Here is a 57,671-nt window from a genome sequence, read left to right as displayed (position 1 = left end):
CCGGTCTGCTTGCTCAGGCGGGACAGGAGGTCACCGTGTGGACGCGCACGGACGAGCAGGCGAAACGGCTCCAGGCGGAAGGCATCAGGCTGGAAATGCTGGATGGGGTTGCGCGTGATATCGCGGTGAACAGCCATTCTCTTCCAAGTCTTCTGGCTGGTCAAGCTGGACAAGCCGGAGCAGATGCTGAGCACGCTGCGGCCTGGATCATTTTGACGGTCAAGCAATGCCATATTGATGAACGGCTATTGCATCAGCTGCAGAGGTTAAGCAGCGGGAAATCGGCGTTACTGTGCCTTCAGAACGGAATCGGTCATATGGACAAGCTTGCGGCTGCTCTTCCGGGCACGCTCTTGTATGCGGGCGTTACGTCTGCTGGAGCCAGACGGATTGATGATGCGCGCCATGTGCGGCACACAGGGGATGGTCCATTATGGTTTGGAGCGTATGCGGAAGACAAAAAGGACGATAATCTCCAAAATTTGTTGCTTAATATACTGAAATCGGCAGGATTCCGTGCGGGTTTGTCGAATGAGATGAAGGACAGGATTTACCAAAAGCTGCTTATTAACGCGGTTATTAATCCGCTTACGGCGATTTACGATACGACAAACGGTGAGCTGCCGGAGCACCCGTCAAGGCTGAAGCTCATGAGATCCTTGTTCGAAGAAACGTCCGCGATTCTCGCGGCAGACGGGATGAAATCAGCAGCTGACGGATGGCAGCTTGTGATGCAGGTATGCGCGGCTACGGCAACAAACGTTTCCTCCATGTTAAGTGACGTCCGGGCAGGACGGCACACGGAAATTGACTGGATTAACGGCGGTGTCTCCGGACTTGCAAGACGCATAGGCATAGCCTCACCGTTAAATGATGCTGTAACAACACTCGTGAAGCAGCTCCATTAAGAAAACGAGGAAAGGTGCGAATGACATGGGCTTTTTATGGGACAGCATAAAATATGTCTACGCCTATTTGGCAGTAATACCTGTCATTCCGTTTCTTCTGGTTTATTTCGGGTATGGCATGTTTTCAGACGATAGAAAAAAAGCGTTCCAGCTGGCGATGGATGTTACAACCGCGCTTCTGATCGGATGCGTGGCTGTATTGTTTGACTCCATATTTAACAGCTCATTTGGACTGTATGCTATAATTCTTTTTATGCTGCTTGGCGGCGGATTGCTGGGCAATATGCAGTTCCGCAAACGCGGAAACGTAAATGTGAAGCGGGTGTTTCGCGCCGTGTGGCGACTGGGTTTCTTTACGATGAGTATGGCGTATCTGCTGCTGATGTTTATTGCGATCGGACAAAAAATCTTTTCCGCGTAAACACTTGAGGCCTGTAACCAAGAGGTTGCGGGTCTTTTTTCTTTTGACGTGCGGCTTATCCTTTGTGTACAATCAAATTGTTGCTTGAATGGTTACAGTTTTACAAAAATATACGATTGATTTGGGAGGAACTGGCTGCGCTATGAATACGGAACATTATGACTTGCCAAGCGCCCAGCCTTTAACAGAGGCTTATATACATCGGACGGACGCAAATATCGATTCGCTGTACGGCTATCATGCCGGACGCGAGCAGGATTGGGCCGAGCGCCTGAAGAAGCTGGAGGAGCTTTCGGGCAGCCGGGCGAACTCGGCGGAATTAGCCGAGGTGCTGCGCCAATACAATAGTCCATATACAACGCCGGAGGTGGACGCTTCAATCCGTGCTATCGCGGAAGGCGCGCCGGTTATTATTGGCGGGCAGCAAGCCGGCTTGTGGTCAGGAGCGCTGCTTGTGATACATAAGGCGGTCTCCATCGTCAGCGGGGCTAAATGGGCATCCGAGAAGCTGGGCCGCACGGTTGTACCGGTCTTCTGGATTGCGGGCGAGGATCACGATTGGGATGAAGCGAATCATACTTACGTGCTGAATGCGGAGCAGGAGCTGCGCAAGCTGATTGTGCAGCGTCCGGAAGGTCCAAGAACATCCGTAAGCCGTACGTCTGTGGATACGGACAGCTGGAACGCGTTGCTGGAAGAGCTCGAGCAGACGCTTCCGCATTCCGACTTTAAGCCTGGCCTGCTTGAGCAGTTACGACAAATTGCAGGCCAATCCCGGTCGTTATCGGACATGTTTGCCGGAATTCTGGCCTTTTTGTTCGGCAAGGAAGGCCTTGTTCTTCTGGATGCGGATGATCCAAAGCTCCGCAAAATCGAAGCGCCGATGTTCCGCCGCATTATTGAGGAGAACGATGAGCTGGAAGCGGCTTATAAATCCGCGGCGGAGAAAGTGAAATCGCTTGGTTACCAGCTGCAGGCGGATGTCGTGGAAGGCAGCGCGAACCTGTTTGTATTTAACTCGGCGAGCGGAGATGAGCGGACGTTGCTGCACAAGCGTGACGGGCAGTTCCAGGACCGGAAGGCCACAGCTTTCTGGACGAAGGAGCAGCTGCTTCAGCTGGCGGAGGAGCAGCCTTCCCAGCTCAGCAATAACGTACTTACAAGGCCGATTATGCAGGATTATTTGTTCCCGGTGCTTGGAACTGTTTTGGGTCCGGGCGAAATTGCGTATTGGGCATTAACAGGCGAAGCTTTCCGTAAGCTAGGAATGGAAATGCCGATTATTGTGCCGCGTATGTCCTTCACCCTGGTAGAAGGTACCATTGCGAAGCATATGATGAAATATGAGCTGTCTTTCGAGGATGTGGCGAAGCGTTTCGAAGCCCGCAAGCAAGCGTGGCTGTCCGAGCAGGATCAGCTTTCCATCGAAGACCGCTTCCAAGAAGTGAAGCAGTCGTTTACTGCGATGTATGGACCGCTGCTTGAGCTTGCCGGCTCCATTCAGCCGGGTCTTCTGAAGCTGGGAGAGACGAACCGCCAGAAGATTGTTGAGCAGATCGAGTATTTGGAAGCCAAAACGAAGGATGCATTTAATAAGCAATACGACGCTTCGATACGTCAGCTTGACCGCATTGCGCTTTCGCTCTGGCCGAGCGGCAAACCGCAGGAGAGAGTTATCAACATGTCCGGCTACTGGAACCGTTACGGCTCCGCATGGCTGGAGAAGCTGCTTGAGCTTCCGTTCAGTCCAACAGGCGGACATCAGCTCGTCTATTTATGAGTAAACCTCTCCCCGAGGTAAGAATGTTGTAGGAGGCTATTAAAAGGCATGAGTACATTGGAAAAAAGCATGATCCGCGATATCGCCCTTGCACCGGAAGGGCATTTGAAAATTGACTGGGCAAGCGCGCATATGCCGGTATTGAACCGGATTCGCGAGCAATTCGAGCAGGATCTGCCTTTTAAAGGTCTAAAGGTTACTATTTCGCTCCACCTGGAAGCAAAAACGGCTTATCTTGCGAAGGTCGTTAAAGCAGGCGGCGCGGACGTAACCATTACGGGCAGCAATCCGTTGTCCACGCAAGACGATATTTGCGCGGCACTGGTGGAAGACGGAATTACGGTATTTGCGAAATACAATCCGGAGCCGGAAGAATATAAGGAACTGCTAATCAAATCGCTTGAGTCCAAACCGGATCTGATTATTGACGACGGCGGCGACCTGGTTACGATTCTGCATACCGAGCGTCCTGATCTCCGCGAGAATCTTCGCGGCGGCGCAGAGGAAACGACAACGGGAATTATCCGTCTGAAGGCGATGGAGAAGGAAGGCACGCTGAGCTTCCCGATGGTTGCCGTGAATGACGCTTATTGCAAATATTTGTTCGATAACCGCTACGGTACCGGCCAATCCGTCTTTGACGGCATTAACCGGACGACAAACCTGGTTGTAGCAGGCAAAACGGTAGTGGTGGTCGGCTATGGCTGGTGCGGTAAAGGCGTTGCCATGCGTGCCAAAGGCCTTGGCGCGAACGTAGTCGTAACCGAAGTGGATGCCATCAAAGCGGTAGAGGCTTACATGGACGGCTTTACCGTTCTACCGATGTCGGAGGCGGCTAAAGCAGGCGAATTGTTTATTACGGTAACGGGCAATAAAGATTGTATCCGTGCCGAGCATTACGAGGTCATGAAAAATGGCGCGATTCTCTCGAACGCCGGCCACTTCGACGTGGAATTCAACAAGCCGGAGCTTGCGGCTATGTCAACGGATATCCGTACCGTTCGCCGCAATATCGAAGAATATAAGCTGAAGGACGGCCGCAGCATCTATGTGCTGGCGGAAGGACGTCTCGTTAACCTGGCAGCAGGCGACGGGCACCCCGCAGAGATCATGGATACAACGTTTGCCCTTCAGGCACTTGGCCTTCGATACGTGAACGAACAATACGCGAATATCGGCAATAAAGTCGTAAACGTACCTTACGAGCTTGACGAGCAGGTAGCACGCTTCAAGCTGGATTCGTTGAACATCAGCATCGATAAGCTTACGCCGGAGCAGGTTACTTATCTCGACAGCTGGAAAGAAGAATAGATTGGATGTAAAAAGGACGCGCCTTCTGGCGCGTTCTTTTTTTTGCGGTCATGGGACTTGCGGCAATCACCGTACAATGAAACAAGGGGGGATTGCGCAAATGAAAAGCTCCGTTGACACGATACGTCTTATGGATCGTTTCGGTGCACGCAACTATAGTCCGCTTCCTGTTGTGATCGAGAAGGCAGAAGGGGTGTGGGTGGAAGACCCGGAAGGCCGCCGTTATATGGATATGCTCAGCGCTTATTCCGCGCTGAACCATGGCCACCGGCATCCCGCAATCATTCGAGCGCTTAAGGAACAGGCGGATAAGGTGACGTTGACTTCAAGAGCCTTCCATAGCGAGCAGCTTGGCCAGCTATCCAAGAAGCTGGCGGAATTTACGGGCAAGTCCAAAATCCTTGCGATGAACACGGGAGCCGAAGCGGTAGAAACGGCGCTAAAGGCAGCGCGCCGCTGGGCTTACCGGATTAAGGGGATACCGCCTGGTCAAGCCGAAATTATCGTCTGCGCAGGCAATTTTCACGGACGGACCATTACGATTACTTCATTCTCCTCCGATGCGCAGTACCGCGCCGGCTTTGGACCTTTTACGCCGGGATTTAAAATTATCCCTTACGGTGATGCCGAAGCGCTTGCGGATGCGATAACGACAAATACGGCAGCTTTTCTTGTGGAGCCGATTCAGGGTGAAGCCGGTGTTGTCGTGCCTCCTGACGGTTATTTAAAACAAGCGTTCGAATTATGCAGACAGCATAATGTATTGTTTATGGCCGATGAGATACAGACGGGCTTTGGCCGGACGGGCAAGAGGTTTGCCTGCGACTGGGAAGACGTCGTTCCGGATGCGTATATATTGGGCAAGGCGCTTGGCGGAGGCGTTCTGCCAATCTCGGCTGTTGCGGCTGGGGATGATGTGCTTGACTTGTTCGAGCCGGGCTCTCACGGCTCAACCTTTGGCGGAAATCCTCTGGCGTGCGCGGTAGCGCTAGCTGCGCTTGAGGTGATGGAAGACGAAAAGCTGGCTGAGCGGTCGGAACAGCTTGGCCAATATTTCAAGCAATCACTTGAAGCGATACGCCACGAGGATATTATCGAAGTTAGGGGAAGAGGTTTATTTATCGGGATGCAGTTATCCGTGCAAGCGAGAGCTTATTGCGAAGCCTTGTTCCAGATCGGGCTGCTGTGCAAGGAAACCCACGAGACGGCAATCCGCTTCGCTCCGCCGTTAATTATAACGAAGGATGAGCTGGACTGGGCACTGGAGCGGATCAAGGAAGTGTTTCAAATATGAATAAGCTTACTTTGTTATCCGTTCCCTTTGGTCTTGGCGCAGGGACACCCGGCAGTGAGCAAGCCCCCCGCCACATCTATCAGCTGGGCCTTTTTCAAATGCTGCAGCAGCAAGGCTGCACGATTAATAAGCTGAAGGAAATCATAAACGCCGGTATTCCTGCTCCCGTTATTCAGGTTCCGATGAACCATTCCGAGGAAGTCATCAAGACGGGAATCGCATTGGCCCGGGCCGTAAAAGCCGTTGTATCTTCCGGACAGTTTCCTTTCGTTCTTGGCGGAGATCATAGTCTGGCGATGGGGACGTTAGCCGGATTGACCTCGCATTATAAGAAGCTTGGCGTCATATGGATTGATGCGCATGCCGATATGAACACCGAATCAACCAGCCCTTCCGGCAATATGCACGGCATCCCGCTCGCCGTCGCCCAAGGAAGGGCGCAGCTGTCTTTATCCCACTTATTGCCGGGAGCGGGTACAATCGCTCCCGGCAATATTGTCCTTATCGGAGCCCGGGATCTGGATCCTGCGGAGGAAGCGTTTATCCAGGCGGAGGGAATTTCTTGTTTCCGCATGGACGACATTAGACGGCTTGGCATTCATGCGGTAATCACCGAAGCGCTTCGCATTGCGGGAGACGGGGCGGACGGCATCCATCTCAGCTTTGATATCGACAGCGTTGATCCTGCCGAAGCTCCGGGGACGGGTACTCCGGTACATGGCGGTTTAACAGCGGACGAAGCCCGGGAGGCTATCCGCATGCTAGGCATATCCAAACGCATGACCTCCGCCGAGTTCGTAGAGGTGAATCCGCTGCTTGATCACTTGGATCAAACCTCTTTGCTGGCAATGGAGCTGATCGTGTTGTTTTTGAGCAGTATGAAGAGTTAAATCGTATTTCCTCCCTCATGCAACTTTTCCAAATATTGTGCGTCTAGGACGGTGAACTATGGAAAAGGGGGAGTAAAGATGCGTATAAAAAGAAATGGGTACATGTTCTTGCTCGTGATGATTATGGCGATCGCACTAATTCTCGGAGGATGCTCATCAGGAAGCAGCAACATGAACTCGGCCGCATCAACGGCGAACAGCGGGGCGGTTGTCAATAGACAGCCCTCGGATGCCAAGGCGGAGGTCCAATCGGAGAACGCGGCAGGCTCTGCCGAAGCGCCTGCCGCGGCGGTAGGCGGTGAAGCGGGCGGAGGGTCTATTGGAGAGATTGCCGCTGACGGCACGGGAGCGGGCTTGAATCAAAAACTGATCTACAAAGCGAATTTAACGATAGAAGCCGTTGATTTCGATAAGGCGGCAACGGTACTCCGCAACACCATTCACCAGTCAGGCGGGTATATATTGCAATTCCAGGATGGGCAATACAACGGCGAGAAGAGCTCCACCTATACCATCAAAGTGCCGGCGGCAGGTTTTATGGATTTTATCGACCGTCTTAACGGTATCGAGCATAAGAAGTTTGAGCGGCAGATCAGCGGCACGGACGTGACGGAGGAGTACGTGGACCTGCAGTCGCGTCTGAAAGCACAGCAGGCAGTGGAGGAAAGGTTGCTTGCCTTTATGGATAAGGCGACAAAAGCGGATGATCTGGTGAAGTTCTCCGAGCAGCTTGCGACGGTTCAGGAAAATATCGAACGATTAAAGGGGCGGATTCGCTACCTGGATAACAACGTTTCTTATTCGACGGTTGAGCTCAGGCTCTATCAGCCAGACGCGAAGTCGGAGTCGGTGGAAGACGGTCTTGGCGATAAAATGTCTAAAGCTTTGCAAGACAGCGTAAACGCCATGATCACCGTACTTCAGGGGCTGCTTGTTTTTGTTGCCGGTGCTCTGCCGATTCTGCTGCTGCTTGTTATTATCGGGCTGCCGGTATACTGGCTGCGCGGCAAATTCCGCTCCAGGCCGAAATATCAGGCTCCGCCAAGGAACCTTATAACGCCTCCGGTCAAAGAAGAGGATAAGGAAGAAGATCCAAATCAGCCAAACGGTTAATCATATGAATTATTTTTCAAAAATCCTGCTCATGGAGCAGGATTTTTATTTTAGGTGGCGAACTAGTCTATCTTAGTGGGGAAAAGTGGTGCGAAGTGGAGGATACGGGGGAAGGGGTGGGGCGCATCTCATGTTTATGGGTGAATATCAACATACCATTGATGAGAAGGGCCGCATTATTATTCCTTCAAAGTTCCGGGAATCGCTAGGCACTATCTTTATCGCAACCCGCGGATTAGACAACTGCTTGTTTGTTTACCCTATGAGCGAGTGGAGCGTGCTGGAGCAGAAGCTGAAGTCACTGCCTCTCATGAAGTCGGATGCCCGGGCGTTTACCCGGTTTTTCTTTTCCGGGGCAACGGAATGCGAGCTCGACAAACAGGGAAGGGTAAACATACCAGCCCACCTCCGCGAATACGCGAAGCTGGATAAGGATTGCATGGTGCTTGGCGTATCAGGCCGCGTCGAGATCTGGAGCAAATCGACGTGGGAAGGCTATTATGCGCAATCCGAGCAGGCATTCAACGAGATCGCGGAGAAATTGGTCGATTTCGACTTCAACTTCTAGAGTAAACAACAAGAATGGGAGGATGTTAGCGTGTTTCAGCATATTACAGTGCTATTGGAAGAGGCGGTTGACGGACTGGCGATCAAGCCAGGCGGCATATACGTCGACTGTACGCTTGGCGGCGCAGGTCATAGTGAAAGAATTGTGTCCCAGCTGAGCGGTGGAGGGCGTTTGATCGCATTTGACCAGGATGATGCTGCGCTGGATAACGCACGCGTAAGGCTTGCTCCCTATATGGATAGAGTAACGCTAGTCAAGAGCAATTTTCGTTATTTGGAAGAAATGCTTCTCACGTGCGATGTTCCAACGGTAGACGGTGTCCCTCAGGTCGACGGCATTTTGTTCGATCTTGGCGTTTCCAGTCCCCAACTGGATGAGGCGGAGCGCGGCTTCAGCTACAACCATGATGCTCCTCTTGACATGAGGATGGATCAAGGAGGAGCCTTAACGGCCTACGATATCGTTAATAGCTGGGAAGAACGGGAGATATCCCGGATTCTGCATGTGTACGGCGAAGAGAAGTTCGCTAGATCGATCGCACGTAAAATTGTCCAGGCCCGCGAGAATGCGCCGATTGAAACAACAGGCGAGCTGGCCGAACTGGTCAAAACCGGAATTCCGGCTGCAGCAAGACGAACTGGCGGTCATCCGGCCAAGCGTTCCTTCCAGGCTCTCCGGATCGCCGTAAATGACGAGCTCGGCGCCGAGGAAGATGCATTAGAGGAAGCAGTGAAATGCATTCGTCCCGGCGGCAGGATATCCGTTATTACTTTCCATTCGTTAGAGGATCGCATCTGCAAGCAATTATTTGCGAGTTATGTTGAAAAATGCACTTGTCCGCCGGATTTCCCGAAATGTGTGTGCGGCGGCACAGGAAAGCTTCGGTTAGTAAACCGCAAGCCGATTGTTCCGACAGAGCAGGAACTAGAAGTTAACCCTCGCTCTCGCTCGGCCAAGCTGCGTGTCGCAGAAAAATTGTAGGTTAGAGGGGGTTCTTTCATTGGCTTATATCAACGGCAATTTGGCCATGCAGCCAAAGCGCAAGCCGGAACAGCGGCCGGTCGTCCGCGAGACAAAACGGATTGTTGTGAAGCGCAAGTCGATTCCGGTTCAAGAGAAGCTGCTGTACATGTTTACGGTCGTTTTTTGCGTAATCGTACTTGGGGTCATCGTAAATCAATACGCGAAGAACTATGATATGCGCGTCCAAATCAAGCAAATGAAAACTCAATACGCAACCATGAACATTGATATGAAAGAGTTGCAGAAGCAAGTAGAAATGCTTAACGATCCGGAGAGGATCCGCAAAATGGCAGAAACGCAAGGCATGGCGAGCACCGAACAGCCGGACATCATGGTAAATACACAATCCGCGAAGACGGAATAGGTGACGCATATGGTGAAACGAATTAAACTTCGCACGTTGTTGTTTGGAGGGATAATAACCCTCCTTTTTGTTGTTCTAATCGGAAGAATCTATTATGTGCAGGTGGTTAAAGGAGACTTTTGGTACGAAAAGGCCAAGACGAGATGGGCGGCCGAAGAGAAGCTCTTAGCGAAGAGGGGGACGATTACGGACAGGGACGGCAACATGCTCGCCATGGATTCCGTTGCTTACGATATCGCGGTAAACCCCGATATGATTCATAAGCTGAATATCGCCGACGAAGTAGCAGCGGGATTACATACATTGCTGGGCAAGCCGGAGGCCGATCTGCTCAAGATCGTTACGGCGCAAAAGGATAACGGCGACTACTATCAGCAGCGCGAGATTCACGAGGAAGGCTGGAAGATAGACAAGGAGCTTGCCGACAAGGTCGTTAAGTTCCGCCAAGAGCTTTACGATAAATACAAGACGAAAGACGTCGGCATTTACCTCTTTGAAGATCAGAAGCGTTACTATCCTCGTCATTCCATGGCTTCGCAGCTGCTGGGGTACGTGACGAAGGAAGGCCAGGCGGCTTCGGGGATTGAGTCTTTCTATAACGACAAGCTGAAAGGCGAAGACGGGGAGCTGAAGTACGAAAAGGATGGCAAACGCGTCCAGCTCGCGGAAGGCGAAGTGGAATACAAGCCGGCGCAGGACGGCCAGGATATAGCTCTTACGATCGACATGGACATTCAGAATTACGTCGAGAAAGCGCTTGAGGATATCAATCAGAAATATCATCCGAAGAGTATTACCGCGATTGCCGCAGATCCGAATACAATGGATATTCTGGCGATGGCCAATTATCCGACATTTGATCCGAATACCTATTGGGACATGAGTTACGAGAATGCGTATAACCACTCGATCAAGTCCTTGTATGAGCCCGGTTCAACGTTCAAGATTGTAACGCTGGCTGCAGCCGTTCAGGAAGGGATCTTCAACCCGAACGCGACGTATCATTCCGGTTCCATAGCGGTTCCGGGCGCTCCGGTAAAAGACATTAACAAAGTCGGTTGGGGTACGATCACTTATCTGGAAGGCTTAAAGCGCTCCAGTAACGTTGCGTTCGTTAAGCTAGGCTGGGAGCAGCTTGGCGGAGAGAAGCTTATGGATTATATCAACCGGTTCGGGTTCGGCCAAAAAACGGGTGTCGAGCTTGGCGGTGAAGCATCGGGTGCGATTAATGTGAACTTATCCATTCCTTCCGATATTGCCCGCGCTTCATTTGGTCAAGGTAAGGTGCAAGTTACAGCCATTCAACAGATTGCGGCGGTTGCGGCGGTTGCGAACGGCGGCAAGCTGATGGAACCGCATATTGTGAAACAGATTTATGACCCTAATACCAAGACAACCGTAAAGACGCAGCCTAAGGTGGTAAGGCAGGTCATTTCGCAGGAAGCATCAAAGAAGGTGGGCGAATACCTGGAACAGGTCGTATCGGACCAAGAGATCGGTACCGGCCGTAATGCTTATATCGAAGGCTATCGGGTAGCCGGCAAGACGGGTACGGCGCAAAAGGTCATTAACGGAAAATATTCGCAAGACAAGTTCGTCGTATCTTTTATCGGCTACGCACCTGTTGAGAATCCGAAGATCGTCCTTTATATCGTCGTTGACGAGCCTAACGATCCGAAAGCCGGCGGCGGCGCCGTTGCGGCACCTGCCTTTAAGGATGTTGTATACAAGAGTTTAAAACATATGGGTATTGCACCGGATATTAAAGTTACCGAGAATGGGAAGAAAGAAGTAACGGTATCCGTGCCGAAGCTTGCTAGCCTGACCGTATCTCAAGCAAAAACGCAATTGAAATCGCGCGGCTTGAACGTTGAGGTAGTCGGGGGAGGAACAAAGGTTATCCAGCAGGTGCCTGCATCGGGAGCCTCCGTTCATCCGGCCCAGAAGGTATACTTGATTACGGAACAACGGGACAAGCTGAAAATCCCGGATATGACGGGTATATCATTGCGCGACGCGCTCGAAATTGCATCCGTGCTGGACATCCGAGTAACAGTTAAGGGCGAAGGTTATGTCGTCTCGCAGAAACAGGTCACGAAAAACGGCGAACGTCTTATTGAACTCACTCTTTCGCCGCAGACGGGTGGGGCGAATAGTCAAACCGATTCTACCGATTCCACCGATGTAGAGGATGCCATGAAAAATACGGATGAAGGAACGAATTCGGCTGAAGATCAGAAAGTCGATACGGCCAATACGCAATAATTAATGGATAGCTTGTTCTATCCCCCACTTGTCCCTCATAGGTTGGGAATGAGCGTCAGCGTACGCTCAGCCGAAGGATGAGGCGTAAGGGGGAACAAAGGATGAAGGTATCGAATGTAACGTTGCGTCGCCGGCTGTTTATTGTACTTCTAATCAGCGTGGCAGCTTTTGCCGGATTAATTTTCCGGCTTTCTTATGTTCAGCTGTGGCAGGGAGAGAAGCTGTCCGCCCAAGCGGAAGATAACTGGCGGCGTGAAATTCCCTACAAGGCGAAGCGTGGCGATATTCTGGATCGTAACGGGACCAAGCTGGCGTATGATATAAGCACGCCAACCGTGCTGGCTATCCCTGTGCAAATTCCGGACAAACAGGCGACAGCTGCCAAGCTTGCGCCTTATTTGGACATGACGGAGGAAGCGTTGGTCAAGCTGCTCTCCAAGAAAACAAGCATTGTAGAACTGAAGCCAGGCGGGAAACGAATGACTACCGACAAGGCGCAGCAAGTAAGAAATTTGCATCTTAACGGAGTTGTTGTTGCGGAGGACAATAACCGCTATTATCCTTTCGGAAGCCTCGCCGCGCACTTGCTGGGCTTTACGGGGGTAGATAAAGGGCTTACCGGCGTTGAAGCCAAATATAACGACATGCTGAAAGGGATTGACGGCAATGTCTCTTATTTGTCCACGGCATCGGGGAAAACAATGCCGAATTCTTCGGATACGTATAAAGCGCCGCAGCAAGGCCTTTCACTGGAATTAACGATCGACCAGCAGATACAGGCGGTTATGGAGCGGGAACTCGATCAGGCCATGACGGCACTCCAGCCGGACGATATTATTGCAATTGCCATGAACCCGAACACGGGAGAAATTCTGGGGATGGCCAGCCGGCCAACCTATGAACCTGCTAATTTCCGGGAATATCCAAGCGAAACCTATAACCGCAATCTTCCGATCTGGATGACCTACGAGCCCGGATCGACGTTTAAAATCATTACCCTTGCAGCAGCAATCGAAGAGAAGAAGGTAGATCTCAAGAACGAAACCTTCTTCGATCCCGGTGCCGTCGAGATTGGCGGAGCTAGGCTGCGCTGCTGGAAGAAAGGCGGCCATGGAAGCCAAACCTTCCTCGAAGTCGTGCAAAATTCCTGCAACCCGGGATTTGTAAACCTTGGAAATCGGCTTGGCAAAGAGAAGCTTTTCGATTATATTAAAAACTTCGGATTTGGTTCAAAAACAGGCATTGATATACCTGGCGAAGCGAACGGTATCTTGTTCAAGCTGGATAAGGTTGGTCCTGTCGAGCTTGCCACTACCGCATTCGGTCAAGGCGTATCGGTTACGCCGATTCAACAGATTGCTGCCGTATCGGCTGCAATTAACGGCGGTACCTTGTACAAACCTCATGTAACCAAGGCATGGATTAATCCGCAGACCGGCGAGACGGTTCAGCAGGTTGAACCTGAGGCTGTCCGTAAAGTCATTTCGGAGGACACGTCGAAGCAGGTGCGCGAAGCGCTTGAAAGCGTCGTTGCTCTCGGAACAGGCGGCAATGCGTTTATCGACGGCTACAGAGTAGGCGGAAAAACAGGTACCGCGCAAAAAGTAATCAACGGACGTTATTCTCCGAATGAACATATCGTATCCTTTGTTGGCTTTGCTCCTGCCGATAAACCGGAGATCGTCATCTATGTGGCGGTAGACAATCCGCAAGGCATTCAATTCGGTGGTGTCGTGGCTGCCCCTATCGTACGTAATATTATGGAGGATGCTCTTACGATCTTGCAGGTGCCTCCTCGCGACAAACAGATCGACAAGAAGTATAAGCTTGGCGAGACGCCGGTCGTTACGGTTCCTAATCTGGTAGGAAAATCGGTATCGGACATTTACGAGGATATGAACATGAACTTCAATTTGTCCTCGGCCGGTTCGGGCAATACGGTTATCCGCCAGGCTCCGGCAGTTGGAGCGAGGGTAGAGAAAGGTTCTACGATACGTATTTATTTGGGCGATGAGGATGATATAACGGATCCCCACTGACTTACCGTAGTCATGGAGGATGATATTATGCATTCTCCTTGACTAACCATAGTCAAGAAGGATGATATTATGCATTCTCCTTGACTATAATGAGAGATAACGACCAGCATACGGGAGGAAAACAACATGCGATTAAGCGAATTGGCAGAACTGCTTATTACGGCGAGGCTAACAGGAGCAGGCGATACGGAAATAGCGGGGATCGAGACGGATTCACGCAAAGTAGGGCCGGGACAGCTATTTATTTGTCTTCCCGGTCATACGGTTGACGGTCATGCTTACGCGCCTCAAGCGGCAGCCAAAGGCGCAGTCGCATTCGTCGTCGAACGTGAGCTGGAGCTGGATGCTCCTCAGCTGATCGTGAAGGACAGCCGGCTGGCAATGGCGGTTTTAGCGGATCATTTTTACGGTCATCCCAGCAACGCCCTTCATCTGATTGGGGTAACGGGGACGAATGGCAAGACGACTACAACGTATTTGATCGAACAGATTTTAAACGATAACGATAGAAACTCCGGTGTAATCGGTACGGTAGAGATGCGTTACGCGGGAAAATCATTCCCGATGTCCGGCACTACGCCGGAAGCGCTTCAACTGCAGCAATATTTGTCTGACATGCGCAAGGAGGGGACGGCCTATTGCGCGATTGAAGTCTCCTCGCATGCTTTGGAGCAGGGGCGCGTGAAGGGCTGCCGGTTCCGTACGGCGGTCTTTACGAACCTGACCCAGGATCATCTGGATTATCACGGAACCATGGAGAAGTATGCGGCAGCAAAAGGACTGTTCTTCTCACGCCTTGGCAATGAATACGCGGCAAAAGCAGAAGATCGCGCTTATGCGGTTCTCAACGTGGATGATCCTGTATCCGAACAGTTCGCCAAGCTGACAGCAGCTGAAGTTATTACTTACGGCATCGACAACCATGCTGATGTTAGGGCTTCCAATATCCGGATTTCCGCGCAGGGCACAACGTTTCGGGTAAGCACGTTCCGCGGTAAGACGGATATTGCGTTGCAGATGGTCGGCAAGTTTAACGTCTACAATGCGCTGGCAGCCATTTCGGCAGCCCTTATCGAAGGCGTTGCGCTAGAACGGATTAAAGCCAGTCTTGAAGCGGTTCCCGGCGTACCGGGCCGTGTTGAATCCGTGCAGGCAGGGCAGGAGTTCGCCGTTGTTGTGGACTATGCGCATACGCCTGACGGTTTGGAGAATGTGCTTCGTGCCGTAAAGGAGCTGGCTCCGCCCCGGATCATATGCGTATTTGGCTGCGGCGGCGACCGTGACCGGACGAAACGTCCGATTATGGGCTCGATTGCCGCGCGGTACGCGGACTACGTGCTTGTCACATCCGATAACCCGAGAACGGAAGATCCGGACCTTATTCTGAAGGATATTGAAGCAGGTTTACTGAAGGACGGAATAACCTCCGACCGTTACGAACTGAAGGTTGACCGCCGCGCCGCGATTGAAAAAGCGGTTGAAATGGCAAGCCCGGGAGATGTAGTATTGATTGCGGGGAAAGGTCATGAAACGTATCAAATTATAGGAAGCGTTACGCATCCTTTTGACGACCGTTTGGTGGCAAAAGAAGCGATAAGGGGATTATTACATTGATCAATCGTACATTGGAGCAAGTCGCCGACATGTGCGGCGCAAGAGCCTATAAAGGCGAACCCGTCCGGATTGCCGGCGTCAGCACGGATACGCGCAGCATTCAGCCGGGTCAGCTGTTCGTTCCGCTTGTCGGAGAGAACTTTGACGGTCACAGCTATGTGGCACAGGCGCTTCAGCAAGGGGCTGCAGCCGCCTTGTGGGAGACGAAGCGTGAATTGCCGCAGGAGCTGGCAGACGCGCCTCTATTGTTTGTAAGGGATACGCTGAAGGCGCTGCAGCAGCTGGCAACTTCCTACAGGGAAGAGCTGTATGTCCGTGTTATCGGCATTACGGGCAGCAATGGCAAAACAACAACAAAAGATATGGTTGCTGCCGTTCTTGGAACAGCTTATAAAGTTCACAAGACGGCAGGCAATCTGAATAATCATATTGGCCTGCCGCTAACCGTTCTCCAGCTTGACGAGGAAACGGATGCGGCAGTCCTTGAGATGGGCATGAGCGGCTTTGGCGAGATTGAGCTGCTTACGAATATTGCCCGTCCGGATGTTGCGGTGATTACGAATATCGGCGATGCCCACCTGCTTCAGCTAGGCTCCCGCGAAGGGATCGCGAAAGCAAAGCTGGAGATTGCGCATGGGCTTCATTCGGGAGGTATTCTTCTCTATAACGGCGATGAACCGCTGCTTGCGGCAGAACTTGCCGGAATGAGCTTGCCTGAAGGCACGCAGCTTCAGACCTTTGGCCTTGGGGAGTCCAACGACTGGTCGGCGGCTGATATCGAGGTTGGCGCCGTATCTTCTGCCTTTGCCGTTAAGCGCAAAGGGCAGGATACCGTATCAGCGCCTTACACCATACCGGTACCCGGCCAGCATAACGTCAGCAACGCGCTTGCGGCCATCGCGATTGGACGCCGGTTCGGCATTTCGGAGGAGAATATCCGAAATGGCTTGATCGGTCTTGAATTGACCGGCATGAGAATCCAGCCGGTGAAGGCGCATAACGGCGCAATGATTCTGAATGATGCGTACAACGCCAATCCGACCGCCGTGCGCGCAGCGATTGATCTAGTCGGCCAGCTGAGCGGCTTCCGGCGCAAATGGATCGTTCTAGGCGATATGCGGGAGCTTGGTCCGGAGGAAGAATCGCTTCACTTCGAGACGGGGGCTTATATTACACCTGACAAGGCTGATGCCGTCATTACGTTCGGACCATTGTCGGAGCATACGTCGGCAGGGGCTTTGTCGCAATTCCCGGCGGAAGCAAAGGGAACGGCGATTGTACATTTTGATGATAAAGGGAAGCTTGGAGAATGGTTGAGAGAGCAAGTAGAGCCTCAGGATCTCGTCCTGGTCAAAGGCTCGCGCGGTGTGCGCATGGAACAGATTGTCCAAACTTTGGAAGCGAGGTGAGATAGATAATGGACACGATGGTCATCTTATTTTCATTAGGTGCATCATTCTTAATAGCGGTTCTGCTTGGACCATTGTTCATTCCGCTTCTCCGGCGCATGAAGTTTGGACAGCAAATCCGGACCGACGGTCCGCAAAGCCACTTGAAGAAGAGCGGCACTCCAACAATGGGCGGCATTATTATTATGCTTGCGCTGCTTATCGCCTTTTTGAAATTTTCGGATAAGACCCCGGATTTCTGGGTGCTGTTTACGGCTTCATTAGGTTTTGGACTTGTTGGATTTCTTGATGATTATATTAAAATCGTATTTAAACGTTCGCTCGGTTTGACGGCGCGCCAGAAGCTGTTCGGCCAGCTTTTGTTCTCCATTATCGTTTGCGCGGAGCTGTACAATATGAATCACAGCACCATGATCACGGTACCGGGTACTTCTTGGGGCTTTGATCTTGGCTGGTTCTATTATCCGTTTGTCGTTATTATCCTGTTCGGATCGAGTAACGCGGTGAACTTTACGGACGGCCTGGACGGCCTTTTGTCGGGTACCAGCGCAATTGCCTTTGGCGCCTTTACCATTCTTGCGCTTCAAGTATCCGAGCATGAATCGGCTATTTTCTCCGCGGCAATGGTTGGGGCGGTGCTTGGTTTCCTGATCTTTAACGCCCATCCGGCAAAAGTATTTATGGGAGACACCGGCTCGCTTGGCATTGGTGGCGGCATCGCGGCCGTCGCGATACTGACCAAGATGGAGCTTATGCTTGTTATTGTAGGCGGCGTATTTGTACTGGAAATGCTTTCGGTCATCCTGCAGGTTGGATCGTTTAAGCTCCGCGGCAAGCGGATTTTCAAGATGAGCCCGATTCACCATCACTTCGAATTGAGTGGCTGGTCCGAATGGCGCGTCGTTACGACCTTCTGGTCGGTCGGTTTGCTGCTGGCCGTAATCGGACTTCTTCTTGCACTATAAGGTATAATGATAATGGTTTGGCTGATCTCTTGCCGGCTTCCATGGAAGCCCGGTGAGAGGGCTAGACTATACATAACGAAGACTACTAAGCGGCTAGCTCCGCTTCTTATACAAAGGAGTTGTACTTATGAACCATCCGGCGACTTATCGGGATCGCCGCGTCGTTGTATTAGGACTTGCCAGAAGCGGCGTGAGCGTAGCAAAAGTGTTCCATGCTCTTGGAGCAGAAGTGATTGTAAACGATAAAAAAGAACGTGAACTATGCCCCGAAGCGGATGAATTAACTGCTTTGGGCATTTCTGTGCTATGCGGTTATCATCCGGACGATCTCGTAACAAGCGAAACGGCATTGCTGGTGAAAAACCCGGGGATCCCGTACACCGCAAGTCCAGTCCAGCAGGCGGAGGCTCATGGCGTGGAGATTGTAACGGAGGTCGAGGTCGCTTATTGGCTGTCGGCAGCTCCGATTATCGGAATTACCGGTTCGAACGGTAAGACGACAACAACGACCTGGATCGGCAAGCTGCTTGGCGAGGCGGGCTTAAATCCCATCGTGGCGGGCAATATCGGCATACCGCTCTGCGAAGCGGCAGCCGAAGCAACGAAGGATAACTGGATCGTGGCAGAGCTCAGCAGCTTCCAACTGAAAGGGACCTCGTCATTCCGTCCGCGTATTGCTCTCTTGCTCAATATTGCCGAGACGCATCTGGACTATCATGGCGGGATGGAGGATTACGTCGCATCGAAGGCGAAGCTGTTCGCCAACCAGACGGCGGACGATGTTGCCGTTCTGAACTGGGACGATGCGACCTGCAGAGCTATTGCTGACCAACTGGCCGCAAAGCTGCTGCCGTTCTCGCTTTACGTGCGGCTTGACCAAGGGATCTGCATCGAACCGCCATTTGAACGCGGGAAAGATTCGGATAAAGAACATATGATCGTATGGCGTAAAGAAGACGGGACGGAGCAGGCGATTCTGCCGGTATCCGCGCTTGGGCTTCCGGGCCGCCATAACGCTGGAAACGCGCTTGCGGCAATTGCTGCCTGCCTGGCAGCAGGCGTTGCTCCTGAAGCGATGCTGCCGGCCTTGCAAGGCTTTAGAGGCGTAGAGCATAGGCTTGAGTATGCAGGCGAATTCAACGGCGTCAATTATTATAATGATTCCAAGGCTACAAATCCAATGGCAACCACGATGTCGGTTGGCTCCTTGGGCGCGCCTATTATCCTTATCGCCGGCGGGCTTGACCGCGGCTCCGATTATATGGAGCTTCTTCCCGTATTCCGTGACCGGCTGAAGGGATTGGTAACGCTGGGTCAAACAAGAGAGAAGCTGGGGAAGGTAGCGGAGCTTGCAGGTTTAACGAATGTGCGATTGGTCGAACCTGAGGAGGACGCCGAGTCTACTTTGCGGAGGGCCGTACGGGAAGCTGCCGGACTAGCGGAGCCTGGAGATATTGTTTTATTGTCGCCGGCCTGCGCAAGTTGGGATATGTTTACATCCTTTGAGGATCGAGGACGCATTTTTAAAGAATCGGCGCATACCTTGTAAGTAGGGGGCTTGTCCCTACTTTACGCTAAACAAGAGGTGTGTTTGCTATGGCCAAAGCCAGGTCCGCCCCGGACGTTTGGATGATCGTATCGATTGCGCTTATCCTTACAATTGGATTAGTAATGGTATACAGCGCGAGCGCGGTGCTCGCTTTCCATGAATTCGGCGATAAATTCTATTATGTGAAGCGCCAACTTATATTTGCCGTACTTGGCGTTGGTGCGTTACTATTTACGATGAACGCGAATTATCTCATATGGAAAAACTGGGCGAAAGCGGCTCTGCTGATTTGCTTCGTCCTGCTTATTATCGTGCTTATCCCCGGTATCGGCGTAGTCCGCGGCGGTGCCCGAAGCTGGTTAGGCATCAGCTCCTTTGGCATACAGCCTTCCGAGTTTATGAAGCTGGCTATGATTTTGTTCCTGGCCAAATGGCTGTCAGACAAGCAGCAGACCATTACTCATTTTACGAAAGGCTTGCTGCCGCCTCTTGGTCTGGTTGGACTAGCCTTCGGATTGATTATGCTGCAGCCGGATCTGGGGTCCGGCGCGGTTATGGTTGGAGCTGCTCTGATCCTTATTTTCGCGGCGGGGGCAAGAATCAGCCATTTGGCTTTGCTTGGTTCAAGCGGACTGCTTGGACTTATAGCGCTGGTTATTGCCGAACCTTATAGGATGAAGAGGATTACGGGCTTCCTTGACCCTTGGGCAGACCCGCTAGGTACAGGCTATCAAATCATTCAGTCCCTATACGCGATAGGACCAGGCGGCCTGGTAGGGCTTGGGCTTGGCATGAGCCGTCAGAAATTCAGCTATTTGCCGGAGCCGCAGACGGATTTTATATTTTCCATTATATCCGAGGAACTTGGCTTTATAGGCGGATCCGCACTTATTATCCTGTTTATGGTCTTGGTCTGGAGAGGAGTCCGAACTGCGATATCGGCTCCAGATACATTCGGCAGTCTGCTTGCGGTAGGGATTACGGGGATCATAGGCGTTCAGGTGTTAATCAATATCGGTGTCGTTATCGGAGCTATGCCGGTAACCGGGATTACGCTGCCGCTGATCAGTTACGGCGGATCATCATTGACGCTGCTGCTTACCGCTCTTGGCATTTTGCTCAATATATCCCGATATTCAAGATAACGAGGGAAAACATATTGGCGTAAATGGCCGGCATGGCGCCGCCTTCTTAAGGCGGCCTCCTGACGTCCATTTTTGTGTTTACGGGTTACCTAGGCGATTGTCACATTCGAGATGGAGAGGGCATAAGATACTCTATAAATCGTGACCGTCGCCCTGCTCGGGCCGTTAGTCACAAGCACCGCGGCAGACAGCACCAGTTGCTGGCAGCCGCAAGCGGAGCCTGATTCTCTCAACAAGAAGCTATAAGGAGGTTCGACAACATGGAAACATATATAACGGAATTGGAACAAGCAGGTCTCGGTCAAATCCTGTACAATGAGCCGCTTGCAAAACATACGACCTGGAAAATCGGCGGACCCGCTGATGTTCTGTTTATCCCACACGGCAAAGATCAGCTCGTGTCGGCCATCCGCCTGCTTCATAAGCATGGTGTACCGTGGACGAATCTCGGCCGCGGTTCCAATATGCTGGTGAGCGACAAAGGAATCCGCGGCGTTGTGGTCAAAACGCGCGACGGGCTGGATTATGTGCGGTTTGAAGGAACGCTCGTTCATGCGGGCGCATCGTTTTCGTTCGTAAAATTATCAAGAATGTCAGGCAGGGAAGGACTTACCGGGCTGGAATTCGCGGGGGGAATCCCGGGTACGGTAGGCGGAGCTGTCTATATGAACGCAGGCGCACATGGTTCCGATGTGTCACGTATTTTTAGATCAGCTGAGATTGTGCTGGAAACAGGTGAATTGGTACGATTCGACCGAGAGGCGATGCAATTCTCTTACCGCCACTCTATCCTTCATGAATTGAAGGGCGTTGTTGTAGAAGCTTCGTTCGAGCTTGCAGAAGGAGACCGCAATGAAATTTCGGCTACACTCGCTGCTTATCAGGAACGGCGGTTACGCACGCAGCCGCTGCAGCTCGCATGCGCAGGCAGCGTGTTCCGCAATCCGCCCAATGATTTTGCCGCTAGACTCATTCAGGAGGCGGGTTTAAAGGGCGTTCGATTCGGGGGAGCGGAAGTTTCGGAGCTTCACGCCAATTTCATAGTAAACAGAGGGCAAGCGACAGCTGAAGATGTTCTCACCCTCATGACTCACATTCAGGGTACGATTGCAGACCGCTACGGCGTTCGGCTGGTACCGGAAGTATTGGTGGTGGGTGAGCGGTAATTCGGAGGTGATACATTGGACAAATTGGTGATTGAAGGCGGGAAACCTCTCTCAGGATCCATTGTTATCCAAGGAGCGAAAAATGCCGCTTTGCCAATATTAGCAGCCTGTATGCTTGCGGAAGGCACATCAACGATAGAACATGTGCCGAGGCTGCTTGATATCGACGTAATGCTTAACATTTTGCGCGAACTAGGATGCCGCGCTGAGCATGTGGGAGATACAGTTGTTCTGAATACAGAAACTGCACACACCTCACATGTGCCGGAATCGTTAATGGGACAGATGCGCTCGTCTATCTTTTTGATGGGGCCGTTATTAGCTAGATTTGGTGAAACACAGGTGTATCAGCCTGGCGGCTGCGCAATCGGCGAGAGAAAGATCGATCTACATTTGGAAGGACTTCAAGCTCTTGGCGCAGAAATTGAGGAGATCGGCAACCGGATCATCTGCCGTGCGGATAAACTGCACGGGGCTGATATCCATCTGGCCTTCCCAAGCGTCGGGGCAACGGAGAACATTATGATGGCAGCCGTGCTCGCCGAAGGTCGGACAACGATCAGCAACGCAGCACGCGAGCCGGAGATTCAGGATTTGCAGAAGTTTCTGAACGCGATGGGCGCGAAAATCATGGGTGCCGGAACGGATACGATTACGATCGAAGGGGTACAGTCGCTAACGCCTTGCACGTATACAGTCATTCCGGACCGAATTGTTGCCGGCACCATTATGGTAGCCGCAGCCGCAACCCGAGGGCAGGTCACTTTATTAAATACGAATCCAGCGCATTTATCCTCGCTTATTCATGTGCTTCGCCGGGCAGGTATTCAAATCTTGGTCGACGGTGATATAATCAAGGTGGGCTGCCCAGGGCGGCCAAGAGCAGTAGAAAGAGTCGTGACGGCTCCGTATCCTGCCTTCCCGACCGATCTACAGTCGCAGGTGATGGTGCTGCTTGCGCTTGCGGACGGAGTCAGCATTTTGAAGGAAACGATCTTCGAGGGACGTCTGAAGCATGTGGATGAATTATCCCGCATGGGCGCCGATATCCGCGTGGATCTGAACTCGGCGTTTATTCGCGGCGTACCGCGTCTGTACGGTGCAACGGTGGAAGCAACCGACCTTAGGGCGGGCGCAGCGCTTGTCATTGCCGGCTTAGCCGCGCAAGGCAAGACGATTGTCGAGCAAATCCATCATATCGACCGCGGTTATGATTGCATTGAAACGATGTTAAGCAGACTCGGCGCGCGCATTTCGCGTTACTCTCCTGTGCCGAAGAATTAACCGGGGATGACTCAAATCGCAGCTGGATAGAAACGACCGGCCCTGCCAACAAGGAGGACCGGATGTTTTTTTAGAAGGAAGGGACAAGTTATGAGCGAGCTAGTGCCTGTATTAAAAGAGCCGGAGCGAAAAAGAAAGGGCAGCCGCAAACTGCTGGCCGTTCTTTTTTTATTGTTTGTTATTCTCTTATCTGTATTATTTTTCAATTCATCAATCAGCAAGATTACGACGATAACAATAGAAGGCGCGCAATATACTTCCAAAAGCGATATACAAGCAGCAGCAGGCATTACCGCAGGGGACGCTTATTTCGGCGTATCTGGGTCCCAATCAGAGAAGCGTATCATCAAAGCATTGAAGCCGATAGAGGAGGCAAGCGTCTCCAAGTCCTTCCCCGGTAATGTCAAAATTACAGTGAAAGAATTTCCCGTTGTCGCGTTTGAATTGTCAGCAGGCGGCGAAATGACCGCCATTCTGTCGAACGGAACCAACGTTTCGGCATTAAGCGACGAATTTCTGATGGACAAGCCCGTTCTCTCCGGTTGGAAGCCGGATGATCCGAACCGCGAGGAATTGACGAAGCAGCTGGGCAAAATCTCGGAAAAGCAGCTGTCAGACTTGTCAGAGATTATTCCTGATCCATCGAAGGCATATCCGGATCGGATTAAGATCTACACCAGGACCAAGTTTGAAGTAGTCACGGCGGTGTCCTTGCTGCCGGAGAAAATCGAAGCGCTAAATGCGGTTATCGAAACGCAGGAACCGGGTAAGATTACGATGTTGCTCGCGGACACTTATGTTCCGTTTAATAGTAATGCTTCAGAAAATATGGAATCTGATCAAAAAGAGACTACTCAATAGGTAGAAAGAATGGTAGAATTTTATTCACAGATTTAATGTATTTTCGTAGGACTATCAAGCATTCATAAGGATTCATAACATAAGAGCTACAGCTGTAACATTAGGGAAATGAAAATTTTGTTGAAAAAAGAGGGAATATATCAAAGGCGTTGAATATGTAGAAGGACGAATGTTTATAACCCTATCTTGTGTGTATTTTATCAGTTAAAACGGGAGGTGCCGCGGGTTGAGCAGTAACGACATCATCGTCAGTTTGGACATCGGTACATCCAAAGTTCGTGCTATTATTGGTGAAGTGAACAACGGAACCATTAATATTATTGGAGTTGGATCTGCCGACTCAGAGGGTATTCGCAAGGGAGCTATTGTAGATATTGACCAAACCGTGCAGTCGATTCGCAGTGCAATCGAGCATGCGGAAAGAATGGTTGGCATTCAAATATCAGACGTCTATGTTGGGATTCAGGGGAATCACATAGCACTTCAGACGAATCGTGGCGTAGTTGCAGTATCCAATGAGGACCGTGAAATAGGAGAGGAAGATATCGAACGCGTGGTTCAAGCGGCCAAGGTAGTTGCGCTTCCTCCTGAAAGAGAAATTATTAATCTTGTACCGAAGCAGTTTTTGGTTGACGGCTTGGAAGGAATATCCGACCCTCGCGGAATGATTGGCGTACGGTTAGAGGTTGAGGCGACCATTGTAACAGGTGCAAAAACGGCTATACATAACTTGATGCGCTGCGTAGAGAAGGCCGGACTTCGGATTTCTGGTGTAATCCTGATGTCGCTTGCTTCTGGCGTCATGTCGCTAACAAAAGACGAGAAAACGATCGGAACCGTGCTTACGGATATCGGCGCAGGTTCTACGACCATTACGATCTATGAGCAAGGCAGTCTTGCCGCTATCTCGACTTTGCCAATCGGCGGCGAGTACGTAACGAACGATATTGCTTATGGTCTTCGTACGCAGTCGGATCAGGCCGAGAAGATCAAGCTCAAGTATGGCTGTGCTTTTGTAAACGATGCAGCCGAAGATGTAAAGTTTAAAGTGACTCGCATGGGAAGCAATGTAGAAAAAGAGTTTTCCCAGGTTGATCTGGCCAGCATTATCGAGCCGCGCATGCAGGAGATTTTCCATCTTGTGCGTCAAGAAGTGCGCAAGCTTGGTTATGGGGATAAAGTGAACGGATACGTACTGACTGGAGGTTCTGTTACGATGCCGGGTACACTGGCACTTGCGCAAGCGGAGCTGGAGTCATCTGTTCGTATCGCATCGCCGGATTATATCGGTGTGCGCGACCCTGCATACAGCAGCGGGGTAGGAATGATCCAATACGTGTCGAAATATATGGGAGTACGAGGAGCAGCAGCAAGTACAGGGAAGAAATCGGCAAGCCGCAAGTCGGGTACCACCGCTTCATCCAAACCCGGTATGTTCGAACGGTTGAAAAATATGTTTAGCGAATTTATTTGATCGGGGGAAAATGAAAGATGTTGGAATTCGATTTGGATCTGGAGCAACTCGCTCAAATAAAAGTAATTGGTGTTGGCGGCGGCGGCAGCAACGCGGTTAATCGAATGATCGAAAACGGCGTTAAAGGCGTCGATTTCATAACAGTTAACACGGATGCGCAAGCTTTGCATCTGGCAAAGTCCGAGCATAAGCTGCAAATCGGCGATAAGCTGACTCGCGGTCTTGGCGCCGGCGCAAATCCGGAAGTAGGCAAGAAGGCGGCTGAAGAGTCGAGAGAGCTCGTTGTGCAGCAATTGAAAGGTTCGGACATGGTGTTCGTTACAGCCGGCATGGGCGGCGGTACGGGTACCGGTGCAGCTCCGGTTATTGCCGAGATTGCCCGCGAATGCGGCGCGCTGACAGTCGGCGTAGTAACACGCCCGTTCACCTTCGAAGGCCGTAAACGTGCCGCACAAGCGGAGCTTGGCATCGAAGCGTTGAAGGAAAAAGTAGATACGCTGATCGTTATTCCGAATGACCGTTTGCTTGAGATTGTGGACAAGAAGACCCCAATGCTGGAAGCGTTCCGCGAGGCGGACAACGTGCTTCGTCAAGCAGTGCAAGGTATCTCGGACTTGATCCAGGTACCTGGTCTGATCAACCTCGACTTTGCGGACGTAAAGACGATTATGACGGAGCGCGGTTCGGCGCTGATGGGTATCGGTATCGCAACAGGCGAGAACCGTGCGGCAGAAGCGGCGAAAAAGGCGATCATGAGCCCGCTGCTCGAGACGTCCATCGATGGCGCTCGCGGCGTTATCATGAACATCACAGGCGGCAGCAACCTGTCCCTGTATGAAGTCAATGAAGCAGCAGAGATCGTTATTTCCGCTTCCGATCCGGAAGTAAACATGATCTTTGGTGCAATCATCGACGAAGACTTGAAAGACGAAATCAAGGTTACGGTTATTGCGACAGGCTTCGAAAGCAAACCGTCCGCGGCATTGCGCCGCATGGCGCAGCCGCAAGCTGAGCCGGAAGCGCGTCAGACTGCGCAATCCGCGTCGTCCCCGCAGCAGCAGCAAGCTGCTCCGGTGAAGCCGTTTGGCGCATCTACTTCGAGCGACCAACTCGAAATCCCTGCGTTCCTGCGCAACCGCCGCAACGACCGCTAAATCTTAAAACGCCTGACCGGCTCGCCGGTCAGGCGTTTTTGTTTGTGTGCGGGTAGGTACCTCTACCGTGCTCGATAGTTTTTGATTTGCTAGCATTCGAAGCAGAATGGCCTTTGTGCGCTTTTCCCCGATTTGCAGATATCTTTCCACGTCAATCGGCCTTACTGGCCTGCCGAGCTGCCGGGCATTCTTTAGGATCTCCGCCTCCAGAATTTCATCCGCACTCACCTCATCCGCCTCGGCACGTCCCAGACGCGCCTTGAAAAACTGCTGCAGAGTGTGGATAAACATACGCGGTTTGTCCTTCACGTCGTCGTAAGAGAAGCGCAGGACATGCCAGCCGTCGATTACCAGATGATTTTGCCTTACTAGATTGTCCGAGAACTGCCACGCAATATCCAGATATCGCTTCCCGTCACGGAATCAGCCAGCTCGTACACCGGGTGAAGATCGTCGAAAGGGGAGAAGGCATACCACCATGCTTTTTGAAGAAAAAGCTTGCTCTCATGACCCCAATCCCTCCATCAGTCTTCTTTTATTTTCGCCGCCGCGTCTCTTAAGATGATCGTCATACCAACTATTAAAAACTTCTTCATACGACAAATCCAGTCATGCTCCCCGTCAAGTGGAAATAAAAAAAGCCGCGTCTCAGGAGCAAAATAGATCCTGGAGACGCGGCGTGTGCTACACAGCCATAGGAATTATATGGATAAAGATTACCATATTCCCGGTACGGCAACAACCCGTTAGCCCTATAAACTCGCAATATACCCTCGACAAAAAAAGCTATGTCATGCCGTCATGTTTAGACAGACTTTGAAATAGGATTTTTATATACTAGGTTCAATCGTTCTCTCCAGAGGGGAGGGCAAACGTTCTGTCGTTCGAACCCGCTGGAAGGTGAAGCTGTGACTGTTTATGTCGATGTCATGTTTGTGCGGGAGCTGCTTGTTGACGGCAGTATACTGCTGACGACCGCCTGGGTGCGTCATATCCGGGCACGTCCTTGGCGGGTGCTGACGGCGGCCAGCATTGGTGCTTGTTACGTTGTTCTTATGTTGTTCCCGCCCTTATCGATTCTTTTTACGTTAGCGGTAAAAATACTGATTTCTCTCCTCATGTTATGGGTTGCGTTTGGTTTCTTTTCCATCCAGAACTTCTTCAGGAACATCGCAGCTTTCTACACCGTGAATTTTGTTGCGGCCGGGGCGATAATCGGTATTCATTACTTGCTGATGCAGGGTTCAGGCGAAGTATGGCGTACGATCACCTTTATAAATGGCGGTATGCAGGTCGAGCTGAAGATGGGATTTATTTATGTGCTCGCTGCGTTTAGTATCGGCATTTACATATACCGCTCGGTTTATGTTCAGCGGCGAGAGAGGGAGCTGGTGAGGACCCATTTGGCCGAAGTGAAGATTCAAATCGGCGACCGGGAGCATACTTGCACCGGATTGATCGACACGGGCAACCAGCTGTACGATCCGCTGACAAGGACGCCGGTTATGGTTGTGGAAGCAAACGTATGGCAAGATGACCTGCCGGAATCATGGCTGAAAAGCATTCGTGAATCGCAGGTGGATCGGCTGGTTGCCGGCCTAGGAGAGGAATCTTTTGCCTGGCAGGACCGGCTGCGACTTGTACCCTACAGAGGAATCAATCGCGGATCGCAATTTATGTTGGCACTAAAGCCGGACTTTGTTCAGATTGAGCGGGAAGGGCAAGTGTTCGTCTCTCGGAAGGTACTTGTCGGCATTGACGGCGGCAAGCTTTCGGCGGACAGCGCTTACCAAGCGATTATCCATCCGTCACTCGTTCAGAACAGCCAATGATCGGATTAAGAAGACGAACGTTTACATCATTTTGGGGAGGGATGGGCCGGATGCTCGTCAAATGGAAATTAGTCCTGCAGTTATATTATTATCGTGTTTTGTTTTTATTCGGATTAAAAAGCGAAGAAATCTATTATATCGGCGGCAGCGAAGCGCTACCTCCGCCCTTAACCCGCGAAGAAGAAGAATACTTGCTCGATAAGCTTCCATCCGGCGATACGGCGATCCGCGCGATGCTGATTGAGCGCAATCTGCGTCTTGTCGTATACATTGCGCGCAAGTTCGAAAATACCGGCATTCATATCGAAGATCTGGTATCCATTGGGGCCATCGGTCTCATCAAGGCCGTAAATACGTTTGATCCGGAGAAAAAAATCAAGCTCGCTACCTACGCATCCCGTTGTATCGAGAATGAAATTCTGATGTATCTGCGCCGTAACAGCAAGACTCGGACAGAGGTATCTTTTGACGAGCCGCTTAATATTGACTGGGATGGCAATGAGCTGCTGTTGTCTGACGTCCTTGGTACGGAGAACGATACCATCTACAGGAATATTGAGGAGCAGGTTGACCGCAAGCTGCTTCATAAAGCGCTTGATAAGCTGTCGGAGCGGGAGCGGATTATTATGGAGCTGCGCTTCGGGCTTGCCGACGGCGAGGAAAAAACCCAGAAGGACGTAGCCGATCTTCTTGGTATTTCCCAGTCTTATATTTCACGCCTGGAAAAGCGGATTATTAAACGGCTTCGCAAGGAATTTAACAAAATGGTGTAATGGTATACCCATTTTCGGGGCAACAGATACCCCTTTTTCGGAAGAATAAAATAGGGGTCCAGGGAGATAATGTACATTAATGTTTCTCCTTGGGAGGTAATCACGTTGACCCGAAATAAAGTCGAGATCTGTGGAGTGGATACCGCGAAACTGCCTGTCCTGACCAATGCCGAAATGCGGGAGTTGTTTACCGCACTACAAACCCAAAACGAATGGGCAGCCAGAGAGAAATTAGTTAACGGCAATTTAAGGCTGGTTCTAAGTGTGATTCAACGGTTTAATAACAGGGGAGAATTTGTAGACGACTTATTCCAGGTCGGATGCATTGGACTTATGAAGGCGATCGATAATTTCGACCTTAGCCAGAACGTCAAGTTTTCCACCTATGCCGTGCCGATGATTATCGGTGAAATTCGCCGTTACTTGCGTGACAATAATCCGATCCGCGTATCGCGGAGCCTAAGGGATATTGCCTATAAAGCGCTGCAGGTTCGTGACAGCCTGACGAATCAAAACTCGCGTGAACCAACGATTTTTGAAATTTCCGAAGCGCTGAACGTACCGAAAGAAGATGTCGTGTTCGCTCTTGACGCGATCCAGGATCCCGTCTCGTTGTTTGAGCCGATCTATCATGACGGCGGAGATCCGATCTATGTAATGGATCAGATCAGCGATGACAAGAACAAGGATGTATCGTGGATCGAGGAAATTGCGCTTCGCGAAGCGATGCATAAGCTGAATGACCGCGAAAAAATGATTTTATCCATGCGTTTCTTTGAAGGAAAGACGCAAATGGAAGTAGCCGACGAAATCGGCATTTCACAGGCACAGGTATCCAGGCTCGAGAAATCGGCCATCCAACAAATGCAAAAGCATGTAAAAACCTGACGGCGCCGCAAGGCGCCGTTTTTTATATGCCCGGAAAACGAGCCTAACTTGTTTTTTTGCGGGAACAGGACATTTTGGGCGTTTTGTACATATAGATAAGTGAGGATGTTTATCCCTATGAACGACAATTGTAAACGACTGCACCGACGTTCTTATATTTAAGAAAAGTGGTGATGAGCATATGAAGATATCCGATTTCCAAACCAAGGATGTCATTAATATCGTGGACGGCAAGAAGCTTGGGCAGATCAGCGATCTGGAGCTGGATCTACGCCAGGGGCGTATCGATGCGATAGTTATTCCCCAATTCACAAGATTTCTTGGCGTGTTCGGCAATGGAGGGACCGAGGTTGTTATCCCTTGGCGCAATATTGTGAAGATTGGGGCAGACGTTGTGCTTGTGCGGCTGGATGATTCCAATAAGAAGCTGGAAGACGAAGATTTGCACGCGCGCACATAACAGGTTAAACTGCTTACAGAGGTGAGTGCCCGTATGGAATCGTTTAAATCTGTACTTACGGCGAAGGGACCTTCGCTTTTTTTATTGTCTAATTGGCAGGAGCAAAATGACCGTCTAACCGCCGGATTTACTGGCAGGAACGGCGGAGTAAGCGAGCAGCCGTGGACGTCGCTGAACGTTGGCCTGCACGTGGGAGATTCGGATGACGACGTTGTGCGCAATCGTCAGCTTATTGCCGAAACGATTGGCTGGCCTTTTGAAGCATGGACTTGCGGGGAGCAGGTACATGGCTGCGAAGTTTTCCAGGTGACCGAAAGCGAGCGCGGGAAGGGCAGATTGTCGCGCGATTCGGCAATTGCCGATACGGACGGTCTAATGACGGACATTCCGGGCGTGCTGCTGGCGTCCTTTTACGCTGATTGCGTACCGCTTTATTTCTACGATCAGCAGCATCAAGCAGTAGCATTAGCTCATGCAGGCTGGAAAGGGACGGTTCAGCAAATTGCGTCCAAGACGATCGAAGCGATGGAACGGCAGTACGGGACTAAGCCCGAAGAACTGCTTTGCGCCATAGGTCCGTCGATCAGCGACTGCTGCTACGAAGTGGACGGTTTTGTGATAGATAAGCTTCAGCCGCTTGTAGAAGGGCTTGCAGATAAGCTGAATTCGAGCTCTGATCTGATGATGACATTGGTGGAAAACGGTAAAGCTATGGTAAACTTAAAACAAATTAACCGACATATTATGCTTGAAGCAGGAATTTTGCCGATTCATATCGAATTATCCGAGTGGTGCACGGGATGCAGCACGGATCAATTTTTCTCCCACCGGAAGGAAGGCGGCAAAACGGGCCGTATGGCCAGCTGGATCGGTATCCGGGAAAGGTGAACGAATGACGACTACAATCAAAGAAGCATTGCAGGAAAGAATCGAAGAAGTGGAGCGCCGGGTTGCGGCAGCCTGCAAGCGTAGCGGCCGCAGCCGCGAAGAAGTGAATATTATTGCGGTAACGAAATACGTATCGCTTGAAACGGCGCAGGCTGCTCATCAGCTTGGTCTCCGGCATCTTGGCGAGAACCGCTGGCAGGATGCCAAGGAGAAATGGGAAGCCATAAGCGACAGTGTTACGGGTGAAAACGGCGGACAAGCTGTCTGGCATTTCATCGGTTCGCTGCAGACGAACAAAGTGAAAGACGTCATAGGCAAATTTACATACATTCATTCGCTGGATCGTCTGTCTTTGGCGCAGGCGATTGACAAACGGGCTTCCCAGCTTGGTCTCACCGTTCCTTGTTTGGTTCAGGTTAACGTATCGGGCGAACAATCCAAGCATGGTCTTGACCCGGAACAGCTGCCGGCATTTCTAGCTGAGCTTAAGGAATTATCATCGCTGCGCATTATCGGCCTTATGACGATGGCACCTTATGAGACGGAAGCAGAAGAGACAAGGCCTATATTTCGTTCTTTGCGCAAGCTAAGAGATGAAATGAACGAGCGTGCAATCCTCGCGGAATCGATGACGGAATTGTCTATGGGCATGTCAGGAGATTTCGAAGTAGCGATAGAGGAAGGCGCAACCTGGATCCGCTTGGGAACCATACTAGTAGGAAAAGAGGGGTAACGATGAGTGTCATGAACCGATTTATGAACTTTCTTGGTCTTCAGGAAGAGGAAGAGGTAGTCGAGCGCGAAAGAGTAACGCAGCAGCCACAAGCGGAAGAACCGGAAGTTGAAACTTCTCCGTTCGAAGCACGTAGAAACTCCAAAGGCGGCAATAACAACAATATTGTGAGCATTCATTCGCAAAAGAGCGTACGCGTTGTTTTGAGCGAACCGCGTTCTTACGATGAAGCGCAGGATATTGCCGACCATCTGCGTTCGCGCCGGGCGGTTATCGTGAATCTGCAGCGTGTGCGTACGGATTTGGCTGTGCGGATTGTTGATTTCTTAAGCGGCACAGTCTATGCGCTTAACGGCCACATTTCGAAGCTTGGGCCAAACATCTTCCTGTGCACACCGGATTCTGTAGAAATTCAAGGCGCTATTACCGAAATGTTGGCAGAGGATATTGATTACAATAAGATGAGGTGACCTTGAATTGAGTGTTTATTCTTTGATTATGAACATCCAGAACATTTACAGCTTTATGATTATCGGCTACGTATTGCTGTCCTGGCTGCCAAATGCGCGTGAAAGCTTTATCGGTGTATTTCTGGGCCGGCTGGTAGAACCGTATCTCGGAATTTTCCGCAGATTCATTCCACCGATCGGCGGGATGCTTGATATTTCCCCGATTATTGCCATTTTTGCATTGCGCTTTATCGCTTACGGCCTCTATGCGGTTGTCGATTTCATTGTGAACATGTTCTAGAGGAAGGACAGCTTATGAAGCCAACAGTATACGAACATTTCCATCCGGACGAGAAGCCATTTGTCGACCGGGCGTTGGAGTGGGTTGAACGGTCCGCGCAGCTGCATGAGCTGAAGCGGACCGATTTTTTAGATCCGAGGCAGGCTCAGATCCTGCAGATGCTGGCGAATCGGAATCCGGATGTCCAGCTTAGACTTGCCGGAGGGTATCCGGAGGCAGAGCGCTGCAGGGCGATTATTGGCCCGGAGTACCGCTACTTGGACGATGAACCGATTGGTCTGTCCGTTCTCGCCGTAACCGGCGGCGGAAGCGAGCTTGATCACGGCGATTACCTGGGCGCATTGCTCGGGCTCGGCGTCAAACGTGATCGAATTGGAGATATTCATGTTCATGAGGACTATTCGCATATAATTGTTTTGGACGAAATTGCCGATTACTTAAATGTACACTTAAGACAAGTGCATCGTGCGAGCGTACTTACGGAAATAATTCCCACACTTAAGCTTAAACCCGTTGTACCTGCCCTTCAAGAAATGTCCTTCACGGTCGCCTCGATGCGCCTTGATGGAATCGCTAGTGACGTCTACCGGATCAGCCGGACGAAAATCGTAGATCCGATCCGCGCAGGCAGATGCAGAGTGAACTGGAAGACAGCCGAGAATCCGTCCGAGCAATTGAAATTAGGAGATGTCGTCTCCTTTAAAGGCCTAGGCAGATTTAAGGTTATGGAAATTGATGGCATGACAAAAAAGGGAAGAATTCGCGTCAAGGTTGGTAAATTTATTTAATCTGTTGCAGGATTTTGGAAACAACTGTCGAATCCAAATTCACAACGATTTTTTCCGAGTACATCCGCGATTGCGGCAAATACGTTGAGGAGGTGCGCCAATGCCGTTGACGCCATTGGACATACATAACAAGGAATTTGGACGAAGATTACGCGGGTATGACGAGGATGAGGTCAACGAATTCCTTGACCAGGTTATCAAAGATTATGAATCCATTATTCGTGAGAACAAAGAGCTTCAGAATCAGATTCTTGGTCTTCAAGAAAGACTGAATCATTTCTCGAATATTGAAGAGACGCTCAGCAAGACGATTATCGTTGCGCAAGAAGCGGCAGATGAAGTAAGAAACAACGCGAAGAAGGAAGCCCAGCTCATTATCAAGGAGTCGGAGAAGAATGCGGACCGCATTATTAATGAGTCGCTGTCCAAATCCCGCAAAGTATCTCTTGAAGTGGAAGAGCTTAAGAAACAGGCATCGATCTATCGTGCACGCTTCCGGACTTTGGTTGAAGCACAGCTTGAGCTGCTCAGCCAAGATGGCTGGGATTCGCTGGAATCATCGGCTCCGCAGCTATCCCATTCCTCGCATTCTTCGTCTTCCGTAACCCATTTATCGGCGGAGCATTTGCAGAGAGGATAGGCATTTGTCATTTGACAACCGCTCTGCGATAAGCTATAAATAGAATTAATTGCATGATAATTGATTGGAACTTCATTGACGAGAACGAGTACGATTCCCAGTTCGTTCACCAGAGAGCCGTTGATTGCTGAGAAGCGGCGTTCGAACCGATTCGGAAAATCATCTCCGAGAAGCAGTGCTGAACATGAGATCCTATGGGATCCATTATTAAGGGCTGACGGCTTGTCCCCCGTTACAGGGACCGCGAATTTACGTAATTCGCGCCAAGGTGCCGCATCCGGTTGTTTTTTAGCTGCTGGTCTGCGGAACAAGGGTGGTAACGCGAGCGCAGCCTCGTCCCTTTTACAGGGACGGGGCTTTTATTTGTTTTTTGCTAATGCTTACAATGCAAGAATTTCACGAACCTTCGGATTCAATCTCGGTTTAGGTTTCAATTCTTTAAGCTAATGCTTACGATGCAAGAATTTCACGAACCTTCGGATTCAATCTCGGTTTAGGTTTCAATTCTTTTTAGGAGGCAACAACCATGCAACGTGTAGACGTCAAAGAAAAAGCAAGAGCCCGCGAATTGCGCGTACTGAAGCAATGGGCTGAGAACGATACGTTCAAACAATCCATCGAGAACCGCGCCGGCAAGCCAAACTATGTATTTTATGAAGGTCCTCCGACCGCTAACGGCGCGCCGCATATCGGTCACGTACTGGGCCGTGTAATCAAGGACTTTATAGGCCGTTACAAAACCATGTCCGGCTACCGCGTAGTCCGTAAAGCAGGCTGGGATACGCATGGACTCCCGGTAGAGCTTGGCGTAGAGAAACAGCTCGGCATCTCCGGGAAGCAAGAGATCGAGAAATACGGCGTTGAGGAATTCATCAAGAAATGTAAAGACAGCGTATTTGTCTACGAGAAGCAATGGCGCGAGCTTACGGAAGCTATCGCGTACTGGACGGATCTGGATAATCCTTATATCACGCTTAAGAACGAGTACATCGAGAGCGTATGGCATATCCTTTCGACGATCCACGGCAAAGGGCTTCTCTATCGGGGTCACCGCGTAAGCCCGTATTGCCCATGCTGCCAGACTACGCTGAGCTCGCATGAGGTTGCGCAAGGCTATGAAGACGTGAAGGATCTTTCCGCAACGGTTAAATTCAAGCTCGCAAGCGGCGAATCCATTCTCGCTTGGACAACAACGCCGTGGACGCTGCCGGCTAACGTGGCATTGGCGGTAAATCCGGAGCTGGATTATGTCCGTGCCTCCAAAGACGGCGAAGTCTACATCGTAGCTCAAAATCTGGCGGAAAGCGTACTTAAAGAAGGTTATGAGACACTTTCCACGCTGAAGGGCTCCGAGCTTGTAGGCCTTTCCTACGAGCCTCCATTCCGCTACGTACCGGTTGAACACGGTCACGTGGTTATTCCGGGCGATTTCGTCAGCGATACAAGCGGTACGGGTATCGTTCATATCGCACCTGCCCATGGTGAGGATGACTATAAAGTTTCCCGCCAGAACGGCATCAGCATGCTTAGCGTTGTAAATAACGCCGGCCGATATATTGACGAAGTCACCGATCTTGCCGGCCGTTTTGTAAAAGACTGCGATGTCGACATTGTCAAAATGCTCAGCGAACGCGGCTTGCTCTTCTCCAAAGAGCGTTATGAGCATAGCTATCCGTTCTGCTGGCGTTGTAAATCGCCGCTTCTGTACTACGCGACAGAAAGCTGGTTCATTGAAACCACAAAGGTGAAAGATCAGCTGATTGCCAACAACAGCACGGTTGACTGGTATCCTGGCCATATTCGCGAAGGCCGCTTCGGCAAGTTTCTTGAGGATCTGGTGGACTGGAATATCAGCCGCAATCGGTACTGGGGAACACCGCTAAATGTTTGGGTATGCGAAGCAACGGGCAAAGAATACGCGCCAAGCAGCATTGCCGACCTGCGCGAGCGCGCTGTAGATTTTGTTCCGGAGGATATCGAGCTGCACAAACCTTACGTGGACGAAATCAAGCTGAAGTCTCCATTCCAGGAAGGCGCAGTAATGACCCGTACATCGGAAGTTATCGACGTATGGTTTGACAGCGGCTCGATGCCATTTGCGCAGCAGCATCATCCTTTCGAGAATGCTGAAGAATTCGCTGAGCAATATCCGGCGGATATGATTTGCGAAGGCATCGACCAAACACGCGGCTGGTTCTTCAGCTTGCTGGCGGTATCGACGCTGTACAACGGCAAAGCTCCTTACAAGGCCGTTATCTCGACAGGCCATATCCTTGATGAGAACGGGCAAAAGATGTCCAAATCCAAAGGCAACGTTATCGATCCTTGGGAAATCATCAACGAGTATGGCACGGATGCCTTCCGTTGGGCGCTTCTTGCGGACAGCGCGCCATGGAACAGCAAACGTTTCTCGCGAGGTATCGTAGGCGAAGCGAAATCGAAAGTGATCGATACGATCGTAAATACTCATGCGTTCTATGCGCTGTATGCTTCCATCGACGGCTTTAATCCGGCTGATCACGAAGAACGCTCATCGGCAAGCAAGCTTGACCGCTGGATCGTATCCCGCCTGAACAGCTTGATCAAGACGGTAGTGAAAGGTCTTGAAGTGAACGACTTCCTGAACCCTGCCAAAACAATCGAAGTATTTGTCGATGAGCTGAGCAACTGGTACATCCGCCGTTCGCGCGACCGTTTCTGGGGCAGCGGCCTGACAGAAGACAAAGTGGCAGCTTACCAGACTCTGCGCCATGTCCTGCTGACGCTCTCCCGGGTCATTGCACCTTATGCTCCTCTGCTTGCAGAAGACGTATACGGCAATTTGGGCGGCGAGTCGAGCGTTCACCTGGCAGACTATCCGGTTGCAGACGAATCGGCAATCGACGAGACGCTGGAGCGCGATATGGACAGCGCGAAGCAAATCGTAGAGCTTGCTCGCAACGTGCGCAACGAGACCGGAATCAAGACGCGTCAGCCTTTGTCCGAGCTGATCGTATCGCTTGACCGTGATTTTGCGGTAACGGAATATGAGGATATCATCAAGGACGAGATCAATGTGAAATCTATTGTGGTTCAAACCAGCGACAGCGGTTTTGTAGATTTCACCCTGAAGCTCAACCTGAAAGTCGCAGGCAAAAAATACGGCAAGCATGTTGGACCAATCCAGGGCTACCTGAAAGGTCTGGCACCAGAGGCGACACGCGAAGCAGTCACTTCCGGCAGCCTGGTATTCACTTCGGCGGAAGGCGAAGCAATCACGGTAACCACGGAAGAGCTGCTTGTAGAGAAACAAGCGAAATCCGGCTTTGCATCGGCGTCCGCAAACGGCCTCACCGTAGCGCTCAATACGGATATTACGCCTGAGCTGGAGCAGGAGGGCTGGGTTCGCGAAGTTATCCGTGCCGTTCAGGATACGCGCAAAAAGCTTGATCTTCCAATCGAGAAACGCATCGATCTTGTTCTCGATGTAGATGGCGGGCTGCAAGCCGCACTGGAGACATTCAGCAACGTCCTCAATGAGAATGTCCTGCTGAACAGCGTTTCTTACGAGAAAGCGGAAGGTATGGAATGCGTGCAGCTTGGCGAGAAAGAAATCGGTATTCTTGTCCGCGTTTAGGCATACAGACGCCAGGGATCGGGATATAGTATAAGGAGCATGGCCACAAAAAAACGAGTGCCTTCACGGCAAGGCCTCGTTTTTTTCTTCCCGGAAGCGGATGGATAATGCAAAGGGGGACGCTGCATGGTCCGAGTAAAACTGGATAACGACCTGGAGAAAGACCGGAAAGATAAGTCTGATGACGGAACGATGGAACATACATTAAGCAGATTGGACATGCGATTAAGCAAAATCGCGACCGACATGGAACGGACTCAAATCGCGGATTATGTGGATTTGCTCAATCATCCGCTCCGGCTCATGTGGCGCAATTTGCTGGGAGGCCTCTCTAGAGGCGTTGGGATCGCGATCGGGTTTACGTTCTTCGCAGCTACCATTCTGTACGTGCTGCGGATTATCGGTGCGCTTAATTTGCCGATTATCGGCGATTACATAGCTGATATCGTACGAGTCGTACAAATCCAGCTGGAAGGCAAAATTTATTAAAAAAGGCGGGAGGTGCGTTGCACCTTCCGCCTTTTTTTCATTCCTGCTCTAGTTCGTGATCGCCTTCTTCATGATCCATATACTGCTTGTAATGCCGGTTGCGAATAACGGAAACATGGTTGCCTGTAATATCCGTCGCAACAAAGCTTTCGTAGGATTCTACAAACCCGTCGTTCTCGTCCGCTTCGATTCCGATGTGGTCATAATCGTCGACATTGTTGTTCTCCGAGAAAGCCGGAGATTCGGAAGTCCCCCATTGTTCAACAATCTGCCAAGCATCTTCGCCGTCGAAGCCGTTATAATCATCGTCATCGCGGCTGGATCTTCCGAAAGGTGGGGCGAGGAAATCCTCTTCCGCCGGCTGGCGGTGGGAAGTCTCCTGCCGCGGCGCATGTTCCACGCAATACAGGGAATCGGGTAGAGCTTCCAGACGCTCATCGGGAATCGGTTTGCCGCAGGCCCTGCATTGACCGTAAGTCCCGTTATCCATAGCTTCAAGCGCTTGGGAAATACGAGTCAAGTGGAGGTCTTCGTTTTCGAGTAAAGCCAGGTCCTTGGAGCGTTCGAAAAGTTCGGTCCCAAGATCCGCCGGATGATTATCTATTGGGGAGAGCTCGCCGGTATTATCGCGCAGCGAAGAGGCAAGTCCGTTATGTTCGTTGCGGGATTGTCGTTCCTCGATTTCCCGTTTCTCCGCCTCAAGCCGGTTTCGAAGCTGTGCAAGCTGTGTTGCATTCGGCATCGGTTGCACCTTCCTTAGATGAAATAGGTAAGACGTTAAATATCTAAGCTATAGTTTTCGCAAACCGGCTTTTTTTATAAAGGACTTCTTTGGAAAGAGGACTACTGGCTCAGATGCGGGCCATTATGCTACAATACAGTAGTTTGGTACAAACTAGGAGGGATACGATGCGTTTTTATTATTACTGGATCGCGGTAGCAGCATTTTTGCTGGACTTGGTCACCAAAAAAATCATTGCGGCTCAGCTTGAAATCGGTGAGCAAATCAGCGTGATCGGCAATTTCTTTATTATTACCTCGTATCGGAACCGCGGCGCGGCATTTAGCATTTTGCAGGAACAGCGGGTGTTTTTCATCATCATCACTGTTCTTATTGTCAGTGCAATTATCTGGTATATCCAGGCCTCCAGAAAATCAGGCAAAGTATGGCTTTTGACCGGGCTTGGCCTTGTGCTGGGCGGGGCGATCGGCAACTTCCTTGACCGTGCGATCGCTGGAGAAGTGGTTGATTTTCTGATGTTTAATTTCGGCAGCTATACGTTCCCGATCTTTAACATAGCGGACTCCGCTATTTGTGTAGGCGTAGCATGCATTTTAATTGATACCTTGCTGAATTCGAAGGAAGATTCGAAACGAATCGGCAACAGAGAGGATAAGGACCCAAACGAGCATGAGCAGCAACCTGTTTAGTGAAAACGAAGAATTGTTGGAATTTGAAGCAGCCCCGGAGCAGGCAGGAGAACGAATCGATAAATTCGTAACGGACAGCCTTAACGAGGATTCCATATCGCGCACGCAAGTGCAGGAATGGATTAAATCCGGCGCAGTACTTGTCAATCAGAATACCGTAAAACCAAACTACAAGCTATCTTCCGGCGATCATGTGGGCATTCGCGTGCCGGAGCCGGAGGATGCTGCCATTGTAGCCGAGGATATTCCTCTTGATATTGTGTACGAGGATGCTGACGTTATTGTCATCAACAAACCAAGGGGCATGGTCGTTCATCCGGCACCTGGACATTCCTCTGGAACGGTCGTAAACGCCTTGATGTATCATTGCAAGGATCTGTCGGGCATCAACGGCGTGCTTCGCCCCGGCATTGTGCACCGCATCGATAAAGACACTTCCGGACTGTTGATGGCGGCCAAAAATGACCTCGCACACGTTTCCCTGGCTGAGCAGCTTAAGGATCACTCCGTCTCGCGCAAATATATTGCGCTTGTTCATGGCAATCTGCCGCATGACCAAGGCACAATTGATGCCCCGATCGGCCGCGACCAGAATGACCGGAAGCTGTTTACGGTCACGGACCGCAACAGCAAGCATGCCGTCACTCATTTTGCAGTACTCGAGCGCATTGCCGATGACTACACCATCGTAGAGCTGCAGCTGGAAACAGGACGTACGCATCAGATTCGCGTTCATATGAAATATATCGGTTATCCGCTCGCGGGAGATCCGATGTACGGCCGCAATAAGACGGTGGCACTCAAAGGACAAGCACTGCATGCGGCGGTTCTTGGCTTCAAGCATCCGCGGACCGGAGAATTTCTGGAGTTTGAAGCACCGATTCCTGCCGACATGGAGCATGTGATTAATTCCCTCCGTCTTCGTTAATATGCCGTGGAGAACGTTCAGAGGCCTATGCGGAAAAATGCAAACTTTTCAGCAAATTATTCATTATTTGAACGCAAAAAGTAAGCTATTCTAAAGAACGATGCTTCACAATAATTAGCCATCAAAAACATGGACTCTGTTCAAAGGCATGTGCTACAATGTTCGGGAAAAAGAGGCTTGTCTTAATGAACAGTTGCTGGTGATGAAGGAGAGACGAAAAGATATGCAAAACATGGATCAAACAATGGAAGTTATCAATTACATCAAGAACGGCAAGAAAGTTACCCCGGTGAAGGTGTACTTCAAAGGCAAAATTGCTTCGGCAAACGCTGAAGTTAAAGTATTCGATTTCGGCGACGGCGGCGTGCTGTTCGGCGACTGGGCGGAAGTTCAATCGTTGCTGGAAAACGAGAAAGAAAACATTCAATATTACGAAGTTGAGAACGATCGCCGCAATTCCGCAATTCCGATGCTCGACCTGAAGGGCATCAACGCTCGCATCGAGCCAGGCGCGGTCATTCGCGACAAAGTCGAAATCGGCAACAACGCGGTTATCATGATGGGCGCTACGATTAACATCGGCTGTTCGATCGGTGAGGGAACAATGATCGACATGAACGCAACGCTTGGCGGACGCGTGCAAGTCGGCAAAATGTGCCATGTTGGCGCAGGCGCAGTACTGGCTGGCGTTATCGAGCCGCCATCCGCTCTGCCGGTTGTTATCGAAGATGACGTTGTTATCGGCGCTAACGCGGTTGTTCTGGAAGGCGTTCGCGTTGGCAAAGGCGCTGTTATCGCAGCAGGTGCCATTGTTATCGAGGACGTGCCTGAAAATGCGGTTGTTGCGGGCGTCCCTGCTCGCATTATCAAGATGGTAGACGAGAAAACGAAGTCCAAGACGATTATCGTTGAAGGTCTTCGCGATTTGAAATAATAGGATTTGCAGCGCGCGCCATCTATGTGGCGCGTGTTTCCTTGTTTGGCGAGGCTGACAGATATTTGTGTTGGCTCTTGCATGCTGCAGGAGGGAGTTGATCGAATGAGCAAGTTTGTGGAGCTGAGGCGGAAGTTTCACCAGATCCCCGAGCCGGGGTTTCAAGAGTATAAGACGCAAGCCATGCTGCTCGAGTATATTAACGGATTACCGCAGGAGAGGCTGGAAGTGCGCACTTGGCGTACCGGCATCTTGGTTCGGGTGAAAGGTCTTGTCGGCGCGCGTTGTTTAGGTTATCGGGCGGATATGGACGGGCTGCCTATTGAAGAAGATACGGGCTATGAGTTCCGTTCGACGCATCCCGGTTACATGCATGCTTGCGGACATGATCTTCATATGGCCATTGGGCTTGGGGTATTGACGGCAATCGTGGAGCAGCCGGTCAATGACGATGTTTTGTTCGTGTTTCAACCTGCGGAAGAGGGACCGGGTGGCGCTTTACCGATGCTGCAAAGCGAAGAGTTTAAAGAATGGAAGCCGGATTTTATGATGGCGCTGCACGTCGCTCCGGAATATCCGGTAGGCACAATCGCAACGCGTCCGGGTATCTTATTCGCCAATACGTCGGAGCTGTTTATCGATATCATCGGCAAAGGCGGCCATGCGGCGTATCCGCACCGTGCCAACGATATGATCGTTGCGGGGGCAAGCCTCATCATGCAGCTTCAGTCGATTGTTTCGCGTAACGTGGATCCGCTCGACTCAGTCGTTGTGACGTTAGGCAAGATCGAAGGCGGCACGAAGCAGAACATTATCGCGGAGCGGGTACGCCTCGAGGGGACAATCAGAACCTTGAGCGCAAAGTCAATGAACGACGTAAAAGCGCGTATCGAGGCGCTGCTGGAAGGGCTTAAAGTCAGCTTTGGCTGCCAGACCGAGCTCGACTACGGTTCGAATTATTATCAGGTTTATAATAATGAGCAAGAAGCCGGACGTTTTATGGATTGGGTTCGTGTTTTTGAAGGCGTACAGCTCATCGAATGCACGGAAGCAATGACCGGAGAAGACTTCGGGTATTTCCTTCAAGATATTCCGGGCCTTATGTTCTGGCTTGGCGTAGATACGCCGTATGGCCTGCATCATGCCAAGCTTGAGCCGCAAGAGGATGCGATCGGAGTTGCGATCGATGTCGTCTCGAATTATTTGCGGCATCGTTCATCTTAAATAAAAAGCTGCTTTGCGCGTTGACGCAAAGCAGCTTTTTTTGTGAAACGACAGATTAAAGACCTTCCACAAAGGAATGAATGCGGTCCATGGCCTCTTGTAGTACCTCCATGGAGCAAGCGTACGAAATACGAATGTAATTGTCACCGAATGGAGCAAACGCGGCACCGGGCACGACCGCAACCCGTTTCTCTTCAAGCAGTCGGTGAGAGAATGTCGTGGAGTCGAGTCCGAACTTCTCTACCGAAGGGAAGATGTAGAAGGCTCCGTTAGGCTTCACGACATCGAATCCGGCCGCTACAAGCCGCTCGTAAGCATAGTCGCGGCGCCGTGCGTATTCGTCCCTCATCGGCAGCGCGTCATCGATGCCAGCGGTTAAGGCTTCTACCGCTGCGGCTTGGCTGACCGAGCTGGCGCATGTTACGTTGTATTGATGCACCTTTACGATGTGCCGCGCCAAATATGCCGGCGCGAACAGCAGTCCGACACGCCATCCGGTCATGGAATGCGATTTGGACAATCCGTTGATAACGATCGTCTTATCGCGCATGCCCGGCAGTGCCGCTATGGATGAATGAGTCCCGTCGAATACAAGCTCGCTGTAAATCTCATCGGACAAGACGAACAGCTCGCGCTCTTGCACCAGGGCGGCAATCTCTTTAAGCTCGTCCAGCGAAAGCGTGCAGCCTGTCGGATTCGAAGGCGACGCCAGCACGATGCAGCGCGTACGCTCCGTCAAATGCTCTTTAATCAGTTCGGCCGTTAATTTGAACCCATTGCCGGTTGTGTCGACATGCACCGGCTTAGCGCCGCACATGCGGATAATGGGCTCATAGCCAGGATAGATTGGACCTGGCAGCAGCACCTCGGTGTCTTCCTCCAGTATCGTCCGGAACGCAACGTCAATCGCTTCGCTTGCACCTACCGTTACGATAACCTCTTCGGATGAATCATAAGTCAGCCCGTATTTGTGCTGCATAAAGTTCGCTGCTGCTTTTCGCAATTGCAAAGTCCCGGCATTAGGGGTATATACCGTTTCTCCGTTGTCGATCGCATGCTTGGCTGCTTCGAGGATATGCTTGGGTGTCGGGAAGTCCGGCTGTCCGATTGTGAGCGACAGCACTCCTTCGTATTGACTTACTTTGTTCGCCATTTTTCGAATGCCGGAAACTTCGATTCCGCGAACATCCGCTCTAATTAAATGTTCCATTCTTGCTTTCACCTGTCCCGTCTATGTACGTTATGGATGGTATTCATCTTAACATAAAGGGCTGGGCACTTCGAGAGGAGATAGGAGATAGGGAGGATCGTTGCATTACACTGAGTCTTACTTATTAAATAAGAAATAACTAAATCATAAAATGTCCCAGTCATAAAATAAACGGCGGTGCAGATGATAAGGTATAAGTAGTTAAAAAGTAAATGTTGATATCCGATAAACATTGTTTTTGACTTATTCCCCTTTACGTTGGTTTAAGACAAACGGAGCATTCGAATGCGTAGTTTGTTATTAAACCGACTCAGACCCTTGACATCTTTTGCCCGACGCGGTACAATTCCTTTGATATATGGCAGTACCTTTAAATCAGCCCCGTGAGGCTGGCAAGGTAGCGTGAATAACAGATCTGCCACACTTAGAACAGGGCCTTAGCCTAACCGTATCCTGCTGGGATAGCGGCGGTTAAGTCGACCCTCTATGTGTGGCTGGTCTCAGGCTCCTTGCGTTGTTGGCAAGGAGCCTTTTTTCGTCTCCTTGCCGACAGACGCGATTGATTATCCGAGAGCGAAGGAGGCGGTAACGGTGGAAGAAGAGCATCTGGTTATTATGGACGAGACGGCGATCCGAAGAGCACTCACGAGAATTGCTCACGAGATCGTGGAGAAGAACAAAGGCATTGATAACTGTGTTCTGATTGGCATCCGCACAAGAGGGATTTACCTTGCAAGAAGAATTGCGGATCGCATTCAGGATATCGAAGGCAAGCCGGTTGAAGTGCGAGAGCTCGACATCACCTCTTACCGGGATGACCGCAAAGCAGCATCCGTGGATACGCGCGTGGAACTGGCTGCGGTAATCGGCGATCTGAATGGCGAACTGTTCTCCGCACATGATAAGAAAGTTATCCTATGCGACGATGTCCTCTTCACCGGACGCACGATCCGCGCGGCAATGGATGCCCTGATGGACTGCGGAAGACCGGAAAGCATCCAGCTGGCTGTTCTGGTGGACAGAGGACACAGAGAGCTCCCGATTCGACCTGATTACGTAGGCAAGAACGTACCGACCTCCAAACAAGAGCAAATTGACGTCTCGTTAACGGAAATCGATCTGAAGGACCAAGTCATGATCATACACCAGAGGGGGCAGGTCTGATGACGACGATGACACAACTTAAACAACGCAGTTTGCTTGGACTTAAAGATCTCAGCAAAGAAGAAATTGAATCGATTTTGGATCGTGCGGCTTACTGGGAACAACACCCGAACAAAGTGCACAATGTGATGCAGGGCAAATTCGCGGCGAACATGTTCTTCGAGAACAGCACAAGAACTCGCTTTTCGTTCGAAGTAGCGGAGAAACGTCTCGGAGCGGAAGTGCTGAACTTCTCGGCTGCCGTATCCAGTGTGCAGAAGGGCGAATCGATCTACGACACGGTCCGCACGCTTGAATCGATGGGTATCGACGTGGGGATTATCCGGCTCAAGCCAATCGGCGTTCTCGCCGAGCTGGCAACAAAAATTCAAGTGCCGCTTATTAACGCTGGCGACGGCAATAACGAGCATCCGACACAGGCGCTGCTCGACTTATATACAATGCGCAAGCATTTCGGCAATCTGAACGGTCTGACCGTATCGATCATCGGTGACGTTCTTCACAGCCGCGTAGCACGCTCCAATCTATGGGCGCTACGCAAGTTTGGCGCAAAGGTTCAATTCTGCTCGCCAAGCAACATGACGGCAACCGATCTTGATGTACCGTACGTAACGATGGATGAAGCATTGAAAGCCGACGTTGTTATGATGCTCCGCGTGCAGCTTGAGCGCCATGAGAGCGGCATGCTGAACTCGGCAGAAGCATACCGAGAGCAATTCGGCCTGACGGTCGAGCGCGCAAGCCAGATCGCAGAGCACGCAATTATCATGCATCCTGCCCCAATCAACCGCGGCGTTGAGATTGACGACGAGCTGGTAGAGCATCCGCAATCACGCATTTTCCCGCAAATGGCGAATGGCGTACCGATTCGGATGGCGGTTGTAGAACGGGCACTGAGCTAATACGAATAAATTCCGGAAGGTGAACAAAACAATGTCAGTATGGATTATTAACGGTAGCGTATGGGATAAGGCTTCTGGAAGCTTGCAAAAGAAACATATCCGCCTCGAAGGCGAACAAATTGCGGAGATCGTTGACGGCTCCGCAGCACCGGACACAGGTTCTGCGGAAGTAATCGACGCAGCAGGCAAGCTCGTATCGGCGGGCTTCATCGATATGCACGTCCACCTTCGCGATCCTGGCTTCGAATATAAAGAAGACATCGCGACAGGCACAAGATCGGCGGCAAAAGGCGGCTTTACGACAATCGCCTGCATGCCGAATACCCGCCCTGCGGTGGATACGCCCGAGACTGTGAAATACATTTTGGACAAAAATGCGGCAGAAGGCGTTGTAAAGGTTCTTCCTTACGCAGCTATTACGAAAAATCAGCTTGGCCGCGAACTGACGGACTTCGCCGCATTGAAAGAAGCGGGAGCAATCGGCTTCACGGATGACGGTGTGGGCGTACAAAGCGCGCAAATGATGAAGGATGCGATGGCGCTGGCGGAATCGATGAATATGCCAATCATCGCGCACTGCGAAGACAACACGCTGGTTGAAGGCTTGTACGTAAGCGAAGGATCCTTCTCCCGCAAGCATGGGCTGAAAGGCATTCCGAACGAATCGGAAGCCATCCATGTCGGTCGTGACGTCCTTCTCTCTGAAGCAACAGGCGCGCACTACCATGTGTGCCATGTCAGCACCGAGCAATCGGTTCGCCTGATCCGCCTTGCGAAGCAGATCGGCGTACGGGTAACGGCTGAAGTTTGCCCGCATCACCTGGTTTTGTCCGATGAAGATATCCCGGGCTTTGACTCGAACTGGAAAATGAACCCGCCCCTGCGTACGCCACGCGACGTAGAAGCGGTTATCGAAGCGCTGGAGGACGGCACGATCGACATGATCGTTACCGACCATGCACCGCATAGCGCGGAAGAAAAGGCACGTGACATGCAGCTAGCGCCATTCGGCATCGTAGGCTTCGAGACTGCTTTCCCGCTGCTCTACACGAAGTTCGTACAAACTGGCAAATGGACGCTTGGCTTCTTGCTTGACCGCATGACAGCCGACCCGGCTCGCGTGTTCGGCCTGCCGACCGGCCGCATTAAAGCGGGAGCACCTGCCGACCTGACTATCGTCGACCTGGACAATGAGCGTGCGGTAGATCCGTCTACCTTCGCATCGAAGAGCAATAACACGCCATTTGGCGGATGGAAGCTGCAGGGCTGGCCAGTGGCTACAATCGTTGACGGCAAGATCGTCTACAACGAATCCGCTAAATAATAGAACTAACGAAGACCTGATGAGGAGTGATACGGATGCAAGCAAGACTATTATTGGAAGACGGGACGTTATTTACCGGACAATCATTCGGGGCGGAAGCGCAAACGTTTGGTGAGGTTGTTTTTAATACAGGGATTACAGGTTACCAAGAAGTATTGTCCGATCCGTCCTACTGTGGGCAAATCGTTACAATGACTTATCCGCTGATCGGCAACTACGGGATCTCGCGCGATGACTTCGAGTCCATCCGCCCAAGCATTCACGGGTTTGTCGTACGCCGTTACGAGCCGGTTCCAAGCAACTGGCGCGCGCAATATTCTCTTGGCGACCTGCTGAAGGAATACAACATTCCGGGCATCACCGGAATCGACACGCGGATGCTGACTCGTATTCTCCGTCAGCACGGTACGATGAAAGGTGTTCTGACAACTGGCACTGAGCGCGTGGAAGAGCTTCAAGAACGTCTTGGCGGCATTCAGCTGATGACGGATCAGGTTGCTCGCACATCGACCAAATCGGTCTTCTCGAGCCCGGGCTTTGGCCCGCGCATCGTCCTTGTAGACTTCGGCGCAAAAAGCGGTATTCTTCGCGAACTGACTGAGCGCGGCTGCGACGTTGTGGTTGTTCCGCACAACACGACTGCTGACGAGATCCGCAAGCTTGCACCGGACGGCATCCAGCTGTCTAACGGCCCAGGGGATCCGAAAGACGTTCCATACGCTGTACAAATGATCAAAGAACTGCTCGGCGAAATTCCAATCTTCGGTATCTGCCTTGGCCACCAATTGTTCGCTCTGGCTTGCGGCGCGGATACGACAAGACTGAAATTCGGTCACCGCGGCGGCAACCACCCGGTTAAAGAACTGGCTACCGGCCGTTGCTACGTTACTTCGCAGAACCATGGTTACACGGTTCTTGAAGATTCGATCAACAGCAAGGAACTGACCGTTACTCACATCAATAACAATGACAAGACCATTGAAGGTCTGAAACATAATAAATATCCAGCGTTCTCGGTGCAGTACCATCCGGAAGCTGCGCCAGGTCCGTTCGATTCCAGCTACCTGTTCGATGAATTCCTTGAGATGATCCGCGAACACAAACAAAACAACCCGCAAAAACCTCGTCAAGCTGTGCTGGCGGCAACGTTGAAAGGAGAACTTCAATATGCCCAAAAATAATGAACTCAAAAAGATTCTCGTAATTGGCTCCGGTCCGATCGTCATCGGACAAGCGGCAGAATTCGACTATGCCGGCACGCAAGCTTGCCAAGCGCTCAAAGAAGAAGGCTATGAAGTCGTACTGATCAACAGCAACCCTGCTACGATCATGACGGATACAAACATGGCTGACAAAGTATACATCGAACCAATCACGCTTGATTTCGTATCCCAAATCATTCGCCAAGAGCGTCCAGACGGCCTCTTGCCGACACTTGGCGGTCAGACTGGTCTGAACATGGCCGTTGAGCTTGCTCGTGCTGGCGTACTGGAACAAGAGAACGTTAAACTTCTTGGCACGCAGCTGACTGCAATCGAGAAAGCGGAAGACCGCGACCTGTTCCGTGATCTGATGCGCGAACTGGAACAACCGGTACCGGAGAGCGTTATCGTAACTACGGTTGAAGAAGCGGTTACTTTTGCTAACGAGATTGGCTACCCGATCATCGTTCGTCCTGCCTACACGCTGGGCGGTACAGGCGGCGGTATTTGCGGAAATGAAGAAGAGCTTCGCGAAACGGTTGCATCGGGTATCCGTTACAGCCCGATCAGCCAATGTTTGGTCGAGAAATCGATCGCCGGCATGAAAGAAGTCGAGTATGAAGTTATGCGCGACGCGAACAACAACTGTATCGTTGTCTGCAACATGGAGAACTTTGACCCGGTTGGCGTACATACTGGCGACAGTATCGTAGTAGCGCCTTCCCAAACGCTGTCTGACCGCGAGTATCAAATGCTCCGTTCGGCATCGCTTAAGATCATCCGCGCCCTCAACATCGAAGGCGGCTGTAACGTTCAGTTCGCGCTGGATCCGCACAGCTTCCAATACTATGTAATCGAAGTTAACCCGCGCGTAAGCCGCTCCTCGGCGCTTGCATCCAAGGCAACTGGTTACCCGATTGCGAAGATGGCTGCGAAGATCGCTATCGGCTACACGCTGGATGAGATCGTTAACCCGGTTACAGGCCAAACGTACGCTATGTTTGAGCCTACCCTTGACTATATCGTATCGAAAATCCCGCGTTGGCCGTTCGACAAGTTCGTTAACGCGAACCGTAAGCTCGGCACGCAAATGAAAGCTACGGGCGAAGTTATGGCGATCGGCCGTACATTCGAAGAGTCGATGCACAAAGCGGTTCGTTCGCTTGAGATCGGCACGCACCGCATTCACTTGAAAGAAGCGGTTACGCTTGACGATGCCGTTCTGCAAACGCGTCTGGCTAAGCCGGATGACGAGCGGATGTTCCTCGTAGCGGAAGCATTCCGCCGCGGTTACAAGCTGCAAGATATTCAAGATCTGACGAAGATCGACTGGTGGTTCTTGGATAAAATCCAAGGCATCGTTGAATTCGAAGATCAAATCCGCAGGGAAGTAGCACTTTCGCCTGAAACCCTGTATGAAGCGAAACGCAAAGGCTTCTCGGACCGTTCGATTGCTGAAATCCGCAAAGAAGGATTCCCGAGCGGCAGCCATACGAACGAGCATGATATCCGTGCGTTCCGTAAAGAACTTGGCTTCACTCCGGTATACAAAATGGTAGATACTTGCGCGGCTGAATTTGAAGCTTCGACACCGTACTACTACTCGACATACGAAACAGAAAACGAAGTAACGGAATCAAACAAAGAGAAAGTTCTCGTGCTTGGCTCCGGTCCAATCCGTATCGGCCAAGGCATCGAGTTCGACTACTCGACGGTTCACGCGGTATGGGCAATCCAGAACGCTGGCTACGAAGCGGTTATTATCAACAATAACCCTGAGACCGTATCGACGGACTTCAGCACATCCGACCGTCTGTACTTCGAACCGCTCTTCTTCGAGGACGTAATGAACGTAATCGAGCAAGAGAAGCCAATTGGCGTAATCGTACAATTTGGCGGTCAAACGGCGATCAACCTGGCAGCTCCGCTTACAAAAGCCGGCGTACGTATCCTTGGCTCGAGCCTCGAGAGCATCGACACAGCGGAAGACCGCAAGAAGTTCGAAGCTTTGCTTCGCAACTTGAACATTGCTCAGCCTGAAGGCAGCACAGTAACTTCGGTTGACCAAGCGGTTGAAACGGCGCAAAAACTCGGTTACCCGGTACTTGTTCGTCCGTCCTACGTACTTGGCGGCCGCGCGATGGAGATCGTATACTCCGACGAAGAACTTCTGAGCTACATGGAAGTTGCGGTTAAGATCAATCCGGAGCACCCGGTTCTGATCGACCGTTACATGCTTGGCAAAGAAGCTGAAGTTGACGCTATCTGCGACGGCGAGACCGTTCTGATCCCGGGTATTATGGAGCATATCGAACGCGCTGGCGTTCACTCCGGCGACTCGATCGCGGTATATCCACCGCAGTCGCTGTCTGACGATATCAAGAACCAAATCGTAGACATCACCGTAAATATCGCTAAGGCGCTCAAAGTAATTGGCCTTGTAAACATCCAATTCGTTATCCATAACGAAAAAGTATACGTAATCGAAGTTAACCCGCGTTCGTCCCGTACGGTTCCGTTCCTGAGCAAAGTAACGGATCTGCCGATGGCGAACCTGGCTACTAAGGCGATTCTTGGCACGAAACTGGCTGACCTTGGCTATGTAGACGGCCTGTGGCGCGAAGATAGCTACGTGTCGGTAAAAGTACCGGTATTCTCCTTCGCGAAACTTCGCCGCGTTGACCCGACTTTGACTCCGGAGATGAAATCGACGGGTGAAGTTATGGGCCGCGACGAGAATTATGCAAAAGCATTGTATAAAGGTCTTATCGGTGCAGGCATGAAAATCCCAATGTCCGGTTCGATCATCGTAACGGTAGCAGACAAAGACAAAGAAGAAGCGACTGAACTGCTCCGCGGTTTTGCAGCACTGGGTTACAAAGTGATTGCAACCGGCGGTACGGCTGACACGCTCGAAGAAGCTGGCCTCCGCGTAAGACGCGTGAACAAGCTGAGCGAAGGCGCTCCTAACATTCTTGACCTGATTCGCGAAGGCGAAGCGCAATTCGTGATCAACACGCTGACCAAAGGCAAAACGCCTGAGCGTGACGGCTTCCGTATCCGCCGCGAAGCGGTAGAGAACGGGGTTGTATGTATGACATCGCTTGATACCGTGCGCGCGTTGCTGCGTATGCTCGAGTCGATCAACTTCTCCTCGCGCCCAATGCCGGTGCTGCAGAAGTAATTAAATACATGAAAGCACGGCCAGCGCCGGTTGCTTTCGGCGGCAGAAGCTTTTGAACGGCTTCTGTCCCGAGGCCGGCGGATGGCCGTTTATTTCGGCCTCAGAAGCGAAAGGAGACTTTGATTGCGATGAGTTTAACTAGAGAACAAGCGGCAGGCAAAGTCATGGTTGCCCTTGATTATGCGGACGCTGCTTCGGCGAAGCGCTTGCTTAGCGAGCTGGAAGGCATTCCGTGTTATATGAAGGTTGGCATGCAGCTCTTTTATGCGGCGGGTCCGTCGTTCGTAGAAGAATTGAAGAAACGCGGCTACCGCGTTTTCCTGGACGTGAAGATGCACGATATTCCGAATACGGTAAAAGGCGGCTCGAACAGCGTAACTAAGCTTGGCGTAGACATGTTTAACGTACATGCAGCCGGCGGCGCGGCGATGATGGAAGCTGCTGTGGAAGGCGCGGAAGCCGCACTCGCGAGCGGACAAGCAAGACCGGCTATTATAGCGGTAACGCAGCTGACCAGCACTAACGTACAAGTATTAAACGAAGAGATCGGTATTGCAGGCTCGGTGGAACAGGCGGTAGTTCGTTATGCGGAGCTGGCGAAACGCGCAGGCCTGAATGGCGTAGTGGCTTCACCGCTTGAAGTGGATGTGATTAAATCCGCATGCGGCACGTCATTCCAGACCGTAACCCCGGGTATCCGTCCGACTTGGGCGGCAACTAACGACCAGTCCCGAATTATGACGCCTCGCGAAGCTTTAGAACAAGGAACGGACTATATGGTAATCGGACGTCCGATTACGGCAGCGGCTAGCCCGCGTGAAGCATTGGAATCTATTATTGAGGAGCTGATCTAACCCATGGCAAACGTAACCTTAACGGAATTGCCGCGCGCAATCGCAACAAAACTGCTGGAGATCGAAGCGGTGGCGCTTAGCCCGAATGATCCGTTTACTTGGACTTCCGGTTTGAAATCGCCAATTTACTGCGATAACCGTTTGACTATGACCTATCCTGAAATCCGCGACATGATCGCAGAAGGTTTCGCTACCGTAATCCGCGAGCGTTATCCGGATGCCGAGGTAATCGCCGGAACTTCCACTGCAGGAATCCCGCATGCGGCATGGGTGGCTCAAAAGCTGAACCTTCCTATGGCTTACATCCGCGATAAAGCAAAAGGACACGGCAAGCAAAATCAAATCGAAGGCCGCATCAACCCTGGTCAAAAGGTTGTCGTTATCGAGGACCTCATCTCGACTGGCGGCAGCTCGCTGAAAGCCGGTCTTGCGGTTCGTGAAGCAGGTGCGGAAGTATTGTCCGTTCTGGCAATCTTCACTTACCAGTTCGAGAAAGCATCAAGCGCATTTGCGGCAGAAAATATGCCGCTTGAAACACTGTCCAACTACAGCGCGCTGATTGAAGCGGCTGTTGAAATCGGCAAAGTACAAAGCGAGGATATTGCAACGCTGCAGGCATGGCGTGCAAATCCGGAAGCTTTCGGCAAATAAGAGCTGACTATTCGAACTGCGAGCAAGTCCCATATGGGAGTTGCTCTTTTTTTGTTTTAAGAATTCGACATAAAATTTTGTAAATTGTTTGCAGCCGTTATTTCGAACATTCTTTCATTTGCCGATATCATATTAGATTATTTAATTTGAAATTGCTGAAATGGGGAGAATCGTGCAGATGAGATTTAACTTAAGGTGGAAAATGGCTTTAATCGGGGTATTGCCACTTTTTTTCTATGTCTTCTCGGGGATCTATTCGTTAACAGAGCTGGTACAGGTGAACAAGACGATGGCCGATGAAGTATACGGCGTGTCTGCCCGTTCCACATCGCTTATCTTGAATGCGGACCGCGATCTGTATCAAGCCTATTCCGCATATCAATATTTGGCCTTAGGTGAATTAAAAGAAGAGGATAAAAAGGTCTGGAACGATGTATTTTCTCAAAATCTGAAAGAAGCGGACGAACGCGTACATGAGGCAAAAGCGATATTCGAGGCGAATAAGCTGCTTAAGCTTCAAAGCGATGACGGCAGCACAACCATTGGACAGCTGATTCAGGATTTCGACGCCGACTTCAGCGCATGGGCGTCGTTTGTAAACGGCGAGATTCAAGCCGGTACCGCAGCAGCCAACGATGCGGAGATTCATGAGCAATACGAGAAGGCCAGGACTGGACTGGACGATATATTCAATTTGCTGGACAGCTACGCCAAGCAGCAAATTGCGGACAGTAATCAACAGCTTGCATCTACGAAAACGGGCAATTATATCGGTATGGCGATTGCAACCCTTTTGCTGGCGGCACTTATATACTACTTGATCAGCAGCGTGATGAAGACGGTATCCGCTGTGAAAACAAGAACAAAGCTCGTAGCGGAAGGTGATTTGACCGCTGAGCGAAACGTTAAATACAGCAAGGATGAGCTTGGGGACAGCTTGCGCTCCGTGGACGAAATGATTGGAGTACTCAAACGGCTTATCACGTCTATTTCAACAAATGCCAAGCATGTGGCTGCCTCCACGAGCCAGTTGGACGTTGTTTCGCAGGAATCCTCTACTGCCTCGCAGCATGTTGCGGCGAACATACAAGAAGTAACAAGCGGGACGGAAGTGCAGGCGCGCAGTGCGGAAGAAACGGCGAAGGCGATTGACGAAATGGCTATCGGCATCCAGCGTCTAGCAGAGAATACGTCCGCTTCGGCCGAGCAGTCGGCATCAACGGCAGTTGAAGCGGGTCATGGTCGGGAAGCGCTTGAGCGCCTGGTTGGACAGATGGGCGAAATCAAAGAGGTTATCGGTCAACTCGCGGGCATGATCGAAACACTAGAGCAACGGTCCCAGCAGATCGGATCGATAGCGGAGAATATTACCGCCTTCGCGAATCAGACGAATATTCTATCGCTGAACGCTTCCATTGAAGCGGCAAGAGCGGGCGAGCAGGGCCGTGGGTTCGCCGTTGTTGCGGGCGAGATTCGCAAGCTGGCTGCAAACTCCTTGGAATCCGCGGACAGCATTCATCAGCTGGTAGCCGAAACAAGAGGCGAGATCGCAGGCGCTTCCGGCTATATGGCCCGAACGTTGGAGGAAGTACAGCGGGGTAACAGCCGAGTGGAAGAACTCCAGATTAGTTTATCCGTTATTGTGGCGGCCATTGATACGATGACCGGGCAGCTGCAGGAGAATTCGGCTATTACCGAGCAGATGTCGGCGAGCTCCGAGGAGGTTAATGCCTCGATGGACCAAGCTGCGTCTTCGGCCGCGGCTAACCTGGAGCGCACCGAAAGTGTCGCAGCGGCAACGGAAGAGCAGTTAGCTCTCATGGAGAGCATTGCTGCCGCGGCTAGTCAGTTGGACGGCGTTGCCCGAGAGCTTAATAGAGAAGTGAACTATTTTAAAGTGAATTAATGGTAAAAAAGTAGCGGAAGGCATCGTGCATATGTCCGATTTAGCGGCAATATGTACGATGCCTATTTTATTTTTGAAGATTTTTCTTCCGTTTGGAACTTTTTCTGAACCCGCAACGTCTAACGATTAAGATGAGAATTATGAAAGAGAAATAGGGGAGGTATCGCATCCGTTCATGGCGGCAACAGACGAGGAAGAACGACAAGATGGAGGGCAGCAAGGCAACGAATTACATAATAACAAGTTGCTGACGGTTGTAGATGTAGAAAGGACATTTCAGGCCGGAGGAGCGCCGCTGCGCGTTCTGAAGGGTCTTCATATGGAATTGAAGCCGGGCCAGCTTGTTATGCTCCGTGGCCGTTCGGGCTCAGGGAAAACAACGCTGCTGAATTGCCTCGGAGGACTGGATACGCCAAGCAAAGGCGAGATCTGGTTTAACGGCAAGCCGTTTCATAAATTAAACGACACCGAGCGTACGTTGATCCGGCGCAAGGAAATGGGATTTATTTTTCAGGCGTTTGCGTTAATGCCTTTGCTCTCGGCTTGGGAGAACGTGGAGCTGTCGCTCCGGATGGCCGGAACCTCTCGGTCCGAGTGGAAGGAGCGGGTCGCCTATTGCCTAGAGCTGGTAGGCCTTGAGAAAAGGATGCATCACCGTCCGTTTGAACTGTCCGGGGGTGAGCAGCAGCGCGTGGCAATTGCGAAAGCTATTGCGCATAAACCGATTCTCCTGTTGGCGGATGAACCAACCGCCGAACTCGATTCGAACATGTCCGCCCAGATTATGGCGGTCTTTCAAAATATTATTCGCACGGAACAAGTTACGATTTGTATGACAACACACGATCCTACAATTTTGGAGGTTGCCGATCATGTCTATGAAATGGTGGACGGGAAATTTATATAAGCGTTCTGCGGCTGTAATGATTGCGGCTTCGGTCTTGATGACCAGCGGCTGCTCCTTGCTGCCCAATGAACCGGAAGAGGAGGTGCTGCCGTCCATCGCACCGCCTCAAATCTCGAAGAAGCCGGAATACGAAGTGACGACGGCTACTTTGGAGACGAAGGTGCAGGTTATCGGGAAGATGATCTCGCAGCAGGAAGAGACGCTTTATTTCACGCTGGACGGTATGCGTCTGAAGGAGCTTAACATTAAAGCCGGCGATCAGGTAAAATCCGGCCAGACGATTGGCGTGTTGGACGTCGAGCTGATGCAGAAGGATCTTCGCAACCAGAAGCTGGCATTCCGAAGAGAAGAGACGGCGATGAAAGAAGCGCTTCAAGGCAAGGACGAGATGGATCCTATCGAATTCGAGGAGAAGTCGATTGCTTTCGAGGAGAAGAAGCAAGCGCTCGCAGACTTGGAGGAGCAGATCAGCCGCGCGGTCTTGACCGCTCCGTTCAGCGGAACGGTTGTTACGCTGAACGTACAGAAGGGCGATCTGATCAAAGCGTATGATCCGATAGCCGTTATTGCGGATACAAGCCTGCTTGTTCCGGCAGCCAAGCTGACGAAGGACGAACAAGCCAAGATTGCGGTTGGGATGCCTGTCGTTGTGGATATCAACAATGCCGGGCAATTCAAGGGAACGGTTAAGGCGCTTCCGGTAACAGCCTCCGATTCGAATAACGGTGGGGGCAACGGAGGCGGAGGCGGTCAGCAGCCGGAGAGAGAACGTCCGGAAGATTTTATGATTATCGAAGTGAAGGATTTGCCTAAAACGATTAGCCGAGGCACGCCATTATCCATTAACGTTATCACGAAAAGGAAGGAAAACGTCGTCGTTATTCCGCCATCCACCCTTCGTACGATTGGCTCCAGAACCTATGTCCAAGTCGTAGACGCGGAAGGGAAGCGGGAGGTGGACGTCGAGGTTGGCCAGCAAACGGCAACGCAGATCGAAATCATTAAAGGACTTAAGCCAGGCCAGAAAGTTGTAGGTAAGTAGCATGGGGATTCCATTATTTCGATTTCTGTTCCGCAAAATGTGGAATACCCGCTGGCAGACGTTAAGCACTTTAGCCGGTCTTATTATGGCCGTTGCTTTTGCAACGAGTATTCCGATGTACGCGGACGGCGCGTTAAAGCGCGTCGTTGCCCAGTCGCTGCAGGAGAAAAGCGATGGTCTTCCGGCCGGCTCGCTGTTGATGCGCTATCAGGTGCCTGGCGGCGAGAAGACGGACCCTGCCGCATTAAAGGAGATGGAACGCTTCATAAAAGAAGATGTTCCGGGTCTTATCGGCTTCCCTTATCAGACGAAATTGTCAAGCTATTCAATCCGGGGCGCCGAAGTTGTGCCGGA

General features: G+C 51.2%; 52 protein-coding genes and 1 other annotated feature (2 of these 53 cut by a window edge). Of the genes, 49 read left to right on the top strand and 3 right to left on the bottom strand.

What is annotated here, in order from left to right; all coding sequences use genetic code 11:
- The 22 genes from PJDR2_RS19680 to ftsZ form a co-directional block, all read left to right on the top strand.
- Positions 1-908 carry the 3' portion of a ketopantoate reductase family protein gene (locus PJDR2_RS19680; protein WP_041613524.1) on the top strand. The gene continues 46 nt to the left of window position 1, outside the view, so only the last 908 of its 954 coding nucleotides appear in the window; the start codon falls outside the window, past its left edge; it ends in the stop codon at positions 906-908.
- Between the two features lie 25 nt (positions 909-933).
- Positions 934-1,329 carry a DUF3397 domain-containing protein gene (locus tag PJDR2_RS19675; protein ID WP_015845475.1) on the top strand — a complete coding sequence of 132 codons (396 nt, stop codon included), beginning with the start codon at positions 934-936 and terminating at the stop codon, positions 1,327-1,329.
- A 142-nt stretch (positions 1,330-1,471) separates the two neighbouring features.
- A complete protein-coding gene (bshC, locus tag PJDR2_RS19670) occupies positions 1,472-3,109 on the top strand; it encodes a bacillithiol biosynthesis cysteine-adding enzyme BshC (protein ID WP_015845474.1) in 1,638 nt (545 codons plus the stop codon).
- Positions 3,110-3,157: 48 nt separating this feature from the next.
- A complete protein-coding gene (locus tag PJDR2_RS19665) occupies positions 3,158-4,420 on the top strand; it encodes an adenosylhomocysteinase (protein WP_015845473.1) in 1,263 nt (420 codons plus the stop codon).
- Between the two features lie 100 nt (positions 4,421-4,520).
- On the top strand, positions 4,521-5,714 hold the full coding sequence (locus tag PJDR2_RS19660) for an ornithine--oxo-acid transaminase (RefSeq protein WP_015845472.1): 1,194 nt from the start codon (positions 4,521-4,523) through the stop codon (positions 5,712-5,714).
- Positions 5,711-6,604, top strand: a complete 894-nt coding sequence (gene rocF / locus PJDR2_RS19655) for an arginase (protein ID WP_015845471.1) — start codon at positions 5,711-5,713, stop codon at positions 6,602-6,604. The genes PJDR2_RS19660 and rocF overlap by 4 nt, the downstream gene beginning before the upstream one ends.
- 78 nt (positions 6,605-6,682) lie before the next feature.
- Positions 6,683-7,717, top strand: a complete 1,035-nt coding sequence (locus tag PJDR2_RS19650; protein ID WP_015845470.1) for a DUF4349 domain-containing protein — start codon at positions 6,683-6,685, stop codon at positions 7,715-7,717.
- A gap of 130 nt (positions 7,718-7,847) precedes the next feature.
- Complete coding sequence (gene mraZ / locus PJDR2_RS19645) at positions 7,848-8,285, top strand: division/cell wall cluster transcriptional repressor MraZ (protein ID WP_015845469.1); 438 nt, start codon at positions 7,848-7,850, stop codon at positions 8,283-8,285.
- Positions 8,286-8,315: 30 nt separating this feature from the next.
- Complete coding sequence (rsmH, locus tag PJDR2_RS19640) at positions 8,316-9,266, top strand: 16S rRNA (cytosine(1402)-N(4))-methyltransferase RsmH (protein WP_015845468.1); 951 nt, start codon at positions 8,316-8,318, stop codon at positions 9,264-9,266.
- Positions 9,267-9,285: 19 nt separating this feature from the next.
- Positions 9,286-9,672, top strand: a complete 387-nt coding sequence (ftsL, locus tag PJDR2_RS19635; protein WP_015845467.1) for a cell division protein FtsL — start codon at positions 9,286-9,288, stop codon at positions 9,670-9,672.
- Between the two features lie 9 nt (positions 9,673-9,681).
- Positions 9,682-11,937, top strand: coding sequence for a PASTA domain-containing penicillin-binding protein (locus tag PJDR2_RS19630; RefSeq protein ID WP_015845466.1), 2,256 nt, complete (start codon positions 9,682-9,684; stop codon positions 11,935-11,937).
- Between the two features lie 101 nt (positions 11,938-12,038).
- Complete coding sequence (locus tag PJDR2_RS19625; protein ID WP_015845465.1) at positions 12,039-13,976, top strand: stage V sporulation protein D; 1,938 nt, start codon at positions 12,039-12,041, stop codon at positions 13,974-13,976.
- 126 nt (positions 13,977-14,102) lie between these two features.
- On the top strand, positions 14,103-15,590 hold the full coding sequence (locus tag PJDR2_RS19620) for a UDP-N-acetylmuramoyl-L-alanyl-D-glutamate--2,6-diaminopimelate ligase (RefSeq protein WP_015845464.1): 1,488 nt from the start codon (positions 14,103-14,105) through the stop codon (positions 15,588-15,590).
- A complete protein-coding gene (locus PJDR2_RS19615) occupies positions 15,587-16,999 on the top strand; it encodes a UDP-N-acetylmuramoyl-tripeptide--D-alanyl-D-alanine ligase (protein ID WP_041613523.1) in 1,413 nt (470 codons plus the stop codon). The genes PJDR2_RS19620 and PJDR2_RS19615 overlap by 4 nt, the downstream gene beginning before the upstream one ends.
- Positions 17,000-17,007: 8 nt before the next feature.
- A complete protein-coding gene (gene mraY / locus PJDR2_RS19610; protein WP_015845462.1) occupies positions 17,008-17,964 on the top strand; it encodes a phospho-N-acetylmuramoyl-pentapeptide-transferase in 957 nt (318 codons plus the stop codon).
- Positions 17,965-18,091: 127 nt separating this feature from the next.
- Positions 18,092-19,513 (top strand): UDP-N-acetylmuramoyl-L-alanine--D-glutamate ligase, encoded by a 1,422-nt coding sequence (gene murD / locus PJDR2_RS19605; protein ID WP_015845461.1) that lies wholly within the window; start codon positions 18,092-18,094, stop codon positions 19,511-19,513.
- A 47-nt stretch (positions 19,514-19,560) separates the two neighbouring features.
- Positions 19,561-20,658 (top strand): stage V sporulation protein E, encoded by a 1,098-nt coding sequence (spoVE, locus tag PJDR2_RS19600; protein ID WP_015845460.1) that lies wholly within the window; start codon positions 19,561-19,563, stop codon positions 20,656-20,658.
- Positions 20,659-20,918: 260 nt separating this feature from the next.
- Entirely contained in the window at positions 20,919-21,824 is a 906-nt protein-coding gene (murB, locus tag PJDR2_RS19595) for a UDP-N-acetylmuramate dehydrogenase (RefSeq protein WP_015845459.1), read from the top strand.
- A gap of 15 nt (positions 21,825-21,839) precedes the next feature.
- A complete protein-coding gene (gene murA, locus PJDR2_RS19590; protein ID WP_015845458.1) occupies positions 21,840-23,108 on the top strand; it encodes a UDP-N-acetylglucosamine 1-carboxyvinyltransferase in 1,269 nt (422 codons plus the stop codon).
- Positions 23,109-23,198: 90 nt separating this feature from the next.
- Positions 23,199-23,969, top strand: coding sequence for a cell division protein FtsQ/DivIB (locus tag PJDR2_RS19585; protein ID WP_015845457.1), 771 nt, complete (start codon positions 23,199-23,201; stop codon positions 23,967-23,969).
- A 226-nt stretch (positions 23,970-24,195) separates the two neighbouring features.
- On the top strand, positions 24,196-25,443 hold the full coding sequence (ftsA, locus tag PJDR2_RS19580; RefSeq protein WP_015845456.1) for a cell division protein FtsA: 1,248 nt from the start codon (positions 24,196-24,198) through the stop codon (positions 25,441-25,443).
- A gap of 17 nt (positions 25,444-25,460) precedes the next feature.
- Positions 25,461-26,597, top strand: a complete 1,137-nt coding sequence (gene ftsZ, locus PJDR2_RS19575; RefSeq protein WP_015845455.1) for a cell division protein FtsZ — start codon at positions 25,461-25,463, stop codon at positions 26,595-26,597.
- A 3-nt stretch (positions 26,598-26,600) separates the two neighbouring features.
- On the opposite strand, the gene PJDR2_RS19570 is transcribed toward ftsZ, so the two are convergent.
- Positions 26,601-26,888, bottom strand: a complete 288-nt coding sequence (locus PJDR2_RS19570) for a hypothetical protein (RefSeq protein ID WP_015845454.1) — start codon at positions 26,886-26,888, stop codon at positions 26,601-26,603.
- A 617-nt stretch (positions 26,889-27,505) separates the two neighbouring features.
- Here PJDR2_RS19570 and spoIIGA point away from each other — a divergent pair.
- From spoIIGA to PJDR2_RS19510, 12 genes are all read left to right on the top strand, one after another.
- Positions 27,506-28,429, top strand: a complete 924-nt coding sequence (gene spoIIGA, locus PJDR2_RS19565; protein ID WP_015845453.1) for a sigma-E processing peptidase SpoIIGA — start codon at positions 27,506-27,508, stop codon at positions 28,427-28,429.
- A 50-nt stretch (positions 28,430-28,479) separates the two neighbouring features.
- Complete coding sequence (sigE, locus tag PJDR2_RS19560) at positions 28,480-29,202, top strand: RNA polymerase sporulation sigma factor SigE (RefSeq protein WP_015845452.1); 723 nt, start codon at positions 28,480-28,482, stop codon at positions 29,200-29,202.
- Between the two features lie 105 nt (positions 29,203-29,307).
- On the top strand, positions 29,308-30,090 hold the full coding sequence (gene sigG / locus PJDR2_RS19555) for an RNA polymerase sporulation sigma factor SigG (RefSeq protein WP_015845451.1): 783 nt from the start codon (positions 29,308-29,310) through the stop codon (positions 30,088-30,090).
- 181 nt (positions 30,091-30,271) lie between these two features.
- Positions 30,272-30,550: a PRC-barrel domain-containing protein gene (locus tag PJDR2_RS19550; RefSeq protein ID WP_015845450.1), complete on the top strand. Its 279-nt coding sequence runs from the start codon at positions 30,272-30,274 to the stop codon at positions 30,548-30,550.
- Positions 30,551-30,583: 33 nt separating this feature from the next.
- Positions 30,584-31,438: a peptidoglycan editing factor PgeF gene (gene pgeF, locus PJDR2_RS19545; protein ID WP_015845449.1), complete on the top strand. Its 855-nt coding sequence runs from the start codon at positions 30,584-30,586 to the stop codon at positions 31,436-31,438.
- Positions 31,439-31,442: 4 nt separating this feature from the next.
- A complete protein-coding gene (locus PJDR2_RS19540; RefSeq protein WP_015845448.1) occupies positions 31,443-32,171 on the top strand; it encodes a YggS family pyridoxal phosphate-dependent enzyme in 729 nt (242 codons plus the stop codon).
- A gap of 2 nt (positions 32,172-32,173) precedes the next feature.
- Complete coding sequence (locus PJDR2_RS19535; protein WP_015845447.1) at positions 32,174-32,641, top strand: cell division protein SepF; 468 nt, start codon at positions 32,174-32,176, stop codon at positions 32,639-32,641.
- 28 nt (positions 32,642-32,669) lie between these two features.
- Complete coding sequence (locus tag PJDR2_RS19530; RefSeq protein ID WP_041614427.1) at positions 32,670-32,921, top strand: YggT family protein; 252 nt, start codon at positions 32,670-32,672, stop codon at positions 32,919-32,921.
- Between the two features lie 14 nt (positions 32,922-32,935).
- Positions 32,936-33,709 (top strand): RNA-binding protein, encoded by a 774-nt coding sequence (locus PJDR2_RS19525; protein ID WP_015845445.1) that lies wholly within the window; start codon positions 32,936-32,938, stop codon positions 33,707-33,709.
- A 100-nt stretch (positions 33,710-33,809) separates the two neighbouring features.
- The gene (locus PJDR2_RS19520) at positions 33,810-34,349 is read left to right on the top strand and encodes a DivIVA domain-containing protein (RefSeq protein ID WP_015845444.1); all 540 of its coding nucleotides are present in this window, start codon (positions 33,810-33,812) and stop codon (positions 34,347-34,349) included.
- 66 nt (positions 34,350-34,415) lie between these two features.
- Positions 34,416-34,693 (top strand) — a binding site (T-box leader).
- Between the two features lie 182 nt (positions 34,694-34,875).
- Entirely contained in the window at positions 34,876-37,965 is a 3,090-nt protein-coding gene (ileS, locus tag PJDR2_RS19515) for an isoleucine--tRNA ligase (RefSeq protein WP_015845443.1), read from the top strand.
- A 192-nt stretch (positions 37,966-38,157) separates the two neighbouring features.
- A complete protein-coding gene (locus tag PJDR2_RS19510; RefSeq protein ID WP_190276227.1) occupies positions 38,158-38,454 on the top strand; it encodes a DUF5665 domain-containing protein in 297 nt (98 codons plus the stop codon).
- A gap of 37 nt (positions 38,455-38,491) precedes the next feature.
- Here PJDR2_RS19510 and PJDR2_RS19505 read toward each other — a convergent pair whose 3' ends face one another.
- Positions 38,492-39,196 carry a TraR/DksA C4-type zinc finger protein gene (locus tag PJDR2_RS19505; protein WP_015845441.1) on the bottom strand — a complete coding sequence of 235 codons (705 nt, stop codon included), beginning with the start codon at positions 39,194-39,196 and terminating at the stop codon, positions 38,492-38,494.
- A 167-nt stretch (positions 39,197-39,363) separates the two neighbouring features.
- Here PJDR2_RS19505 and lspA point away from each other — a divergent pair, with 167 nt between their 5' ends.
- The 4 genes from lspA (at position 39,364) to PJDR2_RS19485 (ending at position 42,971) form a co-directional block, all read left to right on the top strand.
- A complete protein-coding gene (gene lspA, locus PJDR2_RS19500) occupies positions 39,364-39,885 on the top strand; it encodes a signal peptidase II (RefSeq protein ID WP_015845440.1) in 522 nt (173 codons plus the stop codon).
- Positions 39,866-40,813: an RluA family pseudouridine synthase gene (locus PJDR2_RS19495; RefSeq protein ID WP_015845439.1), complete on the top strand. Its 948-nt coding sequence runs from the start codon at positions 39,866-39,868 to the stop codon at positions 40,811-40,813. The genes lspA and PJDR2_RS19495 overlap by 20 nt, the downstream gene beginning before the upstream one ends.
- A 223-nt stretch (positions 40,814-41,036) precedes the next feature.
- Positions 41,037-41,747, top strand: coding sequence for a 2,3,4,5-tetrahydropyridine-2,6-dicarboxylate N-acetyltransferase (dapD, locus tag PJDR2_RS19490; protein ID WP_015845438.1), 711 nt, complete (start codon positions 41,037-41,039; stop codon positions 41,745-41,747).
- Positions 41,748-41,852: 105 nt separating this feature from the next.
- Positions 41,853-42,971 carry an N-acetyldiaminopimelate deacetylase gene (locus PJDR2_RS19485; RefSeq protein ID WP_015845437.1) on the top strand — a complete coding sequence of 373 codons (1,119 nt, stop codon included), beginning with the start codon at positions 41,853-41,855 and terminating at the stop codon, positions 42,969-42,971.
- A gap of 55 nt (positions 42,972-43,026) precedes the next feature.
- On the opposite strand, the gene PJDR2_RS19480 is transcribed toward PJDR2_RS19485, so the two are convergent.
- The gene (locus tag PJDR2_RS19480) at positions 43,027-44,181 is read right to left on the bottom strand and encodes an aminotransferase A (protein WP_015845436.1); all 1,155 of its coding nucleotides are present in this window, start codon (positions 44,179-44,181) and stop codon (positions 43,027-43,029) included.
- A gap of 615 nt (positions 44,182-44,796) precedes the next feature.
- Here PJDR2_RS19480 and pyrR point away from each other — a divergent pair.
- The 11 genes from pyrR to PJDR2_RS19425 form a co-directional block, all read left to right on the top strand.
- Positions 44,797-45,345 (top strand): bifunctional pyr operon transcriptional regulator/uracil phosphoribosyltransferase PyrR, encoded by a 549-nt coding sequence (gene pyrR, locus PJDR2_RS19475; protein WP_041614424.1) that lies wholly within the window; start codon positions 44,797-44,799, stop codon positions 45,343-45,345.
- Entirely contained in the window at positions 45,342-46,247 is a 906-nt protein-coding gene (locus tag PJDR2_RS19470) for an aspartate carbamoyltransferase catalytic subunit (RefSeq protein ID WP_041613521.1), read from the top strand. Before pyrR ends, PJDR2_RS19470 begins: the two co-directional genes overlap by 4 nt.
- A 31-nt stretch (positions 46,248-46,278) precedes the next feature.
- Positions 46,279-47,571 carry a dihydroorotase gene (locus tag PJDR2_RS19465; RefSeq protein ID WP_015845433.1) on the top strand — a complete coding sequence of 431 codons (1,293 nt, stop codon included), beginning with the start codon at positions 46,279-46,281 and terminating at the stop codon, positions 47,569-47,571.
- Positions 47,572-47,606: 35 nt separating this feature from the next.
- Complete coding sequence (locus tag PJDR2_RS19460; protein WP_015845432.1) at positions 47,607-48,752, top strand: carbamoyl phosphate synthase small subunit; 1,146 nt, start codon at positions 47,607-47,609, stop codon at positions 48,750-48,752.
- The gene (carB, locus tag PJDR2_RS19455) at positions 48,739-51,957 is read left to right on the top strand and encodes a carbamoyl-phosphate synthase large subunit (protein WP_015845431.1); all 3,219 of its coding nucleotides are present in this window, start codon (positions 48,739-48,741) and stop codon (positions 51,955-51,957) included. Before PJDR2_RS19460 ends, carB begins: the two co-directional genes overlap by 14 nt.
- 128 nt (positions 51,958-52,085) lie before the next feature.
- Positions 52,086-52,811: an orotidine-5'-phosphate decarboxylase gene (gene pyrF / locus PJDR2_RS19450; protein ID WP_015845430.1), complete on the top strand. Its 726-nt coding sequence runs from the start codon at positions 52,086-52,088 to the stop codon at positions 52,809-52,811.
- Between the two features lie 3 nt (positions 52,812-52,814).
- Positions 52,815-53,462, top strand: coding sequence for an orotate phosphoribosyltransferase (gene pyrE / locus PJDR2_RS19445; protein WP_015845429.1), 648 nt, complete (start codon positions 52,815-52,817; stop codon positions 53,460-53,462).
- 178 nt (positions 53,463-53,640) lie between these two features.
- Positions 53,641-55,368 (top strand): methyl-accepting chemotaxis protein, encoded by a 1,728-nt coding sequence (locus PJDR2_RS19440; RefSeq protein ID WP_015845428.1) that lies wholly within the window; start codon positions 53,641-53,643, stop codon positions 55,366-55,368.
- 175 nt (positions 55,369-55,543) lie between these two features.
- Positions 55,544-56,275, top strand: a complete 732-nt coding sequence (locus PJDR2_RS19435; RefSeq protein ID WP_015845427.1) for an ABC transporter ATP-binding protein — start codon at positions 55,544-55,546, stop codon at positions 56,273-56,275.
- Entirely contained in the window at positions 56,241-57,317 is a 1,077-nt protein-coding gene (locus tag PJDR2_RS19430; protein WP_015845426.1) for an efflux RND transporter periplasmic adaptor subunit, read from the top strand. Before PJDR2_RS19435 ends, PJDR2_RS19430 begins: the two co-directional genes overlap by 35 nt.
- 1 nt (position 57,318) lies before the next feature.
- Positions 57,319-57,671, top strand: the start of a protein-coding gene (locus PJDR2_RS19425; RefSeq protein WP_015845425.1) for an ABC transporter permease. The gene runs 2,557 nt beyond the window's last position; only the first 353 of its 2,910 coding nucleotides appear in the window; its start codon is at positions 57,319-57,321; its stop codon lies beyond the right edge, outside the window.

Source organism: Paenibacillus sp. JDR-2 (genome assembly GCF_000023585.1).
GTDB lineage: Bacteria > Bacillota > Bacilli > Paenibacillales > Paenibacillaceae > Pristimantibacillus.
The sequence above is the reverse complement of the archived record's forward strand: the minus strand, read 5'-3'. Positions and strand labels throughout refer to the sequence as shown.

Coding starts and splice junctions, on each gene's coding strand:
- PJDR2_RS19675 (WP_015845475.1), top strand. CDS start 934: ATGGGCTTTTTATGGGACAGCATAAAATATGTCTACGCCTATTTGGCA.
- bshC (WP_015845474.1), top strand. CDS start 1,472: ATGAATACGGAACATTATGACTTGCCAAGCGCCCAGCCTTTAACAGAG.
- PJDR2_RS19665 (WP_015845473.1), top strand. CDS start 3,158: ATGAGTACATTGGAAAAAAGCATGATCCGCGATATCGCCCTTGCACCG.
- PJDR2_RS19660 (WP_015845472.1), top strand. CDS start 4,521: ATGAAAAGCTCCGTTGACACGATACGTCTTATGGATCGTTTCGGTGCA.
- rocF (WP_015845471.1), top strand. CDS start 5,711: ATGAATAAGCTTACTTTGTTATCCGTTCCCTTTGGTCTTGGCGCAGGG.
- PJDR2_RS19650 (WP_015845470.1), top strand. CDS start 6,683: ATGCGTATAAAAAGAAATGGGTACATGTTCTTGCTCGTGATGATTATG.
- mraZ (WP_015845469.1), top strand. CDS start 7,848: ATGTTTATGGGTGAATATCAACATACCATTGATGAGAAGGGCCGCATT.
- PJDR2_RS19630 (WP_015845466.1), top strand. CDS start 9,682: ATGGTGAAACGAATTAAACTTCGCACGTTGTTGTTTGGAGGGATAATA.
- PJDR2_RS19625 (WP_015845465.1), top strand. CDS start 12,039: ATGAAGGTATCGAATGTAACGTTGCGTCGCCGGCTGTTTATTGTACTT.
- PJDR2_RS19620 (WP_015845464.1), top strand. CDS start 14,103: ATGCGATTAAGCGAATTGGCAGAACTGCTTATTACGGCGAGGCTAACA.
- mraY (WP_015845462.1), top strand. CDS start 17,008: ATGGACACGATGGTCATCTTATTTTCATTAGGTGCATCATTCTTAATA.
- murD (WP_015845461.1), top strand. CDS start 18,092: ATGAACCATCCGGCGACTTATCGGGATCGCCGCGTCGTTGTATTAGGA.
- spoVE (WP_015845460.1), top strand. CDS start 19,561: ATGGCCAAAGCCAGGTCCGCCCCGGACGTTTGGATGATCGTATCGATT.
- murB (WP_015845459.1), top strand. CDS start 20,919: ATGGAAACATATATAACGGAATTGGAACAAGCAGGTCTCGGTCAAATC.
- PJDR2_RS19585 (WP_015845457.1), top strand. CDS start 23,199: ATGAGCGAGCTAGTGCCTGTATTAAAAGAGCCGGAGCGAAAAAGAAAG.
- ftsZ (WP_015845455.1), top strand. CDS start 25,461: ATGTTGGAATTCGATTTGGATCTGGAGCAACTCGCTCAAATAAAAGTA.
- PJDR2_RS19570 (WP_015845454.1), bottom strand. CDS start 26,888: ATGTTTATCCACACTCTGCAGCAGTTTTTCAAGGCGCGTCTGGGACGT.
- sigE (WP_015845452.1), top strand. CDS start 28,480: ATGCTCGTCAAATGGAAATTAGTCCTGCAGTTATATTATTATCGTGTT.
- PJDR2_RS19550 (WP_015845450.1), top strand. CDS start 30,272: ATGAAGATATCCGATTTCCAAACCAAGGATGTCATTAATATCGTGGAC.
- pgeF (WP_015845449.1), top strand. CDS start 30,584: ATGGAATCGTTTAAATCTGTACTTACGGCGAAGGGACCTTCGCTTTTT.
- PJDR2_RS19540 (WP_015845448.1), top strand. CDS start 31,443: ATGACGACTACAATCAAAGAAGCATTGCAGGAAAGAATCGAAGAAGTG.
- PJDR2_RS19535 (WP_015845447.1), top strand. CDS start 32,174: ATGAGTGTCATGAACCGATTTATGAACTTTCTTGGTCTTCAGGAAGAG.
- PJDR2_RS19530 (WP_041614427.1), top strand. CDS start 32,670: ATGAACATCCAGAACATTTACAGCTTTATGATTATCGGCTACGTATTG.
- PJDR2_RS19525 (WP_015845445.1), top strand. CDS start 32,936: ATGAAGCCAACAGTATACGAACATTTCCATCCGGACGAGAAGCCATTT.
- PJDR2_RS19520 (WP_015845444.1), top strand. CDS start 33,810: ATGCCGTTGACGCCATTGGACATACATAACAAGGAATTTGGACGAAGA.
- ileS (WP_015845443.1), top strand. CDS start 34,876: ATGCAACGTGTAGACGTCAAAGAAAAAGCAAGAGCCCGCGAATTGCGC.
- PJDR2_RS19510 (WP_190276227.1), top strand. CDS start 38,158: ATGGAACATACATTAAGCAGATTGGACATGCGATTAAGCAAAATCGCG.
- PJDR2_RS19505 (WP_015845441.1), bottom strand. CDS start 39,196: ATGCCGAATGCAACACAGCTTGCACAGCTTCGAAACCGGCTTGAGGCG.
- lspA (WP_015845440.1), top strand. CDS start 39,364: ATGCGTTTTTATTATTACTGGATCGCGGTAGCAGCATTTTTGCTGGAC.
- PJDR2_RS19495 (WP_015845439.1), top strand. CDS start 39,866: ATGAGCAGCAACCTGTTTAGTGAAAACGAAGAATTGTTGGAATTTGAA.
- dapD (WP_015845438.1), top strand. CDS start 41,037: ATGCAAAACATGGATCAAACAATGGAAGTTATCAATTACATCAAGAAC.
- PJDR2_RS19485 (WP_015845437.1), top strand. CDS start 41,853: ATGAGCAAGTTTGTGGAGCTGAGGCGGAAGTTTCACCAGATCCCCGAG.
- PJDR2_RS19480 (WP_015845436.1), bottom strand. CDS start 44,181: ATGGAACATTTAATTAGAGCGGATGTTCGCGGAATCGAAGTTTCCGGC.
- pyrR (WP_041614424.1), top strand. CDS start 44,797: ATGGACGAGACGGCGATCCGAAGAGCACTCACGAGAATTGCTCACGAG.
- PJDR2_RS19465 (WP_015845433.1), top strand. CDS start 46,279: ATGTCAGTATGGATTATTAACGGTAGCGTATGGGATAAGGCTTCTGGA.
- PJDR2_RS19460 (WP_015845432.1), top strand. CDS start 47,607: ATGCAAGCAAGACTATTATTGGAAGACGGGACGTTATTTACCGGACAA.
- carB (WP_015845431.1), top strand. CDS start 48,739: ATGCCCAAAAATAATGAACTCAAAAAGATTCTCGTAATTGGCTCCGGT.
- pyrF (WP_015845430.1), top strand. CDS start 52,086: ATGAGTTTAACTAGAGAACAAGCGGCAGGCAAAGTCATGGTTGCCCTT.
- pyrE (WP_015845429.1), top strand. CDS start 52,815: ATGGCAAACGTAACCTTAACGGAATTGCCGCGCGCAATCGCAACAAAA.
- PJDR2_RS19440 (WP_015845428.1), top strand. CDS start 53,641: ATGAGATTTAACTTAAGGTGGAAAATGGCTTTAATCGGGGTATTGCCA.
- PJDR2_RS19435 (WP_015845427.1), top strand. CDS start 55,544: ATGGCGGCAACAGACGAGGAAGAACGACAAGATGGAGGGCAGCAAGGC.
- PJDR2_RS19430 (WP_015845426.1), top strand. CDS start 56,241: ATGTCTATGAAATGGTGGACGGGAAATTTATATAAGCGTTCTGCGGCT.